The organism is Mycoplasmopsis bovigenitalium (genome assembly GCF_900660525.1).
Taxonomy (GTDB): Bacteria; Bacillota_I; Bacilli_A; order Mycoplasmatales; family Metamycoplasmataceae; genus Mycoplasmopsis; species Mycoplasmopsis bovigenitalium.
The window spans coordinates 576,715-634,385 of the sequence record NZ_LR214970.1; the positions used below are offsets into that span (position 1 = coordinate 576,715).

Consider the following 57,671-nt stretch of genomic DNA (forward strand, 5'->3'; position numbering starts at 1 on the left):
TTTAGCGGCTTTTTTTGTTGTTTTTTTAGCAGCAATTTTTTGTGCTAATTTTTCTTCTGCATCTGCGTCAGCTTGTTTTTGAGCTTTAGCTTTTGCTTGTTTAATTTCTTTTTTAGCTTCGTCTTGTGCTTCAGCTTCATTTGGATAAAATACAATTTTATCGTCTTGTGCTAAAGTAACAATAGCTTTTTTGTAACGGTTTGTAAAACCATTAAAACGACCTACTCTTTTAGCTTTTTTGTCAACTTTAATTGTGTTAACTGATACAACTTTAACTTGGAAAATAAATTCAACAGCTTGTTTAATTTGGAATTTATTTGCGTGGTAATCTACTTCAAAAGTGTATTTATTTTGTGCTTGTAAAAGGTTTGTTTTTTCGGTAAGAATTGGCTTACGGATAACTTGAGTTAATTCCATTATTTAGCTCTCCCTTCGAAAATTTTTAATCCTTCTGTTGATAATACAAGTACGTCTGCTCAAATTAATGCTTCAACTGTTGTTGAACTTGGTTTAATAACAGCAACGTTTGGTACATTTGAAAGTGATCTGTAAACTGTGTCATTGTCAGAAACAACTAAAACATGTTTTACATTAGCAATATTTAAAGATTGTAATTTAGCAACAGCAGCTTTAGTTGAAATAGTGTCTAATTTAAAGTCATCTACAACAACTGCGTTGTCTTTAGCTAATAAGGTAAGTGCACTAAAGAATGCAGCTCTTTTAGCTTTTTTGTTAACTTTAATTGAGTAGTTTCTTTCGGTTCTAGGTCCAAATGCGCGTCCACCACCTACTCAAATAGGAGATCTTGTTGAACCTGCACGAGCACGTCCAGTACCTTTTTGTCTTCAAGGTTTTTTACCACCACCTCTAACTTCTGCACGAGTTTTAACAGAGTGAGTACCTTGTCTTTTTGAAGCTCTTTCTGATAGAATTGTGTCAAAAATTGCTTGTTCATAAATTTTTTCTAATCCAAATACTTCAACTGGAAGTTTTGAAGAGTCGAATGCAAATTTTGCATTTGGATCGATTTTTTCAATTTTAGCTGTTTTAGCAGCAGGTTTTTTAGTTGTTTTTGCTTTTTCTTCAGCAACATCAACTAGTTTTTCATCATTTAAGAATTTAATTGAATCTTCATCTTTAATATTTTTAGTGGTAAGTGTATCAATAATGTTTGCAATTTTTGCTGATGAAGTAGAACCTGAAAATTGGCCATCTCTGTGGAATCAAACTCTTGATTCACCTTCTAGTTTAGATGCTGCTTTTTGGAATGCTTCTAATCCTTCTTTGAATGTTTTGAAGTTTTTAGATGTTTTTTGACCTTCTTTTTTAAGGTTGAATGAGATATTTCTTTCTTTGTCAAATTTTTCTGATAAATAGAATTTATTAACAGCCATAATTAGTTATCTCCTTCTTTAGCAGCTTGTGCTTCAGCTTCAATAATTAGAGGTTCAAGTTCGCTTGAATGCATACCAACTTTAACTTCAACATTAACTTTTTTAGCTCTTTCAAGTAATTCATTCATCTTCATAACTTCTTCAACATCAACAAGCACAACTGGTTTGTGGTTTGGAAGTCCTTTAATTGCTTCTTTAATGATCACAAATGATTTTTTAGGCCCTGGAATTGAACCTTTTACTAAAAGTAAGTTATTTACAGTATCAACTTTAACAACTTCTAGGTTTTGAACTGTAGTTTGAACTGCTCCTAAATGACCAGGCATTGTAATACCTTTGAAAACTTTGTTACCGGCAATATCACCAAGTGAACCAGTTTGTCTTACAGGTTGGCTACCACCACCACCACCGTGTGATTTAGGTCCGATGTGTTGGTTTCAACGTTTAATTGTACCAGCAAATCCTTTACCTTTTGAAATACCTGTAATGTCAACAAGTTGTCCAGATGTAAAAATATCTGCTTTAACTTGTTGTCCTAATTCGTAACCTTCCATGCCACGAATTTCTTTAATGTAGCGCTTAGGTGTTGTGTTAGCTTGTTTGAATTGACCAGCTAGTGGTTTAGAAACTTTGCTTTGTTTTAATTCTTCAATAGCTAATTGAGTTGCAACGTACCCGTTTTTAGCATCTGTTAGAACTTTTGTAACAACATTTGGTTTAACTTCAATAACAGTTACAGGAACTGATAAACCAGTTTCTGTAAAGATTTGTGTCATACCAACTTTACGTCCTAAGATTCCTTTCATAATTTCTCCTTCACGTTAATTTATAACGACCATTGCTTCGTTGAAGTTGGATTTATTTTTGTGTAATTTCGCTAATTTGAACTCCTGCTGGTAATTCGAAACGACGAATCATGTCAAGAGTTTTAGTATCAGCATCAATTAGAGTAACGATTCTTTGGTGTACTCTAGCATCGAATTGTTCACGAGATGTTTTGTTAATGTGAACTGATCTAAGAATTGTAACTAGGTGTCTTCTTGTAGGCACAGCTACAGGTCCCGAGAACTTAACATTGTTTTTTTGTGCAATTTCAATAATTTTTTTTGCGGCAAAATCAATTTGTTCATGTTCGAAGGCTTTCAACTTGATATTAATTTTTTTCACGTTGTCTCCTTTGTTCATAAGCGAACATACTCCACATAAATTACTTACAAGGTCCTCAACAACTTATGGCCTAGTAACAACCTTATGCTTCACCGTATAGTTGCTTTAATATTCTATAATAAAATATTTTTTTCCCTAATAAAAAGTTTAAATTTTTTGCTTGGTATCTAAACACCAAAAGAAGTTGTAATAAAAAATGCATTTTTGCGCGATTTTATGGTTAAAATCGCATTTTTTTAAAAAATAGTTAAATTCAAAGTTTTAATTAGCATTCTTGCTCAATTCATTTATTTTTAAGCTAAAAAACAAAAAAATTTACTAAACACCAAGAAGAGTTGTTAGTAAATATAATATTAATAATTAACATTTATTTTATATTTAAGCCAATATTAAACGCAATTTTATCTAATTCAGGTTTTTGTATCTAAATTATAAATTTTACTTGGCTGACCCGAACTAGGGCCAAAATCGTAAATATTTTTAATTTGCGGAAAAACGTCTTGTGCTTGTTTGAGTTCGATTGGGACTTGCCCCGAAATGTTAGCGCTTGTCATATAAACTGGGCCATTTTTTAGTAAATATTCTAATAATTTAGGTTGGTTCGGCATTCGAAAACCTTGATTATTGACTATCAAACTATAAGCGCCGGGTCAATATTTTTTTGCAAATTCCTCTGCTTCATTGTTTCATTGACTAAATTGGCGTGCTTGTTCAAGTGAGCCAACTAATATTATTATTTTTTTTGTTTTACCTCGTTTTTTGAGTGTGTAAATTTGCTCAAGGGTTTGCTCACAAATTGGCCCCGCTATTCCACAAACAGTATCTGTACTAGAAATAAACAAATTATTGTATTTCATTATTAACCGCCATTAATTTTTTGTTGTCAAAATCCAATTTTAGAATTTGATTTTTTTCTATTTTGAATTCAAAATCGAGTATATTGGGGAAAACAGAAGCAATATAGTTTAAAATAAATTCATAAACAACTATCATTGCAACAACGTCATTGTGACAGTATTCTTTAAGACTTTCAAGTTTGGCATTTCATTGAGTTTCACCAATCATACCCGATGAACGACTAATAGCAATTTCTAGCGCCATTGAACCATTTTTAACGTCTAAATTGGCATATTCTTTAATTGAAAAGCGATATTTGTACTTGTTTTTACTAATCATTTTTTCAAGTTTTTTAATACTTGTGAATCCTAAAAGTTCAACAATTCGAATTAATCTTATATCGTTTATGCCTTTATTTAATTGAGATTGGGCATTTTTGCATACATTAACATAATCATCAAGAGTGCCTGTAAAATTTTGAAAATCTAAATCAAATATTGGGTTGTGGTATTTTGAATATGGCACATATTTAGTGCCAAAAATTAAATTATTTGAACTGATTGGTTTTTCGGCTTTATTAAAAAATCAAAGAAGGTCAAAAGTATTGTTTATTATGTGCAAAACAATTGATTGAAATTCTAAAAAACTTTTAATGTTGCGCTTTTCCATTTCATAAATGAATGCTTTATTGGATTTTTTGTATTCCTTTTCAACAAAATCACGAATTTCAAGGTTTCTTGAGTTTTCATAGTTTTTATTGAATACAACATATTTATCGGCTTTATTTTGATAAACCTCTAATATGATCTCAACTAAATCAATTAATTCAAGATTTTTTGGATCTTTAACGATATCATTTTGATAGTTTACCGCCCCATTAATAGTCTTAATTACTGAAACTTGACTAGGGACTTGTCTTCAAGATTTTAAATTATCGAATAATGGAATTAAATTTGTTACCCCTTCATAGTCATACCATACAATGCTTTGGTCTTTAACTAAAAGAGTGCTAATTAATTCAATTGCCTCAGAACTGAAATAGTTTGGAAATGCGTACAATGAATCTACATTACTTTTTACAATGTTTATATAGTTTTGGTCAAGGATTCCTTTTTGAGCTGCGTTGCAGCCATTGTGGCCAGCTGAAAATAGATATTTATCGCCTAAATACAAGTTTTTTATTGTGTTATTTAGTATTTTATTTTTTGCCCAAGATGTATCACTATTTAGCACACTAAATGTCGTTACACCGTTTTTAACTTCTGAATACAAAGGCAATGTAATTTGACGTGCTTCAATTATTTTTTCAATCTTTTGGTCAAAATCAAATAAAACACATTTTTCGTTTTTATTGTATTTTAACTTACTTAGATCTCCATCCTTATTTTGGCGCGGGTTAGCTCAAACTAAATTATTTTTAACTGCATTGATTATAGTAGTAGGCATGCCCTCGCAAATACCTTTTTGCATAACTCAACCAGCATTAATTTGCTCAGAAAGTTTAATTTCATTTTCTTCTTTATATAAAGTAACTCCTTTTCTGCTAACTGATTTTGTTGATTGCGAAGATTGGATTCCTTCTGTAAAAACAAATGAAATAATGCCTTTTTTATAGTGATTTGGACTAGGGTCAAAAATGATAAATTTCACATTTTGAACTGCTAAACCGCAATTAATGGCAGTGTTATAAACGAAATGTGCTGTTAAATAATCATTTATTTTAGTGCTTGATGTTGGTTTATATAAAAATAGTGTTTTGGATGTTTTATCATAAGCAAAACAAGTGGCTTTAACGTAAAAATTTTCCTTAGTCTTAACTTTATAGACAAAAACGGGATCAATAATCAATTCTTTATCGTCATTAAAAACGAAATCAATTATGTTTTGATTAGCATTATGAAGTGTTTCCGTTGTATAGATTCTTTTATTAAATTTAACTTTTTCAATTGAAATATCAATACTTTTAATCAAAAAGTCCACCGCTTGAGAGTACGCTTTTTCAAACATTCCTTTGTTTTCAGATTTATAGTTTCATTCATTAGATAAAAAGGCTTCATTTTGGTTTTTGTAAATCTTGTCTAACAGCTCATCTTCTTCATCATCTTCAATATCACTAAAAGCGAAATTATGCATTGTAGTTGATGATTTAGCTTCATTTGTTTTTTCTAATTCATACAATTTAAACTCATTTGCGTCAATATTAGGGATGTTGTATAAGCCATCTGAATCCTTTGGAGCTCAGACAAAATAATCTTGTGTGATATAACTATCGCGATAATGGTTAAAAGTAATTACAACATCTTTTTCTTTATCTAACTTTTGAAAATTCAATATCTTCATCTATTTCTCCTAAAGCTTTTCATTTAGTAAATAAATTAAATCATTCTTCTTCATTGCGACAAGCTAGATATTCAACAACCATAGCATCTCTTCTCGCGTCATAAATTGGACTAACGCCAGTTCTTGAATAGTGATTGTAAAAATCAATTATTTTTTGCAAATCATCCTTAGAACGATTTGGGTCAACTGAAAAGGCAAATGATTCGATGTGACGTTCAAATATATTGATATTTTGCGGGTCAAAATAATCATTTTCTTCTAGAAAAGCAGCAACAATTACATACTTATCATATCCCAATAAATAAGCGTATAATTCAGCTTGTTTTCGATAATCTAGCGGTAAATTCATCCCATTATCTTTGATTCATAAATCTCTTTTTTTAGATTGAACAGATTTCATTTCTAAAACAATTTTTTTGCTAGGTATCAAGCCGTCAGGGACTCCCCCTACTATTGAATGTTTATCTTTAAAATAATCATAACCCACATCTTTGGCAACTATGTGTTGAATATCTTCGATTTTAGTTTGTTTTCTTAATGCATCAAAAATTTTGGGTTCAACCGCTTCTCCAGCTCTTACATATTTTTGTTTGAAAACCGGCATTGCTAATCTTGCCATATGTAAAAAAGCTAAAAATTTGCCCTTGAATGGGTCTGTTTCAAAAATATTGCCAATTGAAGAGCCACCAAACTTTTTAAAACCATTGAAAGAACCAGTTTCATTTGACAAAAGCTGATTGTTATATTCCGGTCTCAATTTTACAGTTTGACTTCTAATATCTAAATCGTAGTGCACACCATTATATTTACGCATATTCCGCCTCTATTATTATATTAATTAATTTATAATTAATATAATACTGTAAATTTACAAAAAGATAAATTTTTTCATATTTTTTTCAATTAACAATATTGAAAAAAATGCAATAAAAAAACTCACCAAGGAGTTTTTAACGAATAAATCCGCCAATTATAAGAATTATCAACGAAATTGCTATTCCAGTAATAAATAATAATAAAGCTCAAACTAAAATGTAGTCAGATAGCGTGTTGTGATGTTTTTGTTTGATTTCATTTTTTTCAATCATAACATCTTTTTCTGTGATTTCATCAAATGTTTTTGAATCACTTAACATACATTTTGAACACGCGTACAATTTGTCTGATTTTTCTTCTAATTTATCAAAGTCGAATTTTGCTTTTAAAACTTCTGTTGAATGTGTACCTTTTCATAGTTTGTAATTTACAAAAGCCTTATTTACAGTGATATTAACATCAATAACTTCAAGTCTTAGTGCTTCATCAAGTTTTATATTATTTGCGCCAACTTCAATTGCAGTTGGTTTGTCTTTTAAGTCAACATATAATTTAGCGCTTGCTACTAATTGTAGGAATTCTTCATCTGTCACAGCATCGCAAGCAGGGTAAATTTTATCAACACCTTCTTTTGCATGTAGATAATTGAATGTAGCTTTTGTAGTTTTCGAGCTAAAACCATCTTTTTCAAAATGGTAAAACACAAAAGCATGTACATCACCAGTAACTGCAATAGATTCAACAACAAGTTTTAACACTGAATCGGTTTTAACTCTTGTTTTAGAGATTAAAATTGGTTTTCTAGCATTCTTAACATCAACGTAAATAATTGAATTTTCAATTAATTTGTCAAATTCTTCTTGAGTTAGCATTGCATCATTTTTTGCATTAGATTCTTTAATTTTAGTTGTTTTAGTAGTATCTTTTTTAGATTTTTTAGCTTTTTTAGATTCTGATTTTTCAATTAATTCTTCTTTATTAATGTATTCGATTGCATCCTCATCTTTAACAGAATTTGATTTTAGTTGCTCAAGAATAGTTTTAACCATTTCAACACCCGCAGTTCCTCTAAAGGCTGCATCACGGTGGAATCAAACTTTAGTTTTTTGTTCTAATTTCATTGATTGATTAATAAATTCATTCAAAGCTTCAGCAAATGTTTTAAAGTTTAAGTGTTTTTTCTGACCCATTTTTTTAAGATTGAATGATAAGTTTCTATTTTTATCGAAGAATTCTGATAAATAGAATCTAACTAGTGTTGATTTTTTTTGACATATTTCCCCCTAAATAATATTAATGTTTAAATCTTACTCTAAAATAAATTGTTAATTAAAAAATAATTAAAAAAACACAATTTTTTCAATAAAAAGTGTCTTTAAAATCACTTATTTCAATATTTTTTCAATAAAAAGGAAAATATGTTTTGTAATATAATTTAAATAAATTTTGTTATTTAAAAATTAAAATATAGAAGTGTTTGTAGGGGTATTATGCAAAACATAAAGAAAAGTCCTTTTATATTCATTATTTCAATAATTGTTGCTTGTTTTCTGGGTGTTATTGGCGGGTATTTTGTTTTTCAAATAATTTACCAAAACGTTATTAATAACTATGGTTTAAGTAAAATTAATGATGTAAAAATAATTTTTTCAATAATATTTTTTTGTTTAAATTTCTTAATAATTTTATATTTTTGATTTAATGGCTCATATGATTTATTTAGTTTTTTATGGTACATAAAAAATAGAAAAATAATTAAAGCTTTGCACAATAAAATAAACTCAATTAAAATAGAAAAAAATAAACATAAAATTGTTTTAGCTTATTGCACTTGTGACGATTTCAATGAAAATGCTTTATTATCTTCAATGAAGCAAGATTATGAAAATTTCAAAGTTGTAATTTTAGATGATTCAAAATCACCAGAATACATTGAAAAAATTGATAATTTTGCAAAGAAACACAAAAACGTTAGTGTTGTTAGGCGAATAAACAAAGTTGGTTTTAAAGCAGGTAATATAAATAATTATTTTCTAAACAATAAAGATTGAGACTATTTTGTTATTCTAGACTCAGATGAAGTAATTCCATCAAATTTCATAACGCAAGCACTAAAATATTTTTATCACTTTAAAAACATAGGCGTTCTACAAGCTAATCATCGCGGAATAAATGCTTTAAATGATTTTCAAAAAACCTTTGATACATCAATTATTTCTGGATTAACAGCTAATTTAACCGCTAAAAATCACACATCAATAGTTACATTATTTGGTCATGGTGCAATGATTTCTAAAGAGTGTTATCAATCCGCTGGAGGTTTCCCACATTTAGTTTCAGAGGACAACGCTTTCTCGGCGACAATTTTGGCAAAAGGTTATTATGTTTATTTTGCTCCCGATATTATTTGTGGAGAAGAATTCCCAACTAACTATTTAGCTTTTAAAAAGCGTCAATCTAAATTTGTTAGTGGTGATATGCAACTCTTTTCTAAAAGTGTTATCCAAAATATATTTAAATCAAAAATTTCGTGATTTTTAAAATTTGACTTGCTAAATCGTTTTTCAATGATATATCTACTTGTATTATTTGGATTTTTATTTACTTTATTTAATATTTCAATTTACTATCTAAACGAGGACTTATTTTTCAAAAGCAAATATTTCACGATTGTATCTTGTTTTTTTATAATCGCTCCTTGAGTCAAAGAAATGCTAATTCAACATAAATACATTTCATTTCCAAGGTTTATATTATTTTTAATAATGTCTCATTTTTTGATTTACTCACTATTTTACATAAACCTTAAATCAATGTTTTTAACCATTTTTGGTAAAAAACCAACATTTGTTGTAACTCCTAAAAATAATACAAAAATAGATTTTAAAGCATTTATTAAAGCTTCTTGATTTGAAATATTGCTAGGATTTGCATTAATCAGTTTAATTTTTGTAAATAAAATATTTTTATTTAATATTATCTTTATTATCGGGCTTTTTTCTTCAGTTGTTCTTACTATTTTAGGAAATTCAAATAACTTAAAACGAGTTTCAAGTATAAAATTTGAAGGTTTCGCGAACAATAAATTTAAAAATAAATTTGCATTAAATAAAGTTGTAAAAATTTGTAAACAGAGAGGTAAATAATGGAATTATTTTTCAAATTAAATTGCAATATGTCTTTTTATGAGTCGCAAATATTTATTAAAAATATAAATAAATTAATTAACAAAAAGATTTTGAAAGTAGCTAAAAACAAAAATACTTTGCCTAAAATTTCATTTATAATTCCCGCAATTCACTCTCCATTAGCATTAACTAATGACCTAGAAAACATAAATTTTGTCATCGAACAACACCAATCAACAATTCTAAATGGTAAGCTATATAACGACTTAGGATTGAAAGGAATTCTATTAAATCCAACCATCTGCAACAGTGAATTTTCCAAGTCAATAAATGCTATTTATGAAGAGGGGGGGGGGCATTATTTCGATAGTAAAAATTGATGTTAAAGACTTTATTACTATTCAAGACGACAATTTTATACATCATATAAAGCCTTATAAATTCAAAATTTTACTTGAAAATATAAATGAATCAAATATTCACAAGGTTATCGAAAAAATAGAAAATCTATGTAATATAGACAGTATGTTTAGTTTTTTGGTTCCAGCACATTTAAAAACACAATTTTTGTTGAATAATTTATTTAATTTTTCATACTTTATTGATGATTTTATTGAAAACCACCAACAAGTGGTTGATTGAATCATTGAACTAGAAAATTAATATATTTGATTCAAAATTACAAGCAACAAACAAACATATTTTTCAATTATTAAATCTATTTTAAAGCAATATAATAGACCAAAATATTCATAAATTTTTTCTTATATACTCATTTTTCCATTGAATTGAAAAAACTCGCAAATAAAGCGAGTTTTTTGATTAAATTTAACCTATCATTACTTCTTCTTGAACATAATCATAGTGATATTTGTATGTTTTTTTGCCGCCTCAAACAAGAATACTGCTGCTGATTCCAAATTGACCTATGAACATTACTAAAACGAATGTGATTTTTGAAGCTATATTTAATTCTTCAGACACCCCTATTGTTAGACCACTAGTTCCAAAAGCAGATGACACTTCGAAGATTAAGTGAACAAACCCATATTCAGCGCTTGATTTTTGACCATTATAAACTGGCGCGCTTGAATAAGCAATAAATGTTGCAACAAATATTAAAAGAAGTGAAATACTAAAAATTATTGAACTCATTTTAACAGTTTCATCACTAATTTTTCTCTTGAACGCACGAACACTATGACGTCCCGCAACCCTTGAACATAAAGAAAGAAATAGAATTGCTAAAGTAGTAGTTCTAATTCCACCACCTGTTGATACTGGTCCAGCACCAATAAACATTAAAATGGTCATAACTAGTATGCTTGCTGGCGAAAGTGTTTGCAAATTAATTGATGAATAACCAGCAGAACGAGTAGATAAAGTTAAAAATAATAATGACCAAGTTTTCTCAACTCAATTGCCATGGTCTTTTTGCGCTCAAAAATGAATTGCGCTATTGCGGGCTGCTAATTCAAAAGTCAGCATTAGCGCAAAACCAATAAATGTAGTTATAAAATAAGTTAGTACACTTAATTTAGTAATAAGTTTAAACACATATTTACGGTGTGTTTTTTTTCTGTTTTTAAATTTATATTTAATGTAGTTTGTAAGATCATAAATAACTGGGAAACCTAATCCACCAATTACAAATAAAATTATGAATATGACTTGCAGTTCAATATTGTGATAATATGACATGATAGAGTTTTGACCAATAATGTCAAAACCGGCATTATTTAAGGCAGAAATAGTATGAAAAAACCCATATCTGAATGCTAAATTTCAATCTTTATAAGGTGAAATAAATCGATAGTCGCCATTAGTGCTTGAATAAGTAGTTTCTAAACCATTAAGTTCTTTAAATTGCCCTAATGCTCATGGTTGTGCATAATAAAAGTAAAAAGTTAATATAAAACCAAAGATAAAAGTTATGAAAAATAAACAATAAAGTGAACGAATTATAATTTTTTTAGCAGTCCCAAAGTCATCACTACCTCGTTCATGAGCGCTCATACTCATTTCATTAATTGAACTCTTTGCTTTTGGAAATAAAATCGATATAAAAAATATCTTAAGCGAAAAAATTCCAACGCCACCTATCATAATTAAAATCGCTATGACCGCTTGACCAAAAACATTTCAAGTATCATAAGTAGTTTTAGTGACTAATCCAGTGTCACTAAATGAAGAAGCAGTAATAAATAAAGCGTCAAAATAGCCAACATGATTTTTACCTGTTTGAGAAATTGGACTATATAAAATTAAGCTACAAATTATGATTATTGCAATATAACTTAGAAAAATTATTCTTATTCCCGAAATTTTGGTCAATTTATGAATAAATTTTAAAATTTTTTGCTTAATTTCACCATTTTTTCAATGACGTTTAAGTTTAGACTTGCTCATAGTCTTAATTTTATTACATTATTTTAAAATTATTTATAAACTAAAATATAATTAATTAATATATAAGGAGCATCATGAAGAAAAAAGTTGTTCAAAATATTTGTGTCATTGGCGTTGGCAGATTTGGCGATGCCGTTATTAAGCAGTTACTAAATATGAATGTTTCGCTTTTAGTAGTTGACAAAGATGAAAAGAACCTAACACACTACTCAGAATTAGTTGATAAATTGGTTGTGGCTGACGCTGCCGAGCCAAAGGCACTTAAATCACTTGGGATTCAAAATATGGATATGGTCGTTGTTGCAACCAACGATAATATTGAAATAGTAGCAGCACTAACTGAAATTAAGGTTACAAATATTATTGCTCGTGCGCACTCTGAGCGCCATGCCAATGTTTTAAAACAAATAGGTGTCAATGTTATTATCAAACCAGAACAAGAAGCAGGAATGCGTACAGCACTTCTTGCGGCTAATCCAAATTTTGCTAAATATTCAATGGGGCTTCAAGAATTGGGTGATAATTTTGTGATGGGAACTACTTCACTTACCAATCCCGAATACTTCGATAAATCTCTGAAAGATTGTAAATTTATTGAAAAAGGACTAAGTGTTGTATTAATAAAAAGAAATTCAGAAACAATTTTACCTAGCGGTTTTACAATGTTGCAAAGTGCAGATTTAATAACAATCCTAGGTAAAGTAAATGATGTTGTTCGTGCTTTTGAAATTTTAAATAAAGTTTAATTTTTAATTTTTACTTATTGTTTAGAAAAATGAATCAATAAGTAAAAATAAGATTGGAGAAATATGTCATTAAAAGCTGGTATAGTTGGCTTGCCAAATGTTGGTAAAAGCACTCTTTTTAGTGCGCTAACAAAATATCAAGTTGAAGCATCTAACTACGCATTTACAACTATTGAACCAAACATTAGTTCAGTGCCTCTTAAAGATAAAAGACTTTATGAATTAGCAAAACTTGTTAATCCAAATAAAATTGTTCCTGCTACATTTGATTTTGTTGATATTGCTGGCTTAGTTAAAGGCGCTTCTAAAGGTGAAGGGCTAGGAAATAAATTTCTTGGCAATATTAGAGAAGTAGATGCAATAATTCACGTGGTAAGATGTTTTGAAGACAAAGATATAATGCACGTTGCAAATGAAGTTAACCCTGTTAATGATAAAGATGTAATTAATATGGAGTTAATTTTAGCTGACATTGAAACAGTTAAAAATGTTTTAAATAGAATTGCAAAAAAAGCCAAATCTGGCGATAAAACTGCAATTTTAGAACAAAATCTTTGCCTAAAATTACAAGAAAAACTTGAAAATGGTCTTGCCGCTAGAACCTTAGAAAACTTAACTCAAGAAGAATTAAAAATTATCAAATCATATCATTTACTAACTTACAAACCAATGATTTATGTAGCCAACCTGTCAGCACAACAAATATCAAACTATGAAAATGATGCTTTTTTTATAAAATTTAAAAATTCATGCAACCAAAACGAGAAAATATTACCAATTTGCGTTCAATTAGAAAGTGAAGTTTCACAACTTGATGAAAACGAAGCAAAACAATGGCTCGATTCTTATCAAATTAAATTCAGTGGATTAGATTTATTAACCCGCGAAGCATTTGACTTACTAAATCTAAAAACCTACTTCACAGTTGGTCAAATTGAAGTTAGGGCTTGAGTTTTTAATAATGGAATGTTAGCTCCCCAGTGTGCAGGTATTATCCATAGTGATTTTGAAAACAAATTTATTAAAGCTGACATTATAAATTATGATGACTTTATCGCTTATGGATCAGAAGCTGCTGTCAAAGCAGCAGGAAAAATCAGATCCGAAGGTAAAAATTATGTTATGAAAGATGGTGATATTTGCCACTTTAAATTTAACAAATAATTTACTAATATATTCATTTTACAATTCAATACAACTTTTTCGCCATGTGCGAAATGGGGGTTTAGTATAATGGTAGTACTGCAGTCTCCAAAACTGCTTGCAAGGGTTCGATTCCTTTAACCCCCGCCATATGAGTTATACTCAAATTTTTACACCTAATTTAGGTGTTTTTTTCTTAATTTAAACCAATATATACTAAATATATAAATTAAATTTATACAAATATGCTATAGTTATATTGTAGATTTGAGGAAATATGAATAAACAATTAAATCTTCTATTTATTGGAGATATTTTTGGTCAACCTGGGATTGATATGGTTGCCAAACATTTAGATAATATAAAAAAACAACACAACATTGATGTTACTATTGCTCAGGCCGAAAATGTTTCAGATCGTAAAGGCTTTATTAAAAAAGATTATGAACAACTAAAAAAAATTGGCATTGATATTTTTACACTTGGGAATCATGTATGAGCACAAAATGGCATATTTGAAATAATTGCAAATCCCGACGTGATTAGACCATTGAATATTTCAAACTCATACGCAGGGCATGGCAGCAATGTGTTCAAAATTAATGATTGTACACTTCGGGTAACTTCTTTAATGGGAATTTCATTTAACAAATTGCTTCACCCATGAAAAGAGGAATATGCGCAAAACTTTTTTGATGCAATTGATAATATCATTGAAAATGGCCAAAAAACTGATTTTCACTTTGTTGATTTTCATGCTGAAACAACAAGTGAAAAAGCTGTATTATCTCAATATTTAGACGGTAAAGTAGATGCAGTTTGTGGAACACACACTCATGTACAAACCAATGATGCGCATACTTTAAAAAATGGAACATGTTTTATTTCAGATGTTGGTATGGTGGGGCCATATAATTGTGCAATTGGCGCTAATTTTCAGGAAGTTTATGAACATATGCGCTATGCGAGCAGATCAAAATTTCAAATTTCAAATAATAAATGCCAATTTAATGCTGTTATTTTAAAATTAAACACAATTGAAAAACAAAATAACTCAATCGAGTGTATTAAGATACTGCCAAATGACTAGAAATAATAAATATTTATTTGTATAAAAAATACAAAAAAGCCCGAGCAACAAACTCGAGCTTTTTTTATTTTAATAATTAAATTTTAGTATTTAGCGATCTTTGTTTTTGAGTATTAACAAATTTCATGTTTTTATTTTTTGAAGCGTACATTGATATAGGTATATTTAAAAAGATAAAGATAGGATAAGTAATTAATGCTTTAAATTTATTTCACGGGCTAAAGCGTTTTATTTTCTTTGCTTGTCTAATAATTACACACAGACCCATAATAAAAGTAATTAGATAATAATAGATAAACATAATAGGTAATGATAATGCACCTAAATATACTCCTATATTATCAATGTTATTGGCTAATAAAACCAAGTTTAAAGCAGTAATAGTTGTATTTATAATTAACAAAGTAAAGAAAAATAATCAAGAAGGCGTAAGCATTGCTATATACTCTAAATAATTAAGTTTTTTCTGTGGGGCTTCCAATTTAAAAAATAAATTTTTAAATAATGTTTTATTGATTAAATTGCCCAATTTATAGTTACCAACAGTTCATCGTGTTCTTTGTTTTCAAGATATATTTCAGTCGGTTGGTTGCAAATCATAAAATTTTGCTTGGTCTACATATACACCTTTATACCCATTTACAAGTGCATCAAAACTAAACTCAGTATCATGAACCATTGATTGATACTTGCCTCAATAATTGTTTTTCTCTAGTAGACTTGAACGCACCATAAATCCAGTTCCCTCAACCATATGAGGATTTCTAAATGCTGAACGCGTTGTAGCCACTTGCGATACTAAACGATAAAATTCAATTGAGTAAGCTGAAGAAATTCAATTATCTTCAAAGTTTTGTGTATCTCTAAACGAAGTAAAATAATCATATTTTTTAGAATCATTAAAAGCATCATTCATAATGCTTAATCAATTTTCATCAACAATATTATCAGCATCAAATCATGAAAATGAATCAAAATCCCCAAATTCATCTTTTATTTTTAATAATGTTTCATGTACTGCAAAATTTGGCCCAATTAATTGTTTATTAAATCTTTCGTAAACTTTATCAGCCCCTGCTTGCAAAGCAACTTGGGCAGTGTTATCAGTGCAATTATCAGCAACCACAAAAACTTTAAAATATTGTTTAGGATATTTCATAGCTTTAAGTGATTTAATTAAATCACCAATAATATGTGCTTCATTATGGGCGGGAATGATAATGCAATGATTATTAAATTTATTAGTTTTATTAAAGCGTTTATTTTTTATAAACAAGGCAAAAAAAGTATAAAAAATTTGCAAAAAGAATATTGCAGTAAATAGGGTGGTAATACCTATACCTATATAAGTAATTATTCTTGTAGCTAGCACTAGTTGTTGCATATAACTTTACTCACTTTCAGTCCAATCTATATGGAAAAAATTTTCAAAATTATATATATATATATATAGCAAGTTCTTTTCCACATGCAGCAAACAAAAAGTCGTATATACCTATAAAATGGGCTTATACGACATTTGAACTCTTTAAAAGAGTATTCCATATATGAGTGTTTAATAAACTTAAAAATAATGGAAATTTTTCTGAGAAAATGAGTTCTAAAACCTTAATAAAACAGGTTAAAAAAATAAAGTAATATAATTTTGTAGCTTTAAATATATTGATATATACATATATACGTATATATCAAACAAGCATAATAATATACTTTATAAAAACAATGATTAGAGGTGTGATGAAAAAACATAAATTACTATTAAGTGTTGGAGTTTTATCTTCGACAATATTACCTATCTCGCTAACTTCTTGCCATAAGCAAGAAGTCAATGAAATCAAAAAAAATACACAAACCACTGAACAAGACAAAGATATTAATACTGTTGCAGCGAATGTGAAAGTTAAATTTATTGGCGAAGCAAGCAAAACTCATGCAAGCGATGTTAAAGAAAATCAAATTGAATTTACAGACATTGAGGATGGCTATCAAAAAAGCGATGTTAGTTTGCGCCCAGATGATAAAAAAGGAATTTTAAGCGTTGAATTCGCAATCCAAAAAGGTGAAGAAAAATCAAATTTAATAACCAAAGAATTTACTGGATTTCTAGTTAAAACCGATGAAGAAATAACTACTCCACAAGGCGGCGAACAAGATAACCCAAGTAAACAAACACAACCAGAAAATGGTGTGCAACCTGGCAACCATAGCGAAGACCATGAAATTCTTCCAAATGACCAGGCAGATAATGGAAATACAAATACAAGTGAAAAAGATAAATATTTAATGCCCGAATTATATGAACCCTCTGTTAAGGGCGCACTTTTTGTAGTAAATGAAGAACACAAAAGTGAAATTCCCGCATTATTAGATAAAGTTATTTCAGGTGAAAAATCTGTTCTGAAAATAAGTGATGGAAAAGTAATATTAGGCAAAGCTGCTGACAAATCTAAAACATATATCACAGTTTCAAATAGTGTCTCTGGATGAGAAAAAGTCAACACAAATAAAGATAGTAAAAAGGGCAAGGAAGCCAACATTAGCCTTAAGGGCGGCAATAGTCGCGGAATTAAAGTTGTCAAAGAAAATGACAAATACACTCTAAAATGAGTTTTGTTTGATAAAAATAATAAAAAAGGAACTGAAGAGTTTTCACAAACCCTTGACCTTACACCTCAATCAACATCGGCAAACTCAGAAAATAGTACAAGCACACCAGAAAACAAGAAACTAAAACCAAACACACAACCTAGCGAATCTCTAAAAGTTGAAAAACAAAACGAGAGTACTTCTCCAGAAAAACAAAAAGAATCAGACAAACCACAATCAAATGTAGCAACACCTCCTACAACAGGCAACACTGAGACAAATAGCGATTCAAGTCAACCTCAAAAAGATTCAAATAAAGAAAAAGAACAGTCAAATAACTCTGAAACCAATCCAAAAGCGGATAAAGAAAAAGAGAAAAAAGAAAAAACCCCTAAAAAGAAAACAACAAGGAAAAAAAGAAAAAAATCTAACAAAAAAGCAAAAGCTAAAAAACCTAAAGCAACTGAAGAATCAACGGACAATGGTGAAGTTGATAATCTTGAATAATAAATCTTTTTTTAAGATTATAAAAATTTGCCAATTTACACGAAAATGCGTATCATACGCATTTTTTGTTGCTTAAATATTTAAGTTAAGTATGTTTAACTACCTTAATTAATTGAAAGCAAAATAAAAAGCAAGTCTATACTTGCTTAAAATACTTATTTTTTGTAGTTAATACCTAGTGCTTTTAGCATTGGAACTAAGAAGAAGTTAAATGGTTTGTTGAAGTGAGGTAAGAAGAATACGTCTGTTAGAGCAATTTCTGGTAATGTTAAGCCTTTTTGAATTGCTAAAGCAAACATGTAAATTGTTTCAGCATGAATTGTTTTACCCCATGAACCTAATTGAACACCTAGTAGTTTTAATGTTTGTTTGTCATAAACAATGGTACATGCAACTTTTTCAGCTTCTCTCATGAATTCTGGTCTGTCCATATCTTCAAAGTGAACTGATGCAGCGTGTTCAAAACCATTAGCTTTTGCCATTTCTTCTGTGAATCCTGTTCCTGCATAGTGGCAATCAAATACATTAATTGCGTTTGTGCCAGCTACGCCTGGGAAAGGAACATTAACGCCGGCAATGTGTAATGCAGCAACTAAACCTGATTTAACAGCGTTTGTTGCTAAAGCAACGTGTCTACTGTCACCAGTAACAGCATGTTTTAGTGCACATGAGTCACCAACTGCATAGATGTTTTCATCTGAAACTGATCTTTGGAATTCATCAACTAAAATTGCGCCGTTTGGTAGTTTTTCTAGGTCAACAAAGTCTGTTCTTGGTTTAAAGCCAATGCACATTACAACTAGATCTGTTTTGTATTCGCCTTTGTCAGTAACAACACTTGAAACGTCTTTTCCATTTTTTGATCTGAATTCAACAACTTTTTCACCTAAAGCAAGTTTAATACCTTCTTTACGCATGTTAGCTTGCATAACATTTGTAAATTCTTCACTAAAGTAGTTACCTGTAACACGTTTGTTAACATCGATTAAAGTAACTTTTTTACCTTTTAAGTGGAATGCTTCAACAAGTTCAACACCAATGTATCCTGCACCAACAATAGTAACATCTTTAATGTCTTTATCATTTGCGTATTCAATTAATTTTTGAGCGTGTTGGTAAAGTTTAGATAAAACAATTTTATTGTATTCAATACCTTTGATTTTTGGTTCGATTGGTCAAGTTCCACCTGCAAAAACTAATTTGTCATAAGTGTCTGTGAATGTTGAACCATCTGCATTGTTACGCACTGTAACTTGTTTTTTAGCTTTATCAATAGCAATAACTTCGTGGTTTGTTTTTAGATTTACACCATAGTCTTGTTTTAAACTTTCTGGTGATGAGTAAAATAGTCCGCCTGGTTCGTCAAATTCACCAGCAACTCAAACTGCAATACCACAACCTAAAAATGAAGTGTTAGTATTTCTGTCATAAGCTGTAATTTCAGCATCTTTATTAACAGTTTTTAATGTTCTAATGAAAGATGTACCAGCATGGTTTGCCCCAACTAATATAATTTTCATATTGAATCCTTTCTTACGTTCTAATTAGAAACAAAAATTTAAATTTCAATTCAATTATATAGATACTAATAATATGTATAAATATTTTGCCTTAATTTTGCGAAAATAATTGATTTTATGTTGAATATTGCAAAATTTTATTTCACAAAAATTTAAAAAATTCCCAGTCGGGAATTAAATTTTATGCGGGATTGAAATACCAATTAATCTCATACCAATTTCAAGAACAATATTAACGGATTTAACAAGCGCGAGCGAGTTATCTTTGTTTTGTTTTTCTAAAATTTTGTCAGTGTTTGAGTATCATGAATTAAATTCTTTAGCTAACTTAATTAAATATTGTGTAAGTAAGTTTGTAACTAATTTTTCAACTGATTTTTCAATAATATTAGGAAAATCTAATAAGAGTGAAATAAGTTTTATATCGTTTGTATTTTCATATTTTTCAAGATTAAAATCAACTTGCAATGCATTTGCTTTTTCAAGTAATGAATAAGCTCTTGCGTTAGCATATTGAACTAAAAATGAAGGATTATCATTGGTTTTAGTAGTGGCTAAGTCAATATCAAAGTCAAGTTTTGTATTAGTAGTTCGATCTAAAAGAATAAAACGAGCTGAATCTGTGCCAACTAAATCAATAAACTCGCGCAATCAAAAACTTGTACCCTTACGTTTTGACATCTTAAACTCTTCGCCATTTTTGATTAAACGAACAAGTTGCATACATAGAATTACTAAATTATTGTCATTGTTTTGCAAGTTTTTCATTGCAGATTGCATACGTTTAATGTATCCTGAATGATCCGCTCCTCAAACATTTAAAATTAATGGATTTGCGCCATTTGATTTAAATTTAATATCGTGGTAGGCAATATCTGGTAAAAAATAAGTAAATGAACCATCTGATTTTATTAAAACACGATCCTTATCATCGCCATCTAATGTTGTTTTAAGTCAAGTCGCACCATCTTTTTGGAATGTATTTTCTAGCTTATTAATAACATCATAAATTATTTTACTATTGTTTAAATAAAGAGATTTTTCACTGAAATATTTATCGAAATGAACATTAAAGTTTGCTAAATCTTTTTTAATTTCACCTAAAAACAATTCAACACCTTCATTTTTGAAAATGTCTAAAATTTCATCTTTAAGTTCTTTATCTTTGAATTTGTCTGCATATTTATTAAAAAATTGTTCAGCAGCCCAAATAATATCTTCACCTTTGTATGATTCTTCTGGCATTGAAAAATCTTTATTGAATTTTTGCTGATAACGTGCAAAAATACTTTGAGCTAATAAATTAATTTGATTACCAGCATCATTAATATAGTATTCGCGAGTTACATTTAAACCACTAAAATCACAAATATTAGCAATTGTTGAACCAATTGCAGCATTTCTTGCATGTCCAACATGTAAATAACCTGTTGGATTAGCAGAAACTCATTCGATATTTATATTGCCTTTTTTTGAACCACGACCATAATTTGCACCTTTGCTTAAAATTTCTTTTATGCCTGAAACAAATGAATCATTTTTAAGTGTGAAATTGATAAAACCAGGACCAGCAACATCAATAGTTTCAATGTTTAGTTTGTCCTTTATGTATTGTAATTTTTCAATGATTTTATTAGCTAAATCTATTGGTTTATATTCCTTGTGACCCATTGCAATATTAGTTGCTAAATCGCCATGACTTTTTGGCTCAGTTAGCATAATTTCACGCTCAATATTTAGTTCTTCAGCAATCTTTTTAAGTTCAATAAGTAATAATTCTTTAATTTGTGATTTTGTCATAATTGAAATTATACTTTAAATTAAAATTGATAATTTTAATAATTAAAAAAGTCAAAATAAAACTTGCCAAAGGCAAGTAAGTGGAATACTTATTTTCTTAAGTTTAGTTCAGTTAGAGCTTTTGAGTATAAATCGAAGTTTTCTTGTTTTAAGTGCGCTAATAAAACACGACGTTGAGCAATTTTAGCCATGAATCCACGACGTGAGTGGTTATCTTTTGGGTTTGCTTCAAAGTGTTTTTTTAGATCTTCAATTTCAGCGGTTAAAATAGCTATTTGTACAAATGAATTACCTGTATCTTTAGCATTTTTACCATATTTAGCAACTAATTGAGCTTTTTGTTCTTTTGTTATCATAATAACTCCTTTATTATGTTTTGACCAAGCATAAATTTACATTTAAACCTAGTACAAAATTGATTAAGTATAATCTATATGATTATAGCAAAAATACAAAAAAACTAAGTAATTTGCTATTTTACCTTTTCAATAAAAAATTCTTTAGCTTTGGCAAAATCGTCAGGTTTAGTTTCTTCTAAACTGTTTTTATAAAATGGCCTAATTAGTTTGTGAATGATTATTTTACAATGGAATCTTTCAATAGAAGTTCAATCAAAATCAATCATTTCAATAGTGCGAGTATTGTCTTTTTTTACCAACAGAAGGCAATAATAACCCATCTTATTTATTTCAATATTAGCAGCATAAATCCCGGGTTGCATTCTAGTTAAATTATCATCAAAATCCAAAAACAAAATACCGCTGCTTTTTTGAATGAATGCATTAAAGCCAAATTTAAAACAATTTAACATGTTGATGACTTCAATTTCGCCTTGTAATGCTAACTCTTTTAGAAAACTTGTCGAAATTTTTTGATTATTTTCAAGTTTTAGCATCTGTACGCAGTGATAATTGTTATTAAAGCGCGATGCTAAATAATTTATATCGCCTAAAGCGCGGTTGCCAAAGCGAAAATCATCGCCACTTACAATATCGAAATCATCTTGATTAGTAATCAATTTATCAATAAAACTAACATGTGATAATTGACTAATTTCATTGTATTTTAATTGAATTGCGTTTAAAACGCCATTCATTAAAAAACCCTCAAGGCGGTATATCTCATCACAAAAAACTTGATTAGAATTTTTTGGTAAATTTTGTGTATCAGCGAAATAAATTAGTATTATTTCCCTTTCAAAATTGTCTTGTTGAGATAAAAAAAGTGCCTTTTCAAGAAGTTTTTTATGTCCTAAATGAAAAGATTCAAAAGAGCCCATTATAAATATTGGCCTTTTGAATCTTGGTAAATTATTTAGAGTGTAAACTTTTAATGGCATGAATAATATTATAAATTAAATTAGGCGTAACTCTTTTAATTTTAAGTATGCTCCGTCATTTTTAACATCGCCAGCAACGTCATTTGCAACATTTTTTAAATATTGCTCAGAGTGGTTCATTGCAACTCCATATGCAGCGTTAGAAACCATTTCAATATCATTTGAGCTATCGCCAAATGCAATTACATTTTTAGAGTTTTCAATGTTTAAGTATTCACACAATCAGTCAATAGTTTGGCTTTTTGTTACACCTTTAGGGCAAATGAAAAGCCCACTGTGTCAATATGAATTGATTGAAACATTTAAATTATTATCTTTGATAACTTTTTCAAAATATTCAACAGCTCGTTTAGTGTGCTCTTCACCTTGGGTTTGAATTGTAATGATATGGATATGCTCCTCATCAATTGTATCTAAGTCGAACAATTTCATTTTCGCAGCATGTGGACTTAAAAATCAAGTATTTAAATGCGTGCCTTCTGAATAGTAACATCAGTCAAGATCAGTAACGGTTAAACCAGTTGTATCTTCACATTTTAAAACTTCATCATAAATAATTTTTAAATCAATAAGACTAATTGTTTTTTCGTAAATTATCTTTTTGTTTTGAAAATCGTATACAAACATTCCATTAGCACCAATAAAAAAATCCAAATCCGGAGTTTTATCCATTAAATTTCCAATAGTAATAAATTCTCGAGCAGTTGAAAGAGTTGAATAAATATTATTATTTTTTAATTCTTTAAACATTTTGGTAACTGTATCACTCAGCGCAGGTGCGGCATAGGGTAAAATAGTTCCGTCAATATCAAAAGCGGCTAACTTAATATTATTTTTCAATTCGCTTTTCATTTTTCTCCTATCTATTTAGGCAAACGCGAACCAAATAACCTTTTAGGTTTAATTTTTTTTGCATTTGCGGTTATTATTCCCAAAACATTACATTTATCAAATTCTTCGCAGGTCAATAAATATTCACCATCTTCAATAGTGAATTCAATATCAAGGCCATTTTTAAGCTGAATTAATTGATTAAAACTAACATTAATATGTTGTAAAGAAAGTAAGGGCGTAAAATTAATTATAGCAACAAAATTGTTGTTGGCAAGCATATTTTTTTGCAGAGTTGAAATACTAGTGCGTTCAAGTTCTTTCATGTAAGAAAAAGTGTCAAAAGCTAAACCAATGTCATTAGCAAGCGAACGAATATATGTACCGTTGGATACAGTTAATTCAACGGTTAATATTTGATTTGGTTCATCAAAATCAATTAATTTTGTGTTTTTAACTTCGATATTTTGAGGCTTTAGTTCGAAATCAATATTTTTTCTTGCTAAATCATAACCTCTTGCGCCATTAATTTTTTTAGCACTAAATAAAGGCGGAATTTGAGTTTTTTGCGAATTAAGTCATTGGATTGCTTTATTAATATCACTTTTTTTTAGGCGATTGACTGATGTGTTTGTAATTGTGCCTTCTGAATCGTAGGTGGATGTAGATTTTCCGAATTCAATCGAAGTTATATACGTTTTGGTTTTATCCTTGATGTAAGGAATCAATTTTGTATCGTCATCAGTTGCTACTAAAAGTAGGCCGCTGGCAAGAGGGTCAAGAGTGCCTGTGTGGCCAATTTTTTTTATTTTATTTGTTTTAGCAAAATCATTTATACATTTAAAAGAAGAGATGCCTTTTGGTTTGTTTAATAAATAAAACATAATTCCTCCTTGCAAAATAAATATCGCAAGCGCGATATTTAAATTTTAAGCAACAAAATCATTTACACCTGGGAAAATTTGTTCGTCATGGCCTGGAGTTACTCAGAATTTGTTAAAATGACGATTTTTAATTCCTTTTTAGCGTTTAATTTCAAGTTTTTGTCAAATATAAGCCATTACAAATATTGTACTTAATGAACTCAATATAATTCCAGCAATAAATGTAAGTGTGAATGATAAATTAATTGGGTATATAAAGCTTGCTGCAATGACATTAATAATTATTGAAACAATAGCAAAGTAAAGACTTCTTTTCGCATTTAATCTAACTGATTTTTGAACAGCTTGTTCAATATCTTTTTGCTCAACAAAGTCACCTAAATGTTGATTGCTCATAATTTCCCTGATTTGATTTATAAGAGCTATTTTGTCATTTAATGAGAATATCAGTGCAGATATAAATCCTATTAAGAACATTGAATTTACTTGAATTCTAAATAATGCAACAACAATTAAAATGCCTAATAAATCTAAAATTAAGGCAAACACCACTGCAATTGAGTATGTTCATTTGTATCTGACTAAAACATAAAGTGCAATGATTAATAAGGTAGGTGCAAGTGCAATTGCTGTTTTTGAAAAAATATCAATTGCATTAGCAACACTTGTGTTGAATGTTAGAAGTTGAATTCCAATAAATCCACTATCAATTAATTTTGCTCTAATTAAGTTAATTTGTGATGTTTCAAATAGTTGAGTTGTTTTAATAATAACGTTGTACACCGTTGAATGAATATCAGATGCTGAAACACTTATAACACTTGAAGCATTATTGATATTTAGCTTGCTTGCGTCGTTAATCAATAAGTCTCTAATTTGGCTAGCTTGAATTTTATTTAAACCATTCGCGCCTTGAATTGTTATATTGGTTCCGCTTCTAAAACTTGTTGATAAATTAAGAGCATTTGCTCAATCTTTTGAAATTAATCCAAATAATGTTATTGAAATTATTGAACAAATGAACAAAATTAAAAGACTAATAAAGAATCATTTTGAGTGTTTTATTAAATTTAAATTAGAGGCTTTTTCGACAGGGTTATTGTATTTTTGCATTCTAATTCCAAGAAGTCGAGGATTGGAAATGAATGTTTTTGTGTTAGCTAATAATGGAACAATCAAACGTGTAACAATGAATGTTGCGATTAATGAACTAATCACCAAAATTACTGATGAAATACTAAATGTTCTTACGTTTTGAACTGTGAAATAGAAGAAAGCAAAACTTATTAGCATAGTTAAAATTGAAAAGTCAAATATTGGAGTGAGCGAAGAATGAAGTGAAGTAGCAACGGCTTTCCTCATTTTTTCTCCTCGATAAATTTCTTTTTTAAGTCTGCCGAGTAGTAAAACATTGAAATCAAAGCAAATGGCAAGACCTAAAATTATTGAACCAAACGATATAGGAGAATAATCACCACGCAAGACTGTAATTAAAGTAAGTGTTAAAAATGTATATAAAGCAAGGGAAATTGTACTCAACATTCCCAATAAACCATAATTAACAATTAACATAATTGCTAAAAATGTTAATATGACTCCGATTGCTATTAGTGAAAATAAATAAGCATTATTTGTGTCATTTGATGCAATAAAATTGCTTGAAATAATTTTTAAATCGTATTTTGCGGTACCATAATTTATTTCTTCTGCAAGTTTAACTGCATCATTTTTTGTTCTTGAACGTGATGGGATTGAAAAACTTTCAGATCTAATTGGTTGGGCAACACCAATTTTATTTACTAAATATTTAGAGGCGTTAAAAACATTTTCTTTAAGAACACCTTCTTTACCTTGAAAAACAGGTTGTTCATTGATATAAACAAAATTGTATGGATTTCTTTTCGCATTAGATCACTCTTGAGGATATTTTATATTTGCTAATGAAATTAATTCGTCAATATTTAATCATGAAAGCAGGTATTTGTTATTTTGTTTCTTTGAAATGTACTCAGTTAACTTAGTTCATTCAATTTCGGCATTTTTGTTTGCTAAAACTACCTCAGTTGAATGACTGCTATTATATTGATTAAATCTGTATCTCGCATCTTTAATTGGCGGAACAAATGATTGTAATTTTTCAGTATTTTTATAAACTAAATCTCAATCAATTTTATTAGATTCAGTAGGCTCAACAAACACGCCATTTCTAAATAGTGGCTGGCCATTTGTGTCAGTAAAAATTAAGGTTGATTTATTAGAAATTAAGTTTTCAAAATGAACTCTATCGGCAGATGTAAAATTACCAGATTTTGAAATTTTGATTTTATCTCCACCTTCAACGGTTATATTTGTGTCTTGATCATTAATTCTATTTGCAATTGACTTAGCAACATCATTAATTGATTCCTTTGAACCATTGAAGTTAACAGAAACTAAAAATTCTTGACCACCGCCATACTCAATAGATTTTTTTGTATTTTTCGCAGTGTATAAAGTAGTTCCAACCGAAACCGTTGTAATAGCACCTAAAACAATAAAAAATGATAAAAATCATCTTTTCCAGCCATTTAGTGAAAAGATTTTGCTTCAAGTTTTCTTTGAAAAAATGTTTCTAAAAAATTCCTTAAATTTATTCATAGTCTCAATTATATAGTAAGTATTTAAATTAAGTTTTAATTTATTAATTTAATATTAAATGCAAAATTAAAGTGCGTCAAGTAATTTTGACGCACAATAATTGTTGAGTTTTAATTATTTATTTTTTTAAAAAATCAAGGAACTGAATATTTAAATGGGTTGTTAAGCGCTTGTCTTAGAATTATATGTCCAACTGAATTTTAAAATGATTTTGAATCGAGTGGATTTTCATTATTTCAGTTAATTCCATAGAAATTGTGTTTATAAGTGTCAAACAACAAACCAGTTGAAAACGAACCTTTAGCACCTGCTGTTCAAATTGCAATTGGATTACCTTTGCTATTCCACATCACAGAGCCCGAATTCCCTTCACCGAATTGAATTGGAGAATAATTAGCATATTGTCTAAAATAGAAATTAGTATTAGAAATTTCGGGTCTAAAATTAACATAACCTGTCATAAATCCTCAGCCTGGAAAACCAATATGAGCATGTGGGTTTAATAATGGCACTATGTGATGATTTTTGTTTGACGAGTGGTCTAATTGTGTAGGTTTAGCTTCTAGATAATTCCTAAATCTAATTAAAATATCATCTCTAAAACCTTGTTTAGCATGCTCATATGATTTTTTAAAATCACTCCAAGTTAATTGTAAATCAAATGAAAATGAACTAGGATTTCCATCTTTATCAACTAATTCATCAACAGAAACTGGTGAATTATTATTAGCCCGATTATAGCCAATATAAATAGGTTTGGTTAATCCAGCAGGCATATTAATTGATGAACTGTAATCTCATCAAGTGTAAGAGTACCCCTTGTATAATTCAGAATCTCATTTGTTTAACGGTAGCGAAATAGATGGACTACCAATTGTTGGTGGTTGAGTTGCATTATTAGGGTATATGCCATTAGCATTTGCGCCAATATTTGGGTAGAATTCGCCAACGTGTCAATTAGAAATATAATAAAGCGATAAATCACTAGGATCATCATTAATCTTAGTTAACATTCCACCCGTTCCCGGGTGACGATTTCATGTAACATATTTAAAACCATTATCTCTAACTCGATTAATAATGTCTCAACTTCGATTTGTTGTTCCCCAATCATCTCTTATTCATTGGATATTTGGGATAAAACCATCATTGTGTTTTCAATAAACATTTTGGTTGGGATTATAAACTTTACTTGCATAGTAACTTGCATCATTATATAGTAAATGAACTTGGTCTGTGGCCGAAGTATTTGCTTTATTGTAGTCATATAAATTGGTTTTTCCCAACCCAAAATCGCTCTCGTTTTGAATTCGATTTGTATATGACATTTTAATTTTTAGTGGTGCGTAAGGCAACATTACTGCTCTATTAACGTCAAATTTTAAACCGTCAATAGCCCTTTCGTTTTGAGGGTAACCTAATTTTATTTTATAAGGTTTATCAACCATAAAATAGAAATTAACACTCTGGTCAAAATGATTGTATTGAACTGTAATAGAGTAATTAATAACAACTTTTTTATTGTCAATATTTTCTACAAAACTAGATTTGTAGTTTATTTCGGAATTAAGTAATTGTTCAAAATCAACTTTAAATTTAATAGTTTTGTTATTAGAAATGATGCGTTCGCTTGCTAAATTGTCGAATACCAACATTCCTGCATACATTTCAAATTCAAATTCGCGATCTTGCGCATTATTTGTTAAAAAAGTATGTCTTATATATTTTGAATCCATTTTTCAACTTGCTTGTTGATCTGATTTTAAAGTTCAAAGTGCATCATCAACATGTGGCTCTAATTCACGAATTCTTTTGACCAGTTTATTTTCGTAATATATTGTTTGCAGTTTCTCATTTTCAAGATTTATATTTTCAAATTCGCTTTTATCACTAGTTTTGAAATTCGATATCAAATATCAATTTTTACCTAAAACTCATTTATTATCAAAATTTAACACTTCAAAACGAATAAATGCTGAATTGCTGCCATGTTGTTTAATTTGACCAATACGAATATATTTTCTATTCAATTGGAAATTTTTATAGGTTATAAATTCGCTATCAATTTCTAAATCTTTATTTTCCTCAGAGTTAACTAAAGTAATTACATTTGACAATGATTTTAAATCAGTTTTTCACTCTTCAACAGTTTTTTGTGACAATTTTTTATCATCAACTTTGATGTTATATTTAATTAAATTATTTAACATTACTTCAGGGTATAAGTTCTGCTCATAATCATTTACAACATTATTCATAACAAAAACTTTATTTGGCGAATAGCGCTTTGACTTGTCCTTGTTTGAAACAAAACCTAAGCGAAAACTAATTGAGTTATGGTCAATTTGCTTAATGTCGTAAAAGTAGTAAAAAGTTTGCTCTTTAATTGCTTTAGTATCAGCACTTGAGTATTTTGAAGAAGTGGCGGGAATGTGGCCCGCAGAGTATGGCACATACTCACCTTGCTTATAATGTTTGTGTGAAATTTTGTGTTGAATTGAATTCTTTTTATCTGCGGGATCAATTAAACGCAAAAAGTAGTTAGCTTTAAGTTGGGCTTTTTGATTTAAGAATTCTTTAATATTTATATTTCTATACTGTGTAGTTGTTGTATAGTTTTCGGCATTGCCAATCACTTTTCTAAAATCAATATCACTGTCATCTAAAAGGTCGATTTCCGATTTTAATTTTAGATCAAACGAGCCATCACCAACAAAATCACTAGCTTGTAAAAAATGTTGGTTAATTGGTTTAATAAAATCATCGTGTTGGTAACGCTTAAAGTGATTGATTGTGAATAAATCAGATAAAGCATCATCGACTCAATTTTGTATTTTTTGACCTTTATCAGTGACTTCCGTTTTTAAAATCCCTCAGAATATTTCCGCAACCCCACCGAATCGATCACCAGAATCATATGCTCTAATTAATTGTTTTGGTGCGATTGTGTATTTACCAAATTTAGGAAAATCATACAAGTTATTCAATACTTCAATTGCATCATCAGGATAAAAATCTTGATGGGAGATTTTTAAGTCTTTCTTTAAATACAAATTATGCAATATTAAATCTTTATTTGCTAAGACTTCTCTTGCTTTTGCAAGATCAATTTGATCATCATCTTCTTGTTTTGCGTTATTGTCTTGAAACGACAATTCTTTTGAAAATAATTGTTTTTTTAGAATTACATTATTATTGAATGTAAATTCAACGTTTACAACTAATTTATTTTTTTCAAGGATTGGAGTTTGTTGAATTCGATATTCAAAACTGTCTTTTACATACTTTTGTCTTCTTTGTATTGTTGGCTTATTATAATTTGCATAAAGTTCAATGCCCTTAACTTTATTGGATTGTTCTAGACTAAATTGATTTTTAAATTCATCATAATTTAATTTAGAAAGTAAATAATAATCAACATCAAAATAATCATCTAGATTACTATTTTGTTCAAGTTCTTTAACTTTATTAACTATTTTTTCATTAGGTAAATTGAATCTTAATTCTCTAAACAAAATAAGATTTGGATTGTATTTATGTGTAACTTTATATGTAACAATTGACTGTTTAAAATCAGGGCTTAATTTTACGTCTTCAATTGAAAAATCAATGAAATTAGTGTCTAAATTAAGTAGCATTATATTAGCAGTTTGATTATTTAGAGAGCCAACATTCATAAATCTCAACAAGTCAAGTTTCTGTCAATTTGCCAAATTATCATTCACAATTTTGTCATGTTTAAAAACTTGGTCTACCATTGTTTCAAAAGCAGTTTGTATTGAATTAGAGTCGTTAATGCTATTTTGTCAATTCATCAATTTATTTAAAAATTCATCAGCTTTAAAAATTGATTTTAAATGATTATCATATGTTTGTTTATATTCATTTAACAAATTGTAAAAAGCGAATGCTTTGTTTGCGCCATAGTATAATTCATTGATTTTATTATGAGAATCAGTAATAATTTCGGTAATTTTTGAATCAATTTCAATTATATTTTTGATTCTTTTTTCCAATTCCACCAGCAAATAATAATCCGTTATTAGATTAATGTCGGTTAAAAGCGTGTTTTTAAGATCATTGCTTAAATTGCTATTTATTAAACTATTTTTTAGTTTTTTAATTTGTCATTTTGTTTTGGATTTATTAAAACTAAAATTCGAATTAATAACAAACATTGAAGAACTTTCATTTTCAAACTGTTTTAAAAGCTCTTCTTTTGCCACACTAGAAATTAATTTTTCATGCTGAATTTCTTCTTTTAAACTATTTTTCAATGAATTAATAGAATCTGAAGACCTAATTAATTTTTTAAATGAATCAACATAACCTTTTAGCTCACTATACTCAACAAAATTTTGTTCAAGCATATTATTAATATCGGCTAGCAATTTTTGCGCTAAAGAATTTTTGTGTTCATCTCCTAAATTAAATTTATTTAAATTATTAACAATAAAATATGCATTATCAATTAGATCATCATATAAAGAAATTTGATATGTGTCAAAATTCTTAATTGACTCATAGTCTATCTTTTGGTGTAAATTTTTCAAATATTGATAAGTTTTTGCTGATTTGTAATTATAGTTATTAACTCTATCAAAAAATGATTCTAAAACTTTTACTTTAGTTAACACATTGTTTATTGGTAAATTATTTGTGTCTTTTTGATTATAAAACTTCAAATAATTTTTGTCTTCAATTGAAACTAAATATTTACTGATTATTTGGCCACGTTGATCAAATGTTTTAATGATGTATGTTTTAGATAGAACTAAATTTGGCTTATTTTTAGAATAAATTTCTTCTAAAAGAGTGGCAGTATATTTAATTGAAGGATTATGAAAGTAAACTTTAGAATTGGAAATTATGTTATTTATATCAAGTTGATGGCTAGAATTAATAACGAATTTTTTTCGTTTTATATCGTACAACTTATCAGCAGGAATATTAACATTATTAATTGAAAAATGAGAAATTGTGTCATCAATAATACCATATTTAGCTTCGCGATTTATTGATTCATCAAAACCAAGTATTTTTAAACCGGTTAAAGCAAACATTGCATATCTTCACCCCTCATAATAGAAGGTATCATACTCTCATTTAATTTTTAAGTAATTTACTTGTGTAGTGTTAAATTTAATTGATAATCAATCTGTTGTTTGATCATCATTTACTTTAGGCACACCTCAACTCGATGTTTCTACAACATCTTGGTTTTCAACATCATTGTAATTAAGGCCGTCTAGTGAACTTTGAATTTTAAATTCTTTTGGCAAAATTGTTTTTGAAATTGTGCCTAATCAAAATTTAAATTGTATTTCGTTCACATTTTTTGGTTCATCAAACTTAATAACTATTTGTTTATATTTATCATCAAGTTCACCAAAGGTATTGACAATATCGAAGTTTTCCCAACGAGAATTTGCACTATAATCATTATCAAATAGTTTATGAAGCGAATCGTTAAATTTAATCTGATCCAAAACAAAATACTGATTTTCATTTTCTTTGTTTACTAATGGGGTTAAATTAATTTTAGATTTATTAATAGATGTAGAATCTAAATTAATATTTGCTTTAATGTTGTAAGATTGACCTAAAAATTCAAAAACGCCATAAATTACAAAACTATAATTGATTTTTGCGTTTTTGTCTAAATGATTAGTTAGTCAAGTTACTTTAACACTTCATTGCTTACCGGCAGAACTGATTTTAATTTGTTTTGGCAATCGTTCCAAAATTGATTCGATATTATCTTGAGAATTAACACTTAAAAATACATCATCATAATCAAGATAATGTCTTGTAGCAATTAGGTTTAAGTCAGTAGCATTATTATTAATGGTTTCTTTAACAAAGTTAGGCTGCTTTAATTCAGTTTTTTTGTTAGTGTTAACGATGTTAAGGTCGATTTTATATTCATTTTTTAGTTTTGTTTGTAAAAATTTTAATTCTGCATAAAACTGCTCGAATTTATTTTTATCGTTTGCTATTTGAATATCGTTAGCTAAATGATGTAAATTTGATACTTTTTCTTTAATGATGGTGCGATGATTAGCATCAATTAAATTGTAGTTAATATTATTTAATGCTAACAATAAATTCATAGCATCATTGAATCTATGATTTGGTGATTTTGAATTAGAATCGCAAGCAATTAAGGATGTGCTAATAGGCACAAATAGCGATGGTGCTGATAATGGTAATAGTAACTTTGGTTTCATAGTAATTTCTTAAAATTTATTTATTAATTTTGTTATCTAAAGATTCTTTTTTTAAAGTTTTGAGTAATTCGTTAATTTGGACAATGAAGACATTATATTTATCAATTGTTTTGGATTTTGGATCAGTTATTTGCCCTGGATGATTTAAAAATTCATCAATTTTTGTTGATAGATTAATGATTTGCTCATATTTTTTGATCATTCAGTTATTTTCATAAATATTTTCGCTGATCAAGACATTATAAAAAAGTTCCATTTTTTGGAAATTGTCTAATACTTCTTGTGTTTTAATTTGCCGTTGCGTTTTTATTCAAGTTATATTAAATTGAATTTTTGCCAATGTTTTTTGTTGTAAATTAAGGTCAGCATTTGATTCGTTTTGTTTTATAAATTCAATGTTTTGGTAAATTTCATTGAGCACAAAAGTATGGGGATTATCGTCGTTTAAATAATATTGTTTTACTTCATTTTGTAATTCATTATACATTTTGTATAGTTCATGTAAATTTTGACTATATTTTGTTTTAAGATTGGCTTTATTGTTTGAACAAGAAATAGATATAAATGTGCTAAAAAATATTGAAATTGAACAAATTTTTAATTTAACTGAGCGTTTTAGAGCAAACTTATTTTTCATTTATATACCCATAAATTCATCATCTTTTTTCCTGTTATCAAATTATATATAAACAATCAATTTTACGACATAATAAAGTCGATTAAATTTGTAAAATAGTTCAAAAAAATCGGCTTTTTGCCGATTAAGTGTGTCTATAATTTTTTAATAAATAATTTATTCCATTAACAGTTATTTTTCGGCCACGCGGACTTTTTTCAATTAATTTCAAAAATAGAAGTATCGGTTCTATTTCATACAAAATATTTTCTTTTTGGTAGTTCAAAATTCCGGTCAATGAGTCTAATGAAGCACTTTTATGACCAAATGTATCATTCAAAACTCTTAAGTATTCTAAATGTTCTCGATTCAAACCAAATTCAAATAGTTCTAAATATTTAAATGTTTCAATAACTGTTTTTTTAGTGATATATTCCTCATTATTTTTCAATGAAAAATCATAAATTCTTTTAATTAAATGTATTGCAACCCTGGGTGTAGATTTAGAGTGTTCGGCAATCATTTTTCATATTGATTCATCTGAATCAATCTTTAAAATTTTGGCGGCATTTTTTACTATTTTCAATATATCTTCAATTGAATAGGGATTAAGTCTACCATGAAATCCAAATCGATCTTTTAATGGTTGACTTAGTAAATTAACTTTAGTAGTAGCACCAATTAGGGTGAAAGGTTTAAGATTCATTCTCATAACTTTACTATTACCTTCAGGGCCTATAATAATGTCAATTTTGAATTCTTCCATAGCAGAATAAATAAGTTCTTCAACATTTTTATTTATACTATGGATCTCATCAATGAAAACAATATCTCCCTCATTAATATTAGCAAATATGCACAAAATATCTGCTTTCTTTTCTAATAATGACCCTTGTAAAAAATGTACCTTAACACCTAATTCATTACCTATAATACTAGCTAAACTAGTTTTTCCAGTTCCAGGCGGTCCAAAGAATAAAATATGATCTAGAGGTTCTCTTCTATGTTTGCAACCGCTAATCATAGTTTGCAGAGTGGTAACTAATTTATTTTGTCCAATGAATTCAATAAAATTACTGGGTCGTATAACTTGAATTTTCATTTTCTAATTGCTTGCCAGTCATTGCATACATTGCGTGTTGAATGACAGATTCTACATCATTTGATAAAGGTATAGTACCTAATGCTTGTTCAATTTGGTTTGTTTTGAATCCTAGTGTTTTTAGGGTTGATCTAGCTTCATCAACGACATTGCTTGCCGTAATTACTTCACTAGCTTTATTTTTATTTATCATTTTAGATCATTTATCACTCAATTCCGCTATTGCTAAGCGGGCTACTTTAGGATTTAAATATGGGGTTTTAGTAATGCCTTCAAAATCACCACTTGAAATCATAGCAGCTATTTTCTCTCAACCTTGATTTAATAAATTAAATGCAACTTTAGGGCCTACACCATTAAGAGAAATTAAGTCGATAAATAATAAACGTTCTTTAAAATCCTTAAATGCATAAGTAGCCTGATAATAATCGTTTTTTACATCAAATAAATAAAGTTTTACTTTGCTTTTAACTTCAACCCTTTCATGTTTAGGCATAATAACACTGTGCCCAACTCCACCAGATTCAAAAATAATATTTGAACCATTTTTGTAAATTATTTCGCCAATTCTATATAAAATCATTTTTTCTCCTAGATAGTTTCGTTCATGTTTATTTTGTTTGAGTACATTCTCCTCATAGTTTTAATCATTAAATTAATTTGTAACAAAAAAGAGCAATTGTTTTTAACCATATTAAGTTCCTTTCTTTTTTCTTACACTTAAATGCTACATAATTAAAAATGCTAATTTTTATATCTTTTTACATATTGTTTTTGTTAATAAGATAATTATTTTTTGACTTTTCATACATACAAAACAATTGCTTTGGGAAAAATTTTTAGATAAATGGACTGTGGAAAAATAAAAAAAGCCCGTTAAGGGCTTTGGTTCTATTGAACATATGGTGCGCAAGGAGGGACTTGAACCCTCACGCCGTGAAGCACTAGAGCCTAAATCTAGCGTGTCTGCCAATTTCACCACTCGCGCAAATGGTGCCGGCTATAGGACTCGAACCTACGACCTACTGATTACAAGTCAGTTGCTCTACCAACTGAGCTAAGCCGGCATTTCTTAATTGCTTTACAATTATATATTAATTTTATTTTTAAATAAAATATTTTTTAAAAAAATAAAAGACTAGTTTTACTAGTCTGGTGAATAAACAAATGGTGGAGAATAAGGGGCTCGAACCCATGACCTACGCCTTGTAAGGGCGCCGCTCTCCCAACTGAGCTAATTCTCCAAAAATGGCAGTCTGTACGGGGATCGAACCCGTGTATGCATGGATGAAAACCATGTGTGTTAACCGCTTCACCAACAGACCAAATGGCGCCGATTGCGGGGATCGAACCTGCGACCAACTGGTTAACAGCCAGCTGCTCTACCGCTGAGCTAAATCGGCATTGCAAAATATGCTTTATTATTATATATAAAATACTTTTTTTTCAAAATAAATTTATATATATTTGATATTTTGCCCAATTTAATGTAATTTAATACATATAGGTGTTTTCACAAATGGAGCAAACGAGGGGAATCGAACCCCCATTACTAGCATGGCAAGCTAGAATTTTGCCATTAAATTACGTTTGCATTTGCAATAAAATAATATTACATTTTTTATAAATACAAAATATTTTTTTATTTTTTTAATAAAAAAATCTGCTGAGCAGATTTGGTGTTTTTTAACAAATGGCGCGCCCGGCAGGAGTCGAACCCACAACCTCTTGGGCCGTAACCAAGCACTCTGTCCAGTTGAGCTACGGGCGCATAAAATTGGAGGCACCAACCGGATTCGAACCGGTAATCAAGGTTTTGCAGACCCATGCCTTGGCCATTTGGCTATGGTGCCATCACAATTTAGTATTATACAACAAAACTTGATTGTGCTTAATAATTATACATATTTGTGTTTTTTATATAAACAAAAATTTAAACTCTATATTACAAAGAAATCAAGCAAGTTTTTTTCATTTTTTCTAGCTAAGCAAACGTCAACAATGCTTTGTAATAAAACAACGTCTTTGATTTTGTGTTGCGTAATGATTTCATCCAAAATTAAAGCAGCATTATAGCCTTCGACGGTTTTTGAATTTGCGGCGAGCGCATTTTTAATGCCATTGTTAGCAACTTCAATGCCAAAACTAAAATTTCTACTTGTTGTATTTAAGCATGTTAGAACAATATCGCCGATTGCAGCTAATTCGTATCCAGAATTGTCTAATGAATCTGGATAAAGAACTTTTGCAATCTTTTTAATTTCTTTTAAACCAATAGAAATCATAGCTGGAGCTAAATTTTTAGCTTCATAAAGAGTTGAAGCTAAGCCAATACCAATTGCTAAAACATTTTTTAAAGCTGCATAAACTTGTAATCCGCTATCATCATTATTTGGCACTAATTGGAATGTTTCATTGTTAAAAAGTTGAACTAGTTCGTTTAAAAATTCAGTGTTTTTTCCAACTGCATTTATTATTGTTAAATTATTTTTAAAAACTTCAATAGCAAATGAAGGTCCAATTAAACTTGCAATATTATTTAAATTATTTCCTAAAATATCTGAAATTACAGTTGAAAAAATTTTTTTAGAATCCCTATCAAAACCTTTAGCAACATTAATAACATTAATTTTTTTGTCTTTTAAAATAGTTTTCACTTGATTTAAAACACTAGAAATAGCAAGAGAAGGAACTGCTAAAAGCATAATGTCACTATTTTCAAGCGCTAATTCCAAATTATTGGTTGCACTAACATTTTGTGGGTTGTTAAACAAAATATCACCAAAATATTTTTTATTGTAACCATTATTAATGTCATTTATTTCTTGTTCATCAATTCCTCAAAAAACAACTTTATGACCATTTTTGCTTAAAATAGTACCTAATCCTGCGCCTCAAGCACCTGTTCCAATTATTGTAATTTTTTTCATTAAATCCTCATTTATATTAGTTTTAATATAATACCTTAATTATTAATTTTTTTAAAACATTTAAAATCAAAAATAAATATTTTGTATGCTTTATAAGCTTTTTTAGAGTTTTCTAAATCATCTATTTTAGCTAGTTTATAACTTTTTCTAAATGACAAAAAAGCACCAAGACGAATAAATGCATAAATAAATAAGATTATATCAATAGCAACAAAAGAATAGGCAAGCACTTTTTCTCAAACATTATTTAAACCAACAACATAAAATAAAAGTACACAAATCAATTGAAAAACCAATGCAATAAGGAAAATAAATTCACAAAATTTAGCTAATGAAGATACTTTCTTACTGGTTGCTTCACTTTCGCTTTTAAACATATCAAGGTCATTTTTATAATCAAACTCAAAAATGCTCATTATTTCTCCAATTCCTCATATAATCGAATAACTTTTTCTAAATCTAATTGCTGAATTCTTGTTAAATCAGATAAATTTAGTGTGTTATATGCTTTTGTTATTTTTTCATTACTATATTTAGTTTTTAGGGACCAAGTTAATTTTCTTCTTCGTGATAAAAAACACAATTTAAAGAAATCTTTTAAATTTTCAAAATTTTTAGCTTCTTTATTAAATTCAATAGTAACTATTGCTGAGTCGACTTTTGGTGACGGTTCAAAGTGTTTTTTATCAACAAATAAAACCTTATTAACTGTTGCAACATATTGAAGTGTTAGTGATAATTTAGAATACTCAGGAGTGTTAATTTTAGCAACAATGCGATCTGCAACTTCATTTTGAACCATCAATGTTACTTTATTGAAATTTTGACGAAAATCAATAATTTTAAATAGAATTTCGGAAGTTATATAATAAGGGATATTGCCAACAATTTCATAGTTATTATAAATAGATAAATCCGATTCTAAAAAATCTTGATGAATTATTTGTTGATTATTTAATATATTATTTTTTGTTAAATATTCAACCATGTCATTGTCAATTTCATAGGCAACCATTTTTTTTGATTTTTGAACAATTTTCTTTGTAATTGCGCCCATTCCTGGGCCAATTTCAATAATATTTTTACCGTCTGGCGAAATAATCTCAACTATTTGGTCAATAATTTTTTGATTATTTAAAAAATTTTGCCCAAATTTTTTCTTTGCCTTAATTTCAATATTAGTATTTTTTGACATTTAATTTAAAAAACTCCTTTGCGTTTTTATAAATTTGTTTTGCAAATTTTTCGGGTGACATTTTTTTGATTCCTGCCAGAAACATTGTTGTGTAAATTACATTTTCACTTACATTAGTTTGCCCTCTTTTATTTGCTGGAGATAAATAAGGAGCATCAGTTTCAGTCAAAATTCTTTCAATTGGTAAAAAATCAACAACATCAATTGTGTTTTGCGCGTTTTTATAAGTGGAAATGCCGCTTATACTGAAATATGTATTGAATTCGGAAAATTTTTCAGCCCAATAGCGGTCACCACTAAATGTGTGAATCATAAATTTTACATCCGGGTATTGTTTAAGAACCTCATATAAATCTTCATAAGATTCTCGCATATGTATAACTACTGGTAAATTGTGTTTTTGAGCTACTTTAATTTGAGAATGTAATGATTCGAGCTGAATATTTTTTGGCACACTATCTCAATAATAATCAAGTCCAATTTCACCAATTGCCTTGACGTTTGAATCAATTTGTTTTTCAAGAAGCATTCCATCAATTGCACCTTTAGCATTATTAGGATGTATTCCTAATACAGGAAAAGTTCAATCATATTTTTCACAAATTTTTTTGACTTCTTCGTTTTCTTCTAAACTACAACCTGTAACCATCATTATCGCAATTCCTTGCTCTCTGGCATTTTTAACAATTTGGTCAGTGTCTTGATAATATTCTTTTAATGGGTGTGTATGTGCATCAACAAATTTCATATTTTATTTTCCTAAACAAAAGTTTTTAAACATATCATCAAGTAATTGTTCATTATCGGCTCTTCCAGTAATGTCAACTAAATTTTTCCATGCATCGCGGATATCAACAATAACTAAATCTGAATATGCGCCATTTTCAATAGATTTTATAGCATCAAAAATCGAATTACTTGCCTTTTTAATTAATGATAATTGTCTGGCATTATTAACAAATTCTTTATTTGAAATGTCAATATTTTCAAATATTTTTCCTAATGAATTAAGCAAATCATCAATGTCATTTTCTTTAGCACAAATATTTATTGAATTCTCGACTATTTGAATATCTTTTTTATTCCAAACTTGAATGATTTTTTTATTGAACTTTTGTGCTATATTTTTTACTTGTTCATCGTATTCATTCATTTTTTGAGTAGGATCGCACAAATGTATAACAATATCTGATTGCTCAATTTGCTTAAATGATTTTTCAATACCTAATTGTTCAGCTTTTGCACTAGCTTGCCTAATTCCAGCAGTATCAATTAATTTATAAAGTAATCCATTGTATTGCCATGTTGCTTCGACTACATCTCTAGTTGTACCTGCTTCATCTGTTACAATTGCTTTTTCTTGACCTAATAACGCATTTAGCAGCGAACTTTTCCCAACATTTGGTTTACCAACTATCGCAACTTTAATCCCTTCAAAAATTATTCTACTGTCTTCACTATTTTTGACTAATTCATTCATTTTTAGCGCTATTTTGTTCAAGTCTTCAAGAAGACCATTTTCAAGTATATTTTCTACATCATCATATTCAGGATAGTCAATATTGACTTCAATTTGACCTATTAATTTCATCAATCAATCACGTAAATCATCAATTAATTTGCTTGTTTTTCCATTGAATTTTTGAACAACAAGGTCAGTTTGTAGCGCACTTGTTGCATGGATCAAATCATTTATAGCTTCAGCTTTTATTAAATCCATTTTGCCATTCATAAAACTTCTACGGCTAAATTCACCCGGAGTAGCTAATCTAGCACCATTAAGTAGCAATAATTCTAGAATTCGATTAGTTAGAATAACCCCACCATGACAATTAATTTCAACAGTATTTTCACCAGTGAATGTATTTTTACCAATAAATCACATAACTAAAACTTCGTCGACAAGACGATTATTATTGAAATTATCAATTATATTTCCGTATGTAATTTGTTGATGAGTTCCGATTTTTCCAGTGAAAATTTTCTTAACTATATCAATTGAATTATCGCCGCTCACACGTATTATTGAGATAGCTTGATTGATTTTACCGCCGGAAGAAATTGCTGCAATTGTATCATTAATCATATTTAAAATTTTACCTTATTTCAATGATATATCTTTATATAAAAAAAGCAGATGACTGCTTTTCGGTGTATTAAACAAATGGAGCGGATGACGGGAATCGAACCCGCATAGTCAGCTTGGAAGGCTGAAGTTCTACCATTGAACTACATCCGCATAATTTGCTTATTAATTATAAGGTATTTAATAAATTTTTTAAGAAAAAAATTATGTTTTTGTGTGCGCTCGTTAATAAAATAATCCACATAAATTATGCGGACTATTGTTCAAATATTTTCGTTTCCGATAATGAAGCATCATGTTCTTCTGTTTTATCAAGATTAATTGGAGCTGTATTGCTAATTTCAATTTCAAAACGATAGTGATTTTGTTTTTTTGTAGGACTCAAAATCGCTTTAAATGACACACCTTCGAATTCAAAGCGATCATTTTTGTGAATGTAGTCAATGTTTTGTTTAAATTTAAACCATTCACCAAGCTCCATGTTTCTTTCTTTTTCAGTAATTTCAAGATCAAGATTCATACGTTTTAATAGATCTTTCATAATTACGTAGTTACTTGCTTCAAATAATTCAAGACTGATTTCGAAGATGTCCTCAACTTCTTCATCATCATATTCATCATATATTTCACCGACAACCTCTTCAATGATATCTTCAATTGTGATGATGCCAATAACATTTGTTGAAGAGTTATTATTTTTAACAAAAGCCATTTGCGAACGATGTTTACGCAAGGTTTCTAATGCGATAGCAAGCGAAGTGTTTGCACTTATTGAAGGAATTGTTTTTAGGTATTTAATTACTTTGCCTTTTTCAAGGAAAAATATATCTTTAAGTAAAACAATTCCTAAAAATTGTCCGTCTTTTTCAACAGGAAGTCTTGAATAATTTGTTTCTTTAAACATTGCTAATGCTTCTTGAATATTGGCGTTGTAGGGAAGATAATATAGGTCTTTTATTTTAGTGTAATGTTTACGAACTTTTGTTGTGTCAAGATCTAGCGCGTTTTGCGCCATGATGCTTTCATTAGCCTCCAAGACGCCCTCATTATGTGCAACATCAAGCAGGTTTTTTACATCTTGTTCGGTATTGGTTATATAAATATTTTTACTCATTTTGCCTAAAACTCAAATGATTGGGAAAAATATTCAATATAGAAATTCAACTGGGTAGCAAAATGCTTTTGCTACTTGAACAGGGCGAGCTTTTGCAATTAATTTTGGCACTATTTCGCCTAATAAAACGATAATTGGGGTTAGAACCGCTGTTGAAATAATTGCTGAATAATCTTTGTAATTTTCCGATAAATGTTTAGACATTAAATAAGATATAGCTGCTGATAAACCTATATTTGCAATGTTGTTACAAATAAGAATTAAGGCCAAAATTCTATTGAAAAAACCATATTGTTTTTTAATTAATTTTGATCCAAATTCCTTGTTATCAACTATTGATTCAATTTTTCCGGGGTTGAGAGTTGAATAAGCTGTTTCAATGCTTGAAAACATTGAACTGCAAAAAAGTAAAAATACTAAAATAATCAGTGTAACAACGAATAATGGTGTGTCAAATTGTGTTACTGGTGCATTTTGCTCCATTATACACCGCCTTTCGTCTCGGAAGGAGTGTAAAATTGTAGGTTGGTAAATTTGGCAGTATGAGGTAAAAATCTTAGTGTAATTTTTCCAGTTTCTCCGCCACGGTGTTTAGCCAAAATCAATTCAGTTTCTTCACCTATTTCGCGCGCATCAAAATCTTTATCTTTAATTTCTTTGTTTTTTGAATTGTAGTAATTTTCACGATATAAAAACATAACAATATCAGCATCGTTTTCAATAGAACCAGATTCACGAAGATCGGCTAAATTTGGGCGTTTATCATCTCGTAATTCTGTTTGTCTATTCAGTTGGGATAACACAATTATAGGTACATTTAACTCAAGTGCAAGAGTTTTTAAGCTACGTGAAATTCTAGTAATTTCCATTTGACGGTTTTCACTGCCACCTTTTTTTGTTGCTGAAACAAGTTGCATATAGTCAACAACAATTAAATCAAGAGGGTTAATATTGTGCAATCTACGGCATTTTCACAGTAGTGTTTGCAATTCATTTTCGTAGGTATTATCAATAAAAAGATTCATTTTATCAATTTTATTTATTTTGTATGAATGAATACGCGCAACATCTTCGTCGGTTAGAAGCTGTGGTTTTTTAAGTTTGAATTGGTCTACACCTGAAACCATTGAGTAAATTCTGCCCATCAATTGGCGTGGCGACATTTCAAGACTAAAGAAGGCAACACGGTGATTTGCGTTGGTTTTTTTGTTGATATTAGATGAAACATTAACGGCGATATTAAGCGCCAAAGCAGTTTTACCAATTCCAGGACGAGCAGCAATAATTATCATTTCCGAGCCGTGCAAACCTTGAGTTATTTTATCTAAGTCGTCAAAACCAGTTGAAAGACCACTAATAGAATTTAAATCTGTGTTTTTTAAGGTTACTAAGTGTGTTAAATAGTCATCAGAAACAGATTTTGTGGTTAAAAAATCCTCACCAGATTTAGCTCTATCAATTTCGTTTAAAAGTTGTTGTATTTCTAAAATTACATCCTCAGGGTTTATTGATGAATGATTTGCATTTAGTTTTAATTGCAAATCATTAATTTTTGACTCAATTTTACGCAGACGAGTTAATCGAATTAATTCTTCAAGATAAGTTTGAATACTGCTAGGGAAACCAGTAGCGGCATAAATTGTTGCTAAAAAATACGAATTAATTTCATTGATTTTTTCCCGAGTTGCATGATTTAGAATTTGGTCATTATTGATACTGATATTATTGTCGTATAAATGTGATAAAAGTTTGAACAAAAGCTTGTTCTCGTATACAAAAAGTCCTCTTCGAGTAGATAAGGAATTATACTGTCGGCATATGAGTTATTTGAAAGTACAATACCAAGTAATGATTTTTCGTATTGTTCATTTTTGAATTCAGTTGAGCTAATGGATCTACTTGACATTAACCTTTACCTCAACTTTAAGCTGTGCAATAATGTCTTTGTAAATATTAATTTCAACTTCATGAATACCATTTGAAACAATGTGTACTTTTTGAACTGAATATTTGTCAAGTTTATAACCTTTTTTGACCAAATCCTTGTTGATATCTTTTGTAGAAATAGATTTGTGAACAATTAAATTACCTCTAGCATCAATTAATGCATCTAAAATGTAAGTTAATTTTTCTTTTTCAATTTTTTCTTTAAGTTCAAGAGCTTGAGCTCTTAATTCCATTTCATTTGAGGTCATTTCACTCAAACGTTTTTCAAGTTGATATTTAGTTTTTTCATTATATGGCACACCATAGCCTTTTGCCACTAAAAAGTTTGCCCCATAACCTGCTGAAACTTCAATTATGGTGTTAGCTTTTCCGTCTTTGCAATCTTTAAGTAAGATTATTTTCATTATTTTACCCCCACAATAGCTTGTTTTATGTTGCTGATAAATGTTTCTAAATCATCTGTTGACACAGCGGCTGCACTAGCAAAACTTCCGCCACCACCAACATTTTCGCAAATAATTTGTACGTTAGTATCAATTCCCCGAGCAGATAATTTGTATTTATTGCCTTTTTCTTGTTTTGCAACAACAAAACTTGCTTTTCGGCCATCAATTCTTAAAATTTCTTCGGCAGTTATTGAAATTAAGTCATCAGACATTGGTATTTCTGAATATGTTAAAAAGAATCCTTCTTTAACCTCTTCAATATTTTCAAGCATTTTTGCAACTTTCTTTTGAGTTTCCGCGTCAATTTTCAATGAATTTGCCGCAGCTGTTGCATTAGCACCATGAATTTCTAGCCATGATGCGGCTTCAAATGTTTTTGAAGTTGCGTGTTTTTGAAATTGTAAAGTATCAAGACAAATTCCATTTAATAACATTTGAGCAGTTATTAAATCAATATTAATTCTCTTGCTAGTAAACATCAACATTTCAGTAACTAATTCAGATGCTGATGAAGCTGAAGTTGAAATAATTCTATTTTCCCTTGGCGCAAAATCAATTGATAATTTCATTCGATGGTGGTCAACAATAAAAATATTATTTGCTTTCACACGGTTGATCGCATCTGGATTATCAGTTCGCGATGGATGAGCATTGTCAGTGAAAAAGACAATTGTGTTTTCATCTGACAATTGGTTAGCTTGATGAGGTTTTATAAAACGTGATTTAACAACTTCTCAATATTGTGAAAGCGCTTTTTTTGTTGTTTCATCCTGAGTAGATGAACAAATATAAACATCTTTATTGAATGATTTAGCAAGTGCGTAAATCCCCATTGCAGAACCGATTGCATCAAGATCAGCCATTGCATGTCCATATATAATAACTTTTTCAATTGTTGGATTTGATAATGTCATTTCAACATGTGATGTAAAGTTTTTTATTCTAGTTCTGTCAACATTTGGCATTATTTCAGCGCTTGAACCAAAATAAATTGGTTGGCTAAATGGTGACATAACAACTACTTGGTCTCCACCTCTTCTTTGCGCCTGTAATAAACCAGTTCTGGCCATTTCTGTTTTTGTTTTTAATTCATTTATCCCATAAGCAAATCCAACAGAAACAGAAACTATTATGTTATTTGAATCAGTTTTAAGTACATTATGAAGTTTGTCAAAAAAATCAAATTTAACCTTAATCATCTCATCTAGAGATTTTTTGTTTGTAAATACAATAAATTTACCATTCGCGTTATATTGACGATAAATTAAATTGTATTTTTCACGGAGACTATCAAGAACAGCAATGATACTTTTGTTCATATTAAACATTTGGTCTTCAGACAAAATTGATTGATATAAATTAAAGTTATCAATTTCTAGTTCACCAACAACAATTAACTCATCTTCATACAAAGTAATTGTGTTTTTTTCAATAGTTATATCACGAATCACTAAATAATTTTGGATTTCAAAAATCCCAACTTTATAATGATAATCATTATGAGATAAGTTGTATTCACGGCGTTTTGAGTCTACATCCATACCAATTGATTTTAAAAAATCATTCAGTTTTATGCCAATTAAATTTTTACCAAAACGAGTGCGAATAAATTCACTTACGTAAATTATGTCGCCTTGATTATCATGGATTATTACCCCAGTTTGATTGTAATCCATAATTTCATCAACAAACTTATTGTATGTTGATTTAATTTTAATTTGGCGTTCATGATAATGTTTTAATAAAACAAAACCTGAAAGACTAATCATTATCATGCTCAATATTAAGGCGGCAATCATTAACGAAATTCAAACAATATTTTTCTCAACATAAATGATGACTAATGATTCAAAAAACACAAAGGCGCCAATAATTAATGAAAGAATTGCAAGTATCAATGTTGATTTATTTTTTTTCATATTTTTAATTATATATTAAATATAATATTTAGATTTTAATGGCCTAAATATTTTTTAAGGTATCTAGCAGTATGACTTTCTTTGTTTGAAATAATTTGCTCAGGTGTTCCACTTGCAACAATGTTACCCCCGCCTAAACCACCTTCAGGTCCTAAATCAATAATGTAATCTGCACACTTAATAACATCTAAATTATGCTCAATAACGACAACTGTATCACCATTATCAACAATTTTATTTAGCACACTTAATAATTTATTAACATCATGTGGGTGCAAACCAGTAGTTGGTTCATCAAGAACGTAAATTGTTTTTCCAGTTGGTTTTTTCTGTAAATATGTAGCTAATTTAACACGTTGTGCTTCACCGCCAGATAAGGTTGTTGAAGATTGTCCTAATTTTACGTATCCAAGCCCAATTGATTGAATTACGGCTAATTTATCTCTAATTTTTGGTCAATTTTTAAAGAATTCATGAGCTTCATCAATACTCATTTGCAAAATGTCAGAAATATTTTTTCCCTTGTATTTAATTTCTCTTGTTTCTAATGTATAACGTGTTCCATCACACTCGTCACAGTTAACATAAACATCAGGAAGAAAATGCATTTCGATTTTAATTAAGCCATCTCCGGAACACTTTTCACAACGGCCACCAGGAACATTGAAACTAAAATTAGACTTCGTATATCCTCTTGCTTGAGCTTCAGTTGTGCTTGCAAACAATTCTCTTATATCATCAAAAACCGAAATATGAGTAGCGGGTGTCGAGCGAGGTGTTCTACCGATTGGACTTTGAGTTATTTGTACAATTTTATCAACAGCCTGAATATTTTTTATTGAAGAAAACTTGCCAATTTTTGCCGTTGATTTATTGACAACTCTTTGAATTCCTTTTACTAAAATTTCGTTAACAAGAGTACTTTTGCCAGAACCCGAAACTCCTGTAACCGCAATAAATTTACCAAGAGGGAATTTAACATCAATATTTTTTAAATTATTTTCTTTAGCGCCAATAATTGTTACTACTTGGCCATTTCCACTTCTTCTAAATTTAGGAGTTTCGATTTTTAACTTACCACTTAAATATTGACCAGTTAATGAATTTGATTCATTTTCAATATCATTTATGTTGCCTTTTGCAACAATATAACCACCATTATTGCCAGCTTCCGGTCCTATGTCAACTATGTAATCTGCTGCTTTGATTGTATCTTCATCGTGTTCAACAACAATTAATGTATTGCCAATTTCAACCATATTTTTTAGTGTTGAAATAAGTCTTTCGTTATCTCTTTGGTGTAGGCCAATTGAGGGTTCATCAAGAACATATAAAACACCAGTTAAATTTGAACCAACCTGTGTTGCTAGTTTAATTCTTTGACTTTCTCCACCCGATAAAGTTTCGGCACTTCTATTAATGCTAAGATAATTCAAGCCCACATTTTTTAAAAATGTTAATCTATTTATTAATTCAGTCAAAATTAAAGATGAAACAAATGTTTGTGTTTCGTCTAATTTTACGTTTTCAATTGTATTTAAGGCTTCTTCAACACTTAACCTTGCGTAATCATCAATATTTTTACCATCAATTTTTACTGCCAGAGCATACTTATTCAAACGTGAGTAATTGCATTTTGTACAAGGGAAAGAACCCATATATTTCTTTAATCAATCACGAATTACTTCAGAGCTAGTTTCCATGAACTTGCGTTCAACAATATCTAAAATTCCTTCAATTCTTTTATTTCTACGGGTTTTATTGCCAGAAGATGAAACTAGAACGTATTCAATTTCTTCTTTTGAACCATGTTTTATTATTTTTAACTCTTCATTTGTAAGCTCTTCTATTGGGGTGTTTTTATTGATATTGTAATGATTTAATAAAACTTCAAACTCTTGTCATTCAAGATTTTGAGTGTTAACAGTATTTTCAAAAATTTTAATACCCCCAGCAGAAATACTTCTTCAAGGCTCAGGGACTAATGCATCAAAACTTGCTTTTAAATCTACTCCCAAACCCTTGCAATGTTCGCAGGCTCCGGAAGGAGAATTGAAAGAAAATAAACGAGGTTCAATACGAGACATTTCAAAATCTTTGAAAGCACAAGAGTATAATTTTGAAAAAATTTTAACTTCACCTTCGATTGTTTCGATTTTTATTTGACCTTTTCCATACTCAGCAGCAACAGAAATAGCTTCAGCAATTCTTGCCCGATTTTCTTCATCAACTACAACTCTATCAACAACAATATCAATTGTATGCTTAATATTCTTATCCAATTTAATTTCAGTATCCAACGCCAAAATATCACCATCAATTTTTAGCCGTAAAAAACCTTCTTTTCTTAACTTTTCAATTAAGTTTGCATGTGTTCCTTTTTCAGAATCTATTACTGGCGACAAAATAATAATTTTTGAGTTAGGCTCCAATGAATAAATTGAATCTAAAATATCTTTATTTGTTTGCGATTTGATTTCAATATTATGTTTAGGACAAAATGGTTTGCCAGCACGAGCAAAAAACAAGCGTAAGTAGTCATAGATTTCTGTTACGGTGCCCACTGTCGAACGAGGGTTATTATGTGTAGTTTTTTGCTCGATTGCAATCGAAGGACTAAGCCCTTCGATCGAATCAACATCTGGTTTATTTGTTCCTCCTAAAAATTGACGCGCATAGTTACTTAATGAATCAACATAACGTCTGCGTCCTTCTTCATAAATTGTATTGAAAGCAAGACTCGATTTTCCCGAGCCAGAAAGACCGGTAAAAACTATTAATTTATTTTTAGGTAATGTTAGTGAAACATTTTTTAAATTATTTTCTCTAGCACCTTTAATTATGATTTGATCTTTTGCCATATATCTCCTAATTTTTCTCTAATTCGATAATAATATCACGCAATTCAATTGCTTTTTCATAGTCTAAATTTTTTGCCGATTCATTCATTTTTTCTTTTAATTCGTCAATTAGTTCTTGTTTTGCTTTCTTTGATTTTACCTTTGCTCTATTATCAGATAAAAAGAAACTTATTTGTTCATCTTTTGCATCATCAAGTAAGGAATCTGGAATCTCTTTAATGATTGTTTTGGGCACAATATTGTGTTTTAAGTTGTGTTCGATTTGTAATTTTCTTTTGAATTCATTATCCTTAATAGTTTCTAACATGCTTTTAGAAATTTTATTAGCATAAAAAATTACTCTACCATTAGCATTACGAGCAGCACGTCCCGAAATTTGAATCAATGACTTAGTATCCCTTAAAAAGCCATCTTTATCTGAATCAAGGACCATAATTAAACTAACTTCAGGAAGATCGATTCCTTCTCTTAAAAGATTAATCCCAATAACAGTGTCATAAACACCTTTACGCAATTTTAAAAGAATACGATTTCGCTCAAAAGTATTGTGTTCTGAATGTATAAAAGCAATTTTTTCGTTTTTTTCAAGAAAATATCTTGTTAATTCTTCAGCTAATCTTTTTGTAGATGTCAAAATTAGTGTACGCTCATTGCGTTGTTTTTGTTTTTGTAATTCGTCATAAATATCTTCAACTTGATTTTCACTTGGTCTCACCTCAATAACTGGGTCTAATAAACCAGTTGGTCGAACAAATAAACGAGTAATAACGCCATATGTTTTATCTAATTCATACTCTTCAGGAGTGGCTGAAATAAAAATAGTTTGAAAATCATAAGCGTTCTCAAATTCATCAAAACGTAGTGGTCGATTATCAAGTGCAGATGGTAATCTAAAACCATATTCTACAAGAGTTTCCTTGCGATGTCTATCACCTAAATACATTGCTTTAAGTTGAGGAATCATCATGTGTGATTCATCAATTATAAGCAATGGATTTTTGCCTTTAAAGTAGTCAAAAAGAGTAAAAGGTCTCTCTCCCTCTTGTCTACGGTCAAAATATCTTGCATAATTTTCAATTCCGCTACAAACCCCAAACTCACTCAATGAGTCAATGTCTTTAAGGGTACGTTCTTCAATTCTTTGTGCTTCAAGTAGTTTATTATTTTTAGAAAAAAATTCAATTCTTTGTTGCAATTCTTTTTCAATGTTTTTTACCACTTCTTTTGTTAATTCAGTGCTTACGGTATAGGCATCACCCGGGAATATTTGATATTTTTTATAAACATCAAAAACATTTTTTGTTATTGGATGACAAGTAGATATTTTTTCAATTTCATCGCCTCAAAAATCAACTCTTATCAAGAATTCAGAACTGTGTGCAGGCCTAATATACACAACATCACCCTTTGAACTAAATGTCCCTAATTCTAAATCTGTTTCATTACGCTTATAATTTTTTTTGACCAATTCTTTAAGAAAATCGTTTCTTTTGTAAATATCACCAACTTGTATATAAAAAATTTGCTCACTATATTCTGTTGGATTTAGTGCTCCATATATTGCTGAAACAGAGGCTACAACGATTGTGTTTTTGCTAGTTATTATTGAATTATATGTTGACATTCGCATGGCTTCAATCTCTTTATTTGTTTGCGAGTTTTTTTCAATAAAGGAGTCAGATGATGGAATATAAGCTTCAGGGCGATAATAATCAAAATAAGAGACAAAATATTCAACATTATTTTCAGGGAAAAACCCTTTTAATTCACTATAAAGCTGACTAGCAAGAGTTTTATTGTGAGATAAAACTAAAACTGGGCGGTCAAAATTAGCAATAACATTTGCTATTGTAAAAGTTTTTCCTGAGCCAGTTACACCTTTTAAAACTTGATATTTTTCACCATTTTTAATGTTATTAACAAGTTCTTTTATTGCGTGTGGTTGGTCGCCTGCTGGTTGGTATTTTGAAACTAATTTATATCCTGACATATTATCCTTATTATTTAATTATAAATGGAATATTTAAATAAAAAATCAATAAAAAAAGCCAATAAAATGGCCATTATTTCTTCTTAGCTTTGTTACTTATACTGTCTCTAACTTGACCAGTTTTGCGGTGGATAAGCACTGATCCATTACGTTTTTTTGTAAGATCATTAGCATAATCAATTGCTTCTTTTTGAGTATCAAATAATTTAGTTGGTCTAGTGTTGCCAACACCTTTAACTTGTCATTTTCCGTTGTATGGAGTAACGTGATAAACTGTTGCTATTTTTTCTGCCATAATCGCTCCTTTTTATTAAGTAATTTAATTATATAAGTTTGATAAAAAAATAAATTAAAGATTGTTCAAACTATTGTTGTTTGCTTTTTTATTGATGTTGTTTTTGATTTTCTTGTCTTTCTATCTTTAACATCCGCAGTATAAACATGCCCATCAACTTTTTTAACATCAATTACTGTTACGAAGGCATTTTCATCTATTTTGTGGGCCAAATCTAGTAAAAATGCAGTATCAATGAATAAACAATTTGTAATTAAGACTTCCTGAGATTTTTTCGAGTAACCACCTCTTGCATTTAAAAGCGTAGTCACAAATGCTTTACCCTTGGTATTTTGAATTTCTTGTTGAATTTCATTGATTTTTGAAGACATTATTTCAACACGAACCATTGTAAATTTAGGGAAAAATGTATTCAATGCAATGCCATTCACAACAATCATCATAACACCTGCAATAAATGTTGGACTAAAAAATGTTCGCATTGCCCAAGCTAATTTTCTGTTGTCTTGTGTCTTTAATAATTCAAATGAAGCGGGAATATATGTACCAAAAACATTTGAAAATAATAAACAAATTAAGTGGAGAATTAAAAACACTGTACCTAAATCCTTGAATTTTTTTCTTGCTAAATAAACTGCATAAATATCAAAACCGGCCGATGATGATTCAGTTATGAGCAATATTGCATTGAAAATTGCCTGTAAAATTCCAAAAATTATTGCATAAAAGAAAATTGATAACTGTTGAAAATTACCATGTTCTCAAAGAACAATGTTAACTTCTTTTAAAACATTAATATTGTTTTCAAAAATCACAGTATTTGGGTCGGAAAAAATGAATAAATTTTCCGAGCCAGGAATACTAGCACACACAAAACCGGTTATGGTTGTTGAAATCATATAAACTAAATTCAGCAGCGCAAAACGCTTTGTTATTTTGTAATATGCAAAAATAAATAAAGGTATATTGCCCGCGAAGTTAAAAATTCAGAATATAGCATCAAAAAGAACATCGTTCTTGTTTCAAACCCGAACAAAACGCGCAATTCCTTGGCCAATTGCACCAATTCCAAGTGAATAAATACCAGTATTTTGTAAAAAAGTAAACTCAACTACACCAAATAAAATTCCAACAATAATTGAAGACAAAATTTGTCATTTTAACTTAGTAATTCTGTATAAACTAGAAAAATGCAAAAATGATTGTTTTACTCGATTTTTTTTAATTTCTATTTCTCTTGATTGAGTGTAATGTTGTTTATTCATAAATTTTATTATATTAAAATGTTTGGAAAGTAAAAATGTTTTTGCTTTGTATATTATATATTTAATTTAAAATTAAAATACCAATCAAGGAGACTTATGAATGATAATTTAAGAAAATATCTAGCTAATTTTCCAAATGATGAGGGATATTTTGGTGAATATGGTGGGATATATTTACCTGAAGAATTAGTTGGTGTATTCAAGAAACTTGCACAACAATACAGAGAAGTGTGCAATAGCCAATCTTATTTAGATGAGTTATCAAAAATTAGAAAAGAATTTCAGGGTAGACCAACTCCAGTTTATTATTGCGAAAACTTATCTAAAAAATTTGGTAAAGCACGTATTCATGTTAAGCGCGAAGACTTAAATGAAGGTGGGGCTCACAAAACTAATCACTGTTTGGCTGAAGCTTTATTTGCTAAAATCATTGGTAAAACAAAACTTATTGCAGAAACTGGTGCTGGTAGCCATGGTTCTGCTGTTGCGATGGCAGCGGCGCATTTTGGTTTAGAATGTGAAATACACATGGGTGCAGTTGATATTGAAAAACAAAAGCCAAACGTTGAAAAAATGAAGATTTTAGGAGCAAAAGTTATTCCAGCAACTCACGGTGCTCAAACACTTAAAGAAGCTGTGGACTCAGCATTCGAATCATATGCAAAACAACACGAGACTGCACTTTATGCAATAGGTAGCGTTGTTGGCCCTCACCCATTCCCACTAATGGTTAGAAATTTCCAAAAAATAATTGGCGAAGAAACAAAAGCTCAATTTTTTGAAAAATACAATAAAAATCCTGAATATGTTGTGGCTTGTGTTGGCGGTGGTTCAAATGCTATTGGCTCATTTACTGCATTTTTATATTCAGACACAAAACTGGTTGGAGTTGAGCCTTTAGGAAAAGGATCAAAAAAAGGAGAGCACGCTGCAACCTTAACCTTTGGAAAACCTGGTATTTTGCATGGTTTTAAATCAATTTTATTAGCTGATGAAAAAGGAAATCCTAATGAAGTTCATTCAATTGCTTCTGGATTAGATTACCAAGGTGTAGGTCCTGAACATTCATACCTTAAAGAAAATAATCTTGCAGAATATGTTGCTGTCACAGATAAAGAAGCATTGCAAGCATTTTTAATGATCGCGAGAACTGAAGGTATCATTCCAGCTCTTGAATCATCGCACGCCATTGCGCAAGGTATTAAATTAGCAAAAGAAAATTCTGATAAAGAAATTGATATTGTTGTTACATTATCGGGACGAGGCGATAAAGATCTTGCATACATTCTAGAAAATTGCCAAGACGAAATTGTTGAATTCAATAAGTTATATGCTGATATGGTATAATTTTACAAATAAAATAAAAGGAGAAATATGCAAAACCCAACAAACAAACAACTGGCTAAAATATTTACAATTCTATACATTGTTGTAGCTTGACTAGCAATCATTCCGTTAATTATTGGTGTTCTAACATTGAAAAAAATAGAACAAGAAATGTCAAAAGATGACAAGTTATTGTACGGTATTCTAAATATTGTATTTGGTAACTTAATATCAGGTGTTTGCCTTCTTTTAGATGAGAAAAAATAATTTATAATCCTCAAGATCACTCAGTTATGAGTGATTTTAATTTTGCGAATTGATTGATTTTACAATTCATTAGGTAAATTCAATAAAGAGCAAAATAAAAAACACGCAATTGTGTTTTTTAGGCTTAATAAATTACTAATTTCTAGTTTCAGTAAATTTACTTTTGTATTTTTTAGCATTTTCAACGAATTCAATAACTTCTTCGTCTGTTGCTAAAACAAAATGTTTATCAGCAACTTGATGTCATTTTGGCTGGTTATTTTCATCATAGTCATGAACTGTTGTAGAATAAACTTTGCCTACAAGCGAACCTTTTTCGGCCTCTATAGAAGGAACGGCATCAAGTAAAGATTGAGTGTATGGGTGATGTGGGTTGTGAATCACTGATTTTGTTGGCCCAACTTCAAGTAAAGTTCCTTTATTTATAACAGCAATTCTGTCCGAAATATATTCAACCATTCTCAAGTTATGAGCAATAAAAATAATTGTAAGGTTGTATTTTTCTTTTAATTCCTTAAAAATATTAATAACCTGTGCTTGAATTGAAACGTCAAGCGCACTAATTGGTTCGTCAGCTATTAAAATTTGTGGTTGTAATACAACTGCTCTACAAATTCCAAGACGTTGTTGTTGCCCACCTGAAAATTCAAGAGGGTAACGATTTAGAACAGTTTCATCCAACCCAACTTGGTGAAGAATATCTATAATTAATTTACGTTTACATTGTTTTTCATTTAGATGTTGTTCTTGGTCTCTAAATTTACGTCTTTCAATTATAAATGAATTGATTTCGTCAAATTTTTCTTTACGAATTTTGTCTTTTAGTTTTAATAAATTATTACCTTCAACCTCGTAAACAAAATTGTAAAGAGTTTGCTCGGTATCTCAATTTTCTCTTAAAGAATCTCAAGGATTTTTGCTTAAAACTAAATTAGGATTTATCATTTCAAGTTTCTTGTTTAACTCTAAATAGGTTTCAATATCAATATTTGTTAAATAAATATATTTAGAATTTTTAATATTGGTTAAACCTTCTCCAACAACTGTTTCAACATTTTTAAAAGGGTTTAAACTATTTGTAGGGTCTTGGAAAATCATCTGAACTTTATTTACCATGAAATTAATAATTTCACGACCTTTTTTAGTTCATTTATTAATCTTTTCTCTATTTTTAGGAATGATAGTGTCAATAATTTTGATTTGACCAAAACTATGAGGTGTTAGACCAATTATTGCCTTACCAGCAGTGGTTTTACCTGAACCAGACTCGCCAACAAGCCCTAAAACTTCCCCTTGATAAATATTTAAGTTTAAATCCTTTAATGCGTAAAATGTTTTTGCACCATAACCATATGTTACATCCATATTTCTAATTTGAACAATAGGTTCTTTATCTTCGCAATTTAACATTTCATCTGTTCCAGGACGAATTTTACGATAGATTTTTTTACCAAAACGAGCGTGTTCAACATAATATTTATTGTTCATCATGTGTCTCCTCGTCTAGTTTAATTTGTTGCTCTTTTTTAATTTGATTTACTTGCTTATTATATGAATTAATTTTTACTAAATCATTCATATATGATTGATTTTCAACAAAAATGTCTTCGCCGTAAATAGCATTAAGTCTATTAAAATATCTTTTTCATAGATTTTGAATAATTTTAGGTGGTTCATAATATGGAGCATTTTCATCTAACAGACTTGATTTGACAATGTGTGTTGATGAAACCATATAGAAATCTGATTCTTCCTCTAAATCTTTATTCAAAGCATAATCGTTTCTTACTGCGAAAGCATCGCCACTGATATTATTTAGAGAAGAAGGCACTGAGCCACGAATAACATTAAGTCGTTCATCATTATTGTAGTCTGGCATTGAAGAAATAAGACCTCATGTATAAGGGTGTTGAGGGTGCATTAAGATTTCTTCTCTGGTACCTGATTCAATAATTTGACCAGCATACATAATGTTTATAAATTCAGAAATTGAGGCAACAACACCTAAATCGTGAGTGATAAAGGCGATTGCAATGTTAAATTTTTGTTGTAATTCACGAATAATATCAAGAACTAGCGCTTGAACTGTAGGGTCAAGCGCAGTGGTTGGCTCATCCATTACTAAAATTTTAGGTTTTAAACTAACAATTGCAGCAATAGCAATACGTTGAATCATACCACCTGAAAGCTCGTGTGGGTATAATTTCATTACATTTTCTGGATTGTTTATTTTTGCTAATTTTAGGTATTTTATAGCTTCTTTTTTAGTTTTAACAATGCCATTAATTAGCATTCCTTCAATTATTTGATTACCAACTTTCATTGTTGGGTCAAGAATTGACATTGGGTTTTGGAAAACTGCTGAAACAATTCGACCTCTAAGGCGCGATTTTTCTCAGTTGTATAAATTGTAATTATGAACTTCTAAACCATATAGTTTTACAGACCCAGATTCAATTATTGAGTTATTTCCAGTCAAACCATAAAGTAGCGATGTTAAAACTGATTTACCAGAACCTGATTCGCCAATAATTGCAGTAATTTTACCTTCATAAATTTTTAAACTCGGTCCACGTAAAACTAAGTTTTTTTCTTTAGGGTCAGCAGGGTTTTTGAATGTTAAATAAATATCTTCAATTTCGGCAGCAACTTTTAAGTCTTCTCCTAAAACATGGTCAATTTGTGCAGAATCAATGTATTTTTGAATATCAATATTTGATTCTTGTTTTCTTTTTCAATTGAAAATACGTTTAATTGAGTAAAAAACGTTTTTTCAATAATCTTTAATATTTCTTCAAATTGATTTATTTTGTTCTTTGCGAACTTCCAATAAATTTAGTGGGTGGGGTTTAGCAAGTTTTTTAATTACCTGTGGATAAAGTTTTGTGTAAGGGGCTGCATTTAAATT

Annotated in this window: 45 protein-coding genes and 10 tRNA genes (2 of these 55 only partly in view); 10 read left to right on the plus strand and 45 right to left on the minus strand. The window is 29.3% G+C overall.

From position 1 onward, the window contains the following. The 8 genes from rplW to EXC34_RS02545 form a co-directional block, all read right to left on the minus strand. Window positions 1-417, minus strand: the 5' portion of a protein-coding gene (gene rplW, locus EXC34_RS02510; RefSeq protein ID WP_096385897.1) for a 50S ribosomal protein L23. The gene continues 12 nt to the left of window position 1, outside the view; only the first 417 of its 429 coding nucleotides appear in the window; its start codon is at window positions 415-417; its stop codon lies beyond the left edge, outside the window. Continuing rightward, window positions 417-1,394: a 50S ribosomal protein L4 gene (rplD, locus tag EXC34_RS02515; RefSeq protein ID WP_129687774.1), complete on the minus strand. Its 978-nt coding sequence runs from the start codon at window positions 1,392-1,394 to the stop codon at window positions 417-419. Before rplD ends, rplW begins: the two co-directional genes overlap by 1 nt. Window positions 1,395-1,396: 2 nt before the next feature. Continuing rightward, the gene (gene rplC, locus EXC34_RS02520) at window positions 1,397-2,200 is read right to left on the minus strand and encodes a 50S ribosomal protein L3 (RefSeq protein WP_129687775.1); all 804 of its coding nucleotides are present in this window, start codon (window positions 2,198-2,200) and stop codon (window positions 1,397-1,399) included. A gap of 52 nt (window positions 2,201-2,252) precedes the next feature. Next, complete coding sequence (rpsJ, locus tag EXC34_RS02525; protein ID WP_129687776.1) at window positions 2,253-2,579, minus strand: 30S ribosomal protein S10; 327 nt, start codon at window positions 2,577-2,579, stop codon at window positions 2,253-2,255. A gap of 383 nt (window positions 2,580-2,962) precedes the next feature. Further along, complete coding sequence (locus EXC34_RS02530) at window positions 2,963-3,418, minus strand: Sua5/YciO/YrdC/YwlC family protein (protein ID WP_129687777.1); 456 nt, start codon at window positions 3,416-3,418, stop codon at window positions 2,963-2,965. After that, window positions 3,405-5,738: a UU173 family protein gene (locus EXC34_RS02535; RefSeq protein ID WP_129687778.1), complete on the minus strand. Its 2,334-nt coding sequence runs from the start codon at window positions 5,736-5,738 to the stop codon at window positions 3,405-3,407. Before EXC34_RS02535 ends, EXC34_RS02530 begins: the two co-directional genes overlap by 14 nt. Further along, window positions 5,707-6,552, minus strand: coding sequence for an MAGa7180 family putative nuclease (locus EXC34_RS02540; RefSeq protein WP_129687779.1), 846 nt, complete (start codon window positions 6,550-6,552; stop codon window positions 5,707-5,709). The genes EXC34_RS02535 and EXC34_RS02540 overlap by 32 nt, the downstream gene beginning before the upstream one ends. Before the next feature lie 136 nt (window positions 6,553-6,688). Then, entirely contained in the window at window positions 6,689-7,744 is a 1,056-nt protein-coding gene (locus tag EXC34_RS02545; RefSeq protein ID WP_129687780.1) for a hypothetical protein, read from the minus strand. A gap of 300 nt (window positions 7,745-8,044) precedes the next feature. On the opposite strand from EXC34_RS02545, the gene EXC34_RS02550 reads away from it, so the two are divergent. The 3 genes from EXC34_RS02550 to EXC34_RS02560 are packed head-to-tail and all read left to right on the plus strand — an operon-like array spanning window position 8,045 to window position 10,345. Continuing rightward, entirely contained in the window at window positions 8,045-9,700 is a 1,656-nt protein-coding gene (locus EXC34_RS02550; RefSeq protein WP_129687781.1) for a glycosyltransferase, read from the plus strand. A 29-nt stretch (window positions 9,701-9,729) separates the two neighbouring features. After that, complete coding sequence (locus tag EXC34_RS02555) at window positions 9,730-10,068, plus strand: hypothetical protein (protein ID WP_129687782.1); 339 nt, start codon at window positions 9,730-9,732, stop codon at window positions 10,066-10,068. Then, entirely contained in the window at window positions 10,022-10,345 is a 324-nt protein-coding gene (locus tag EXC34_RS02560; RefSeq protein ID WP_129687783.1) for a hypothetical protein, read from the plus strand. Before EXC34_RS02555 ends, EXC34_RS02560 begins: the two co-directional genes overlap by 47 nt. A gap of 165 nt (window positions 10,346-10,510) precedes the next feature. Here the strand turns inward: EXC34_RS02560 and EXC34_RS02565 are convergent, their stop codons facing one another. Beyond that, a complete protein-coding gene (locus EXC34_RS02565) occupies window positions 10,511-12,091 on the minus strand; it encodes a TrkH family potassium uptake protein (RefSeq protein WP_129687784.1) in 1,581 nt (526 codons plus the stop codon). Window positions 12,092-12,165: 74 nt separating this feature from the next. Between EXC34_RS02565 and EXC34_RS02570 the strand changes: the two genes are divergently transcribed. The 4 genes from EXC34_RS02570 (at window position 12,166) to EXC34_RS02585 (ending at window position 15,070) form a co-directional block, all read left to right on the plus strand. Further along, entirely contained in the window at window positions 12,166-12,837 is a 672-nt protein-coding gene (locus EXC34_RS02570) for a potassium channel family protein (protein ID WP_129687785.1), read from the plus strand. Between the two features lie 63 nt (window positions 12,838-12,900). Further along, complete coding sequence (ychF, locus tag EXC34_RS02575) at window positions 12,901-14,001, plus strand: redox-regulated ATPase YchF (protein ID WP_129687786.1); 1,101 nt, start codon at window positions 12,901-12,903, stop codon at window positions 13,999-14,001. Between the two features lie 55 nt (window positions 14,002-14,056). Beyond that, window positions 14,057-14,130: transfer RNA gene (locus EXC34_RS02580), tRNA-Trp, on the plus strand. Between the two features lie 127 nt (window positions 14,131-14,257). Continuing rightward, complete coding sequence (locus EXC34_RS02585; RefSeq protein WP_129687787.1) at window positions 14,258-15,070, plus strand: TIGR00282 family metallophosphoesterase; 813 nt, start codon at window positions 14,258-14,260, stop codon at window positions 15,068-15,070. Between the two features lie 76 nt (window positions 15,071-15,146). Here the strand turns inward: EXC34_RS02585 and EXC34_RS02590 are convergent, their stop codons facing one another. Next, complete coding sequence (locus EXC34_RS02590; RefSeq protein ID WP_129687788.1) at window positions 15,147-16,454, minus strand: glycosyltransferase family 2 protein; 1,308 nt, start codon at window positions 16,452-16,454, stop codon at window positions 15,147-15,149. Window positions 16,455-16,807: 353 nt separating this feature from the next. On the opposite strand from EXC34_RS02590, the gene EXC34_RS02595 reads away from it, so the two are divergent. Continuing rightward, window positions 16,808-18,163 carry a hypothetical protein gene (locus EXC34_RS02595; protein ID WP_129687789.1) on the plus strand — a complete coding sequence of 452 codons (1,356 nt, stop codon included), beginning with the start codon at window positions 16,808-16,810 and terminating at the stop codon, window positions 18,161-18,163. Between the two features lie 155 nt (window positions 18,164-18,318). On the opposite strand, the gene EXC34_RS02600 is transcribed toward EXC34_RS02595, so the two are convergent. The 33 genes from EXC34_RS02600 to EXC34_RS02760 form a co-directional block, all read right to left on the minus strand. Next, window positions 18,319-19,683, minus strand: a complete 1,365-nt coding sequence (locus EXC34_RS02600; protein WP_129687790.1) for an FAD-dependent oxidoreductase — start codon at window positions 19,681-19,683, stop codon at window positions 18,319-18,321. A 174-nt stretch (window positions 19,684-19,857) separates the two neighbouring features. After that, the gene (argS, locus tag EXC34_RS02605) at window positions 19,858-21,483 is read right to left on the minus strand and encodes an arginine--tRNA ligase (RefSeq protein ID WP_129687791.1); all 1,626 of its coding nucleotides are present in this window, start codon (window positions 21,481-21,483) and stop codon (window positions 19,858-19,860) included. Between the two features lie 89 nt (window positions 21,484-21,572). After that, window positions 21,573-21,839: a 30S ribosomal protein S15 gene (gene rpsO / locus EXC34_RS02610; RefSeq protein ID WP_004421573.1), complete on the minus strand. Its 267-nt coding sequence runs from the start codon at window positions 21,837-21,839 to the stop codon at window positions 21,573-21,575. 116 nt (window positions 21,840-21,955) lie between these two features. Continuing rightward, complete coding sequence (locus EXC34_RS02615; RefSeq protein ID WP_129687792.1) at window positions 21,956-22,822, minus strand: FAD synthase; 867 nt, start codon at window positions 22,820-22,822, stop codon at window positions 21,956-21,958. 15 nt (window positions 22,823-22,837) lie between these two features. Next, window positions 22,838-23,674, minus strand: coding sequence for a YcsE-related riboflavin metabolism phosphatase (locus EXC34_RS02620; protein WP_129687793.1), 837 nt, complete (start codon window positions 23,672-23,674; stop codon window positions 22,838-22,840). A gap of 11 nt (window positions 23,675-23,685) precedes the next feature. Further along, a complete protein-coding gene (truB, locus tag EXC34_RS02625; protein ID WP_129687794.1) occupies window positions 23,686-24,537 on the minus strand; it encodes a tRNA pseudouridine(55) synthase TruB in 852 nt (283 codons plus the stop codon). A 138-nt stretch (window positions 24,538-24,675) separates the two neighbouring features. Then, window positions 24,676-27,174, minus strand: a complete 2,499-nt coding sequence (secDF, locus tag EXC34_RS02630) for a protein translocase subunit SecDF (protein WP_129687795.1) — start codon at window positions 27,172-27,174, stop codon at window positions 24,676-24,678. Between the two features lie 200 nt (window positions 27,175-27,374). Next, complete coding sequence (locus EXC34_RS02635) at window positions 27,375-33,404, minus strand: MGA_1079 family surface serine endopeptidase (protein ID WP_129687796.1); 6,030 nt, start codon at window positions 33,402-33,404, stop codon at window positions 27,375-27,377. 16 nt (window positions 33,405-33,420) lie between these two features. Next, on the minus strand, window positions 33,421-34,041 hold the full coding sequence (locus EXC34_RS02640) for a hypothetical protein (RefSeq protein ID WP_129687797.1): 621 nt from the start codon (window positions 34,039-34,041) through the stop codon (window positions 33,421-33,423). Between the two features lie 124 nt (window positions 34,042-34,165). After that, window positions 34,166-35,122: a Holliday junction branch migration DNA helicase RuvB gene (gene ruvB / locus EXC34_RS02645; RefSeq protein ID WP_004421561.1), complete on the minus strand. Its 957-nt coding sequence runs from the start codon at window positions 35,120-35,122 to the stop codon at window positions 34,166-34,168. Then, the gene (gene ruvA / locus EXC34_RS02650; RefSeq protein WP_129687798.1) at window positions 35,094-35,705 is read right to left on the minus strand and encodes a Holliday junction branch migration protein RuvA; all 612 of its coding nucleotides are present in this window, start codon (window positions 35,703-35,705) and stop codon (window positions 35,094-35,096) included. The genes ruvB and ruvA overlap by 29 nt, the downstream gene beginning before the upstream one ends. Window positions 35,706-36,025: 320 nt before the next feature. Beyond that, a tRNA-Leu gene (locus EXC34_RS02655) sits at window positions 36,026-36,110 on the minus strand. Between the two features lie 3 nt (window positions 36,111-36,113). After that, a tRNA-Thr gene (locus tag EXC34_RS02660) sits at window positions 36,114-36,189 on the minus strand. Window positions 36,190-36,290: 101 nt separating this feature from the next. Continuing rightward, window positions 36,291-36,366: transfer RNA gene (locus EXC34_RS02665), tRNA-Val, on the minus strand. A 5-nt stretch (window positions 36,367-36,371) separates the two neighbouring features. Beyond that, window positions 36,372-36,447, minus strand: a tRNA-Glu gene (locus EXC34_RS02670). A 3-nt stretch (window positions 36,448-36,450) separates the two neighbouring features. Further along, window positions 36,451-36,525, minus strand: a tRNA-Asn gene (locus EXC34_RS02675). A gap of 117 nt (window positions 36,526-36,642) precedes the next feature. After that, window positions 36,643-36,716: transfer RNA gene (locus EXC34_RS02680), tRNA-Gly, on the minus strand. A gap of 100 nt (window positions 36,717-36,816) precedes the next feature. After that, window positions 36,817-36,893, minus strand: a tRNA-Arg gene (locus EXC34_RS02685). A gap of 7 nt (window positions 36,894-36,900) precedes the next feature. Further along, a tRNA-Cys gene (locus tag EXC34_RS02690) sits at window positions 36,901-36,975 on the minus strand. A gap of 87 nt (window positions 36,976-37,062) precedes the next feature. After that, window positions 37,063-38,052, minus strand: a complete 990-nt coding sequence (locus tag EXC34_RS02695; RefSeq protein WP_197722243.1) for an NAD(P)H-dependent glycerol-3-phosphate dehydrogenase — start codon at window positions 38,050-38,052, stop codon at window positions 37,063-37,065. A 35-nt stretch (window positions 38,053-38,087) separates the two neighbouring features. After that, the gene (locus EXC34_RS02700; protein WP_129687800.1) at window positions 38,088-38,468 is read right to left on the minus strand and encodes a hypothetical protein; all 381 of its coding nucleotides are present in this window, start codon (window positions 38,466-38,468) and stop codon (window positions 38,088-38,090) included. After that, window positions 38,468-39,247 carry a 16S rRNA (adenine(1518)-N(6)/adenine(1519)-N(6))-dimethyltransferase RsmA gene (rsmA, locus tag EXC34_RS02705; protein ID WP_129687801.1) on the minus strand — a complete coding sequence of 260 codons (780 nt, stop codon included), beginning with the start codon at window positions 39,245-39,247 and terminating at the stop codon, window positions 38,468-38,470. Before rsmA ends, EXC34_RS02700 begins: the two co-directional genes overlap by 1 nt. Beyond that, on the minus strand, window positions 39,231-39,995 hold the full coding sequence (locus tag EXC34_RS02710; protein WP_129687802.1) for a TatD family hydrolase: 765 nt from the start codon (window positions 39,993-39,995) through the stop codon (window positions 39,231-39,233). Before EXC34_RS02710 ends, rsmA begins: the two co-directional genes overlap by 17 nt. 3 nt (window positions 39,996-39,998) lie before the next feature. Then, window positions 39,999-41,333, minus strand: coding sequence for a tRNA uridine-5-carboxymethylaminomethyl(34) synthesis GTPase MnmE (gene mnmE / locus EXC34_RS02715; RefSeq protein WP_129687803.1), 1,335 nt, complete (start codon window positions 41,331-41,333; stop codon window positions 39,999-40,001). Window positions 41,334-41,412: 79 nt separating this feature from the next. Beyond that, window positions 41,413-41,486 (minus strand) — tRNA-Gly (locus tag EXC34_RS02720). A gap of 103 nt (window positions 41,487-41,589) precedes the next feature. Continuing rightward, window positions 41,590-42,930, minus strand: coding sequence for a CNNM domain-containing protein (locus tag EXC34_RS02725; RefSeq protein WP_129687804.1), 1,341 nt, complete (start codon window positions 42,928-42,930; stop codon window positions 41,590-41,592). Then, window positions 42,930-44,204: a replicative DNA helicase gene (locus tag EXC34_RS02730; RefSeq protein WP_165001218.1), complete on the minus strand. Its 1,275-nt coding sequence runs from the start codon at window positions 44,202-44,204 to the stop codon at window positions 42,930-42,932. The genes EXC34_RS02725 and EXC34_RS02730 overlap by 1 nt, the downstream gene beginning before the upstream one ends. A 138-nt stretch (window positions 44,205-44,342) precedes the next feature. Further along, entirely contained in the window at window positions 44,343-44,798 is a 456-nt protein-coding gene (gene rplI, locus EXC34_RS02735; RefSeq protein ID WP_129687806.1) for a 50S ribosomal protein L9, read from the minus strand. Next, window positions 44,798-46,759, minus strand: coding sequence for a GGDEF domain-containing protein (locus EXC34_RS02740; RefSeq protein ID WP_129687807.1), 1,962 nt, complete (start codon window positions 46,757-46,759; stop codon window positions 44,798-44,800). Before EXC34_RS02740 ends, rplI begins: the two co-directional genes overlap by 1 nt. A gap of 35 nt (window positions 46,760-46,794) precedes the next feature. After that, window positions 46,795-49,620 (minus strand): excinuclease ABC subunit UvrA, encoded by a 2,826-nt coding sequence (gene uvrA, locus EXC34_RS02745; RefSeq protein ID WP_129687808.1) that lies wholly within the window; start codon window positions 49,618-49,620, stop codon window positions 46,795-46,797. A gap of 7 nt (window positions 49,621-49,627) precedes the next feature. After that, complete coding sequence (uvrB, locus tag EXC34_RS02750; RefSeq protein WP_129687809.1) at window positions 49,628-51,610, minus strand: excinuclease ABC subunit UvrB; 1,983 nt, start codon at window positions 51,608-51,610, stop codon at window positions 49,628-49,630. 73 nt (window positions 51,611-51,683) lie between these two features. After that, a complete protein-coding gene (locus tag EXC34_RS02755) occupies window positions 51,684-51,905 on the minus strand; it encodes a DUF2188 domain-containing protein (RefSeq protein WP_004421544.1) in 222 nt (73 codons plus the stop codon). Further along, on the minus strand, window positions 51,890-53,170 hold the full coding sequence (locus EXC34_RS02760) for a DUF2179 domain-containing protein (protein WP_129687810.1): 1,281 nt from the start codon (window positions 53,168-53,170) through the stop codon (window positions 51,890-51,892). Before EXC34_RS02760 ends, EXC34_RS02755 begins: the two co-directional genes overlap by 16 nt. Window positions 53,171-53,266: 96 nt before the next feature. Between EXC34_RS02760 and trpB the strand changes: the two genes are divergently transcribed. Together trpB and EXC34_RS02770 are read left to right on the plus strand one after the other, a co-directional pair. Next, window positions 53,267-54,517, plus strand: a complete 1,251-nt coding sequence (gene trpB / locus EXC34_RS02765) for a tryptophan synthase subunit beta (protein ID WP_129687811.1) — start codon at window positions 53,267-53,269, stop codon at window positions 54,515-54,517. Between the two features lie 27 nt (window positions 54,518-54,544). Then, window positions 54,545-54,763: a hypothetical protein gene (locus tag EXC34_RS02770; protein ID WP_004421541.1), complete on the plus strand. Its 219-nt coding sequence runs from the start codon at window positions 54,545-54,547 to the stop codon at window positions 54,761-54,763. A gap of 135 nt (window positions 54,764-54,898) precedes the next feature. On the opposite strand, the gene EXC34_RS02775 is transcribed toward EXC34_RS02770, so the two are convergent. Continuing rightward, window positions 54,899-56,251, minus strand: a complete 1,353-nt coding sequence (locus EXC34_RS02775; RefSeq protein WP_129687812.1) for an ABC transporter ATP-binding protein — start codon at window positions 56,249-56,251, stop codon at window positions 54,899-54,901. Continuing rightward, window positions 56,241-57,671: the 3' portion of an ABC transporter ATP-binding protein gene (locus EXC34_RS02780; RefSeq protein WP_129687957.1), read on the minus strand. Its footprint extends 27 nt past the window's final position; 1,431 of the gene's 1,458 nt are visible here — the last part of the coding sequence; its start codon lies beyond the right edge, outside the window — the gene reads right to left on this strand; its stop codon occupies window positions 56,241-56,243. Before EXC34_RS02780 ends, EXC34_RS02775 begins: the two co-directional genes overlap by 11 nt.